General features: G+C 53.5%; 49 protein-coding genes (2 of these 49 only partly in view). 26 read left to right on the top strand and 23 right to left on the bottom strand.

The features are described 5' to 3' along the window. From ACAW75_RS09060 to ACAW75_RS09020, 9 genes are all read left to right on the top strand, one after another. A protein-coding gene (locus tag ACAW75_RS09060; protein ID WP_370728372.1) for an alpha/beta hydrolase-fold protein crosses the window boundary here: on the top strand, positions 1-288 show its end. It extends 879 nt beyond the left edge of the window; the window shows 288 of its 1,167 coding nt (coding positions 880-1,167); its start codon lies beyond the left edge, outside the window; its stop codon occupies positions 286-288. Between the two features lie 12 nt (positions 289-300). After that, on the top strand, positions 301-1,380 hold the full coding sequence (locus ACAW75_RS09055; protein ID WP_370728371.1) for an alpha/beta hydrolase: 1,080 nt from the start codon (positions 301-303) through the stop codon (positions 1,378-1,380). A 133-nt stretch (positions 1,381-1,513) separates the two neighbouring features. Then, on the top strand, positions 1,514-2,620 hold the full coding sequence (locus tag ACAW75_RS09050) for an alpha/beta hydrolase-fold protein (RefSeq protein ID WP_370728370.1): 1,107 nt from the start codon (positions 1,514-1,516) through the stop codon (positions 2,618-2,620). A gap of 129 nt (positions 2,621-2,749) precedes the next feature. Further along, a complete protein-coding gene (locus ACAW75_RS09045) occupies positions 2,750-4,018 on the top strand; it encodes a family 8 glycosyl hydrolase (protein WP_370728369.1) in 1,269 nt (422 codons plus the stop codon). Between the two features lie 127 nt (positions 4,019-4,145). Next, complete coding sequence (locus ACAW75_RS09040) at positions 4,146-5,297, top strand: alpha/beta hydrolase-fold protein (protein WP_370728368.1); 1,152 nt, start codon at positions 4,146-4,148, stop codon at positions 5,295-5,297. Positions 5,298-5,336: 39 nt separating this feature from the next. Further along, positions 5,337-7,259: an alpha/beta hydrolase-fold protein gene (locus tag ACAW75_RS09035; protein ID WP_370728367.1), complete on the top strand. Its 1,923-nt coding sequence runs from the start codon at positions 5,337-5,339 to the stop codon at positions 7,257-7,259. A gap of 148 nt (positions 7,260-7,407) precedes the next feature. Further along, positions 7,408-8,211 carry an oxidoreductase gene (locus ACAW75_RS09030; protein ID WP_370728366.1) on the top strand — a complete coding sequence of 268 codons (804 nt, stop codon included), beginning with the start codon at positions 7,408-7,410 and terminating at the stop codon, positions 8,209-8,211. 9 nt (positions 8,212-8,220) lie between these two features. Further along, complete coding sequence (locus ACAW75_RS09025; RefSeq protein WP_370728365.1) at positions 8,221-9,138, top strand: helix-turn-helix domain-containing protein; 918 nt, start codon at positions 8,221-8,223, stop codon at positions 9,136-9,138. A gap of 71 nt (positions 9,139-9,209) precedes the next feature. Then, positions 9,210-10,325 (top strand): endo-1,4-beta-xylanase, encoded by a 1,116-nt coding sequence (locus tag ACAW75_RS09020; protein WP_370728364.1) that lies wholly within the window; start codon positions 9,210-9,212, stop codon positions 10,323-10,325. Positions 10,326-10,497: 172 nt separating this feature from the next. On the opposite strand, the gene ACAW75_RS09015 is transcribed toward ACAW75_RS09020, so the two are convergent. Beyond that, entirely contained in the window at positions 10,498-10,854 is a 357-nt protein-coding gene (locus ACAW75_RS09015; RefSeq protein ID WP_370728363.1) for a CoA-binding protein, read from the bottom strand. 277 nt (positions 10,855-11,131) lie between these two features. Here ACAW75_RS09015 and ACAW75_RS09010 point away from each other — a divergent pair, with 277 nt between their 5' ends. Beyond that, positions 11,132-11,746: an NUMOD4 motif-containing HNH endonuclease gene (locus tag ACAW75_RS09010; protein ID WP_370728362.1), complete on the top strand. Its 615-nt coding sequence runs from the start codon at positions 11,132-11,134 to the stop codon at positions 11,744-11,746. 14 nt (positions 11,747-11,760) lie between these two features. Here ACAW75_RS09010 and ACAW75_RS09005 read toward each other — a convergent pair whose 3' ends face one another. Both ACAW75_RS09005 and ACAW75_RS09000 read right to left on the bottom strand, forming a co-directional pair. Then, positions 11,761-15,522, bottom strand: coding sequence for an ATP-binding protein (locus ACAW75_RS09005; RefSeq protein ID WP_370728361.1), 3,762 nt, complete (start codon positions 15,520-15,522; stop codon positions 11,761-11,763). A 57-nt stretch (positions 15,523-15,579) separates the two neighbouring features. Beyond that, the gene (locus ACAW75_RS09000) at positions 15,580-15,882 is read right to left on the bottom strand and encodes a HesB/IscA family protein (RefSeq protein ID WP_370728360.1); all 303 of its coding nucleotides are present in this window, start codon (positions 15,880-15,882) and stop codon (positions 15,580-15,582) included. 56 nt (positions 15,883-15,938) lie between these two features. On the opposite strand from ACAW75_RS09000, the gene ACAW75_RS08995 reads away from it, so the two are divergent. After that, a complete protein-coding gene (locus tag ACAW75_RS08995) occupies positions 15,939-16,463 on the top strand; it encodes a DUF7935 family protein (protein WP_370728359.1) in 525 nt (174 codons plus the stop codon). Positions 16,464-16,478: 15 nt separating this feature from the next. On the opposite strand, the gene ACAW75_RS08990 is transcribed toward ACAW75_RS08995, so the two are convergent. Together ACAW75_RS08990 and mnmA are read right to left on the bottom strand one after the other, a co-directional pair. Continuing rightward, positions 16,479-17,324, bottom strand: a complete 846-nt coding sequence (locus ACAW75_RS08990) for a hydroxymethylglutaryl-CoA lyase (protein ID WP_370728358.1) — start codon at positions 17,322-17,324, stop codon at positions 16,479-16,481. An 84-nt stretch (positions 17,325-17,408) separates the two neighbouring features. Next, on the bottom strand, positions 17,409-18,539 hold the full coding sequence (mnmA, locus tag ACAW75_RS08985; protein ID WP_370728357.1) for a tRNA 2-thiouridine(34) synthase MnmA: 1,131 nt from the start codon (positions 18,537-18,539) through the stop codon (positions 17,409-17,411). A 178-nt stretch (positions 18,540-18,717) separates the two neighbouring features. Between mnmA and ACAW75_RS08980 the strand changes: the two genes are divergently transcribed. Then, the gene (locus ACAW75_RS08980; RefSeq protein WP_370728356.1) at positions 18,718-19,557 is read left to right on the top strand and encodes a fumarylacetoacetate hydrolase family protein; all 840 of its coding nucleotides are present in this window, start codon (positions 18,718-18,720) and stop codon (positions 19,555-19,557) included. Positions 19,558-19,660: 103 nt separating this feature from the next. Next, positions 19,661-21,187: an aldehyde dehydrogenase (NADP(+)) gene (locus tag ACAW75_RS08975; RefSeq protein WP_370728355.1), complete on the top strand. Its 1,527-nt coding sequence runs from the start codon at positions 19,661-19,663 to the stop codon at positions 21,185-21,187. Between the two features lie 50 nt (positions 21,188-21,237). On the opposite strand, the gene ACAW75_RS08970 is transcribed toward ACAW75_RS08975, so the two are convergent. Then, complete coding sequence (locus ACAW75_RS08970) at positions 21,238-21,705, bottom strand: hypothetical protein (protein ID WP_370728354.1); 468 nt, start codon at positions 21,703-21,705, stop codon at positions 21,238-21,240. Positions 21,706-21,855: 150 nt separating this feature from the next. Here ACAW75_RS08970 and ACAW75_RS08965 point away from each other — a divergent pair, with 150 nt between their 5' ends. Together ACAW75_RS08965 and ACAW75_RS08960 are read left to right on the top strand one after the other, a co-directional pair. Beyond that, positions 21,856-23,766 (top strand): beta-N-acetylhexosaminidase, encoded by a 1,911-nt coding sequence (locus tag ACAW75_RS08965; RefSeq protein ID WP_370728353.1) that lies wholly within the window; start codon positions 21,856-21,858, stop codon positions 23,764-23,766. A 60-nt stretch (positions 23,767-23,826) separates the two neighbouring features. Further along, a complete protein-coding gene (locus ACAW75_RS08960; protein WP_370728352.1) occupies positions 23,827-24,459 on the top strand; it encodes a hypothetical protein in 633 nt (210 codons plus the stop codon). 44 nt (positions 24,460-24,503) lie between these two features. Here ACAW75_RS08960 and ACAW75_RS08955 read toward each other — a convergent pair whose 3' ends face one another. Then, positions 24,504-26,681 (bottom strand): glycoside hydrolase family 20 zincin-like fold domain-containing protein, encoded by a 2,178-nt coding sequence (locus ACAW75_RS08955; RefSeq protein ID WP_370728351.1) that lies wholly within the window; start codon positions 26,679-26,681, stop codon positions 24,504-24,506. A gap of 177 nt (positions 26,682-26,858) precedes the next feature. Between ACAW75_RS08955 and ACAW75_RS08950 the strand changes: the two genes are divergently transcribed. Both ACAW75_RS08950 and ACAW75_RS08945 read left to right on the top strand, forming a co-directional pair. After that, positions 26,859-27,725 carry a tetratricopeptide repeat protein gene (locus ACAW75_RS08950; RefSeq protein WP_370728350.1) on the top strand — a complete coding sequence of 289 codons (867 nt, stop codon included), beginning with the start codon at positions 26,859-26,861 and terminating at the stop codon, positions 27,723-27,725. 90 nt (positions 27,726-27,815) lie between these two features. After that, on the top strand, positions 27,816-28,436 hold the full coding sequence (locus ACAW75_RS08945) for an N-(5'-phosphoribosyl)anthranilate isomerase (RefSeq protein ID WP_370728349.1): 621 nt from the start codon (positions 27,816-27,818) through the stop codon (positions 28,434-28,436). A 148-nt stretch (positions 28,437-28,584) separates the two neighbouring features. Here ACAW75_RS08945 and ACAW75_RS08940 read toward each other — a convergent pair whose 3' ends face one another. The 11 genes from ACAW75_RS08940 to ACAW75_RS08890 form a co-directional block, all read right to left on the bottom strand. After that, positions 28,585-29,928: a Gfo/Idh/MocA family protein gene (locus tag ACAW75_RS08940; RefSeq protein ID WP_370728348.1), complete on the bottom strand. Its 1,344-nt coding sequence runs from the start codon at positions 29,926-29,928 to the stop codon at positions 28,585-28,587. A 15-nt stretch (positions 29,929-29,943) separates the two neighbouring features. Beyond that, a complete protein-coding gene (locus ACAW75_RS08935; RefSeq protein ID WP_370728347.1) occupies positions 29,944-30,954 on the bottom strand; it encodes a sugar phosphate isomerase/epimerase family protein in 1,011 nt (336 codons plus the stop codon). Between the two features lie 122 nt (positions 30,955-31,076). Further along, positions 31,077-32,426: a DUF937 domain-containing protein gene (locus tag ACAW75_RS08930; RefSeq protein ID WP_370728346.1), complete on the bottom strand. Its 1,350-nt coding sequence runs from the start codon at positions 32,424-32,426 to the stop codon at positions 31,077-31,079. Positions 32,427-32,639: 213 nt separating this feature from the next. Continuing rightward, positions 32,640-32,831, bottom strand: coding sequence for an exodeoxyribonuclease VII small subunit (gene xseB / locus ACAW75_RS08925; RefSeq protein ID WP_370728345.1), 192 nt, complete (start codon positions 32,829-32,831; stop codon positions 32,640-32,642). 67 nt (positions 32,832-32,898) lie between these two features. After that, positions 32,899-34,095, bottom strand: coding sequence for an exodeoxyribonuclease VII large subunit (locus tag ACAW75_RS08920; RefSeq protein ID WP_370728344.1), 1,197 nt, complete (start codon positions 34,093-34,095; stop codon positions 32,899-32,901). Between the two features lie 105 nt (positions 34,096-34,200). Further along, positions 34,201-35,169, bottom strand: coding sequence for an arsenosugar biosynthesis arsenite methyltransferase ArsM (arsM, locus tag ACAW75_RS08915; RefSeq protein ID WP_370728343.1), 969 nt, complete (start codon positions 35,167-35,169; stop codon positions 34,201-34,203). Between the two features lie 219 nt (positions 35,170-35,388). Next, the gene (gene arsS / locus ACAW75_RS08910) at positions 35,389-36,438 is read right to left on the bottom strand and encodes an arsenosugar biosynthesis radical SAM (seleno)protein ArsS (protein WP_370728342.1); all 1,050 of its coding nucleotides are present in this window, start codon (positions 36,436-36,438) and stop codon (positions 35,389-35,391) included. Positions 36,439-36,511: 73 nt separating this feature from the next. After that, positions 36,512-36,844 carry an arsenosugar biosynthesis-associated peroxidase-like protein gene (locus ACAW75_RS08905; protein WP_207329058.1) on the bottom strand — a complete coding sequence of 111 codons (333 nt, stop codon included), beginning with the start codon at positions 36,842-36,844 and terminating at the stop codon, positions 36,512-36,514. Positions 36,845-36,991: 147 nt separating this feature from the next. Further along, the gene (gene pheS, locus ACAW75_RS08900; protein WP_370728341.1) at positions 36,992-38,050 is read right to left on the bottom strand and encodes a phenylalanine--tRNA ligase subunit alpha; all 1,059 of its coding nucleotides are present in this window, start codon (positions 38,048-38,050) and stop codon (positions 36,992-36,994) included. Positions 38,051-38,164: 114 nt separating this feature from the next. Continuing rightward, positions 38,165-40,321 carry an ATP-binding protein gene (locus ACAW75_RS08895; RefSeq protein ID WP_370728340.1) on the bottom strand — a complete coding sequence of 719 codons (2,157 nt, stop codon included), beginning with the start codon at positions 40,319-40,321 and terminating at the stop codon, positions 38,165-38,167. A 52-nt stretch (positions 40,322-40,373) separates the two neighbouring features. Continuing rightward, positions 40,374-41,405, bottom strand: coding sequence for a threonine aldolase family protein (locus ACAW75_RS08890; protein ID WP_370728339.1), 1,032 nt, complete (start codon positions 41,403-41,405; stop codon positions 40,374-40,376). A 184-nt stretch (positions 41,406-41,589) separates the two neighbouring features. Between ACAW75_RS08890 and ACAW75_RS08885 the strand changes: the two genes are divergently transcribed. From ACAW75_RS08885 to ACAW75_RS08875, 3 genes are read left to right on the top strand one after another with little or no spacing between them, the layout of a single operon-like run. Then, the gene (locus tag ACAW75_RS08885) at positions 41,590-42,045 is read left to right on the top strand and encodes a GPW/gp25 family protein (RefSeq protein WP_370728338.1); all 456 of its coding nucleotides are present in this window, start codon (positions 41,590-41,592) and stop codon (positions 42,043-42,045) included. A 43-nt stretch (positions 42,046-42,088) separates the two neighbouring features. Next, positions 42,089-43,993, top strand: a complete 1,905-nt coding sequence (locus tag ACAW75_RS08880; RefSeq protein ID WP_370728337.1) for a type VI secretion system baseplate subunit TssF — start codon at positions 42,089-42,091, stop codon at positions 43,991-43,993. Next, complete coding sequence (locus tag ACAW75_RS08875; protein ID WP_370728336.1) at positions 43,990-45,075, top strand: hypothetical protein; 1,086 nt, start codon at positions 43,990-43,992, stop codon at positions 45,073-45,075. The genes ACAW75_RS08880 and ACAW75_RS08875 overlap by 4 nt, the downstream gene beginning before the upstream one ends. A 3-nt stretch (positions 45,076-45,078) precedes the next feature. On the opposite strand, the gene ACAW75_RS08870 is transcribed toward ACAW75_RS08875, so the two are convergent. The 3 genes from ACAW75_RS08870 to lpxK form a co-directional block, all read right to left on the bottom strand. Beyond that, positions 45,079-45,891, bottom strand: a complete 813-nt coding sequence (locus ACAW75_RS08870; protein WP_370728335.1) for a 5'-methylthioadenosine/adenosylhomocysteine nucleosidase — start codon at positions 45,889-45,891, stop codon at positions 45,079-45,081. A 161-nt stretch (positions 45,892-46,052) separates the two neighbouring features. Next, complete coding sequence (locus ACAW75_RS08865; RefSeq protein ID WP_370728334.1) at positions 46,053-48,071, bottom strand: putative porin; 2,019 nt, start codon at positions 48,069-48,071, stop codon at positions 46,053-46,055. A gap of 48 nt (positions 48,072-48,119) precedes the next feature. Continuing rightward, a complete protein-coding gene (lpxK, locus tag ACAW75_RS08860) occupies positions 48,120-49,205 on the bottom strand; it encodes a tetraacyldisaccharide 4'-kinase (protein ID WP_370728333.1) in 1,086 nt (361 codons plus the stop codon). 89 nt (positions 49,206-49,294) lie between these two features. Between lpxK and menC the strand changes: the two genes are divergently transcribed. Continuing rightward, on the top strand, positions 49,295-50,383 hold the full coding sequence (menC, locus tag ACAW75_RS08855) for an o-succinylbenzoate synthase (RefSeq protein ID WP_370728332.1): 1,089 nt from the start codon (positions 49,295-49,297) through the stop codon (positions 50,381-50,383). A gap of 83 nt (positions 50,384-50,466) precedes the next feature. Further along, the gene (locus tag ACAW75_RS08850; RefSeq protein ID WP_370728331.1) at positions 50,467-52,140 is read left to right on the top strand and encodes a M1 family metallopeptidase; all 1,674 of its coding nucleotides are present in this window, start codon (positions 50,467-50,469) and stop codon (positions 52,138-52,140) included. Positions 52,141-52,162: 22 nt separating this feature from the next. Here ACAW75_RS08850 and hemF read toward each other — a convergent pair whose 3' ends face one another. Together hemF and ACAW75_RS08840 are read right to left on the bottom strand one after the other, a co-directional pair. Continuing rightward, on the bottom strand, positions 52,163-53,071 hold the full coding sequence (gene hemF / locus ACAW75_RS08845) for an oxygen-dependent coproporphyrinogen oxidase (RefSeq protein WP_370728330.1): 909 nt from the start codon (positions 53,069-53,071) through the stop codon (positions 52,163-52,165). 95 nt (positions 53,072-53,166) lie between these two features. Then, the gene (locus ACAW75_RS08840) at positions 53,167-54,201 is read right to left on the bottom strand and encodes a LacI family DNA-binding transcriptional regulator (protein ID WP_370728328.1); all 1,035 of its coding nucleotides are present in this window, start codon (positions 54,199-54,201) and stop codon (positions 53,167-53,169) included. 305 nt (positions 54,202-54,506) lie between these two features. Between ACAW75_RS08840 and ACAW75_RS08835 the strand changes: the two genes are divergently transcribed. The 4 genes from ACAW75_RS08835 to ACAW75_RS08820 form a co-directional block, all read left to right on the top strand. Next, positions 54,507-54,914, top strand: coding sequence for a hypothetical protein (locus tag ACAW75_RS08835; protein ID WP_370728327.1), 408 nt, complete (start codon positions 54,507-54,509; stop codon positions 54,912-54,914). Between the two features lie 37 nt (positions 54,915-54,951). After that, positions 54,952-55,263 (top strand): hypothetical protein, encoded by a 312-nt coding sequence (locus ACAW75_RS08830; RefSeq protein ID WP_370728326.1) that lies wholly within the window; start codon positions 54,952-54,954, stop codon positions 55,261-55,263. A 161-nt stretch (positions 55,264-55,424) separates the two neighbouring features. After that, positions 55,425-55,961, top strand: coding sequence for a DUF2911 domain-containing protein (locus ACAW75_RS08825; RefSeq protein WP_370728325.1), 537 nt, complete (start codon positions 55,425-55,427; stop codon positions 55,959-55,961). A 377-nt stretch (positions 55,962-56,338) separates the two neighbouring features. Continuing rightward, positions 56,339-57,671, top strand: the start of a protein-coding gene (locus ACAW75_RS08820; RefSeq protein ID WP_370728324.1) for a PAS domain-containing sensor histidine kinase. 1,478 nt of this gene lie beyond the right edge of the window; 1,333 of the gene's 2,811 nt are visible here — the first part of the coding sequence; its start codon is at positions 56,339-56,341; its stop codon lies beyond the right edge, outside the window.

Here is a 57,671-nt window from a genome sequence, read left to right as displayed (position 1 = left end):
GACAAGTTTGCTTATGTGTGCGCCTACAGTTCGTACCTGTCGCCCCAGGAAATGGACGGCAATTTCAGCCAGATCGTGGCCAAGCCCGACCAGACCAACAAGCAACTGAAACTGCTGTGGGTGAGCGTGGGCAGCGATGATTTTCTGTACAAAGGAACGGTGGAGTTTATGGACTACCTGAAGGCGAAAAAGGTGAACTACAAGAGCCTGATCACCGAAGGAGGGCATACCTGGATGAACGTGAAAACGTACGTTGCCGCCACCACGCCCCTGTTGTTCCAACCCTAAACCCAACCGACTATGAATCGCATTTTATCTATTCTTCTGGCTGTTGTCGTTTCAGGGGTTACGGTGCTGGCGCAGCAACGCCCGCCAGCCATTAGCTCGCCCGACGTTCATCCTGACCACAGCATCACGTTCCGGTTTTTCTCCCGAAACGCGAAAAAAGTCATGGTGTCGGGCGAGTTCCTGAAGGCCCCCGTCGCCATGACGAAAGACACCTCGGGCATCTGGAGCGTGACCGTGCCGCCGGTCACGCCCGACATTTATCCGTACAGCTTTACGGTCGACAGCATTCAGATTGCTGACCCCAGCAACACCTACATTTTCGCCAACGAGCGTTTCAAACGCAGCATCGTCGACGTACCCGGCGATCAGCCGCTGGTGCATTCGTTGCAAAACGTACCCCACGGCAAAATCAGTTATCGCTATTACAAGTCAGGTACGTTGAAGACGACACGGCAACTGCTGGTGTACACGCCACCGGGCTTCAACCCGAACGGCAAAACGAACTACCCGGTGCTGTACCTGATTCATGGCGGCTCCGACACCGAAGAGACCTGGACCAAAGTAGGCCGCGCCAACCTGATTGCCGACAATCTGATCGCGCAGGGTAAGGCCAAACCCATGCTGATCGTGATGCCCTACGGCAACGTGCGCCCGGCCCCCATGCCCGATTTCACGAAAGACATGGTGAACGACATTGTGCCGTTTGTCGAAGCCAATTACCCGGTCATCAAGGAGAGCAAAGGGCGGGCCGTGGCCGGGTTCTCGGTCGGTGGTGGGCAGACGCTCAACATCGGCCTGACCAACCCCTCTACATTCGCCTACGTCTGCTCATACGCGCCCTACACCGCTACCGACGAGTTCAAAGCGAATTTTTCCAACTGGTCACCGGATGCGAACAAGCTCAACAGCCAGCTGAAACTGTTCACCATCAGCGTCGGCACCGACGATTTTCTGTATGAACCGGTGAAGCAGAACATCGCGATGTTTACCGAGAAGAAGATCAAGCTAGAGCCCTTCATCGTACCCGGCGGCCATACCTGGATGAACTGCAAACTGTATTTGGCGAATACGTTACCGCAGTTATTTCGGTAAGGTGGTTTCTTGTAGAGACGCAAGATGTTGCGTCTCCTCATGCGTCAGCAATACCGTCCGGGCGCGGAGACGCAACATCTTGCGTCTCTACACACCATCCATTCAATTTTTCCTAACATAAACAAATAACCACATGAACGTCAGATCGATCGCTGCTTTTTTCGCAGCCGCACTCATCAGTATCAGCTGCTTTTCGCAGACAATTCAGGAGGATTTCAAACCCTCTTCACTCAATCAGCCGGGGCAGGAGTACCCGCAGGTGAACTCGCAGGGCTACGCCCGGTTCCGCATCTTTGCCCCCAAAGCCGACAGCGTCAAGGTGAGCCTGGGCCTGGGCGGTCGGGGTGGTACCAAGCTCAAAAAAGGAGACGACGGCTACTGGACTGCCACTACGGAAGGACCAATGGATGAAGGCTTCCACTACTACAACGTGACCATCGACGGCGGCAAGTTCAACGACCCCGGCGCCAAGAATTACTATGGCTCCGTTCGTTGGGAAAGCGGCATCGAGATTCCGGCCCACGATCAGGATTTCTACGCCCTGAAAGACGTACCCCACGGCCATGTGCAGCAGATTCTGTTCCCCTCGAAAAGCACGGGCACCCCCCGTCGGGCGTTTGTGTACACACCACCGGGCTACTCGACAGAGAAATCGAAAAAATATCCGGTGCTGTATCTGCAACACGGCTGGGGCGAAGACGAAACGGCCTGGAGCAACCAGGGACACGCCAACCTGATCATGGATAACCTGATCGCCGAGGGCAAAATCAAGCCGTTCCTGATTGTGATGACCTACGGCATGACCAACGAGGTGAAATTCGGCAAGATTCGGGAGTTCAAGATCGACCCCTTCCAGACGGTGCTGACCGAGGAACTGATCCCCTACGTGGATGCCAATTTCCGCACACTAACCAACCGGGATAACCGGGCAATGGCGGGCCTCTCGATGGGCGGCATGGAAACCAAAATGATCACCCTCAACAAGCCGGATGTATTCGGGTATTACGGCCTGCTCAGCGGTGGCGTCTATGCCCCCGAAGACCTTAAAGACAAGGCCAAACCGAAACTCGTGTTCATTAGCTGCGGCAGCAAAGAGCGGCCCGATGGCGTAACGAAAGCCGCCACCGACCTGAAAGCCGCCGGGTACAATGCCGTTTCGTATGTGTCGGACAAAACGGCCCACGAGTTCCTGACCTGGCGCCGGAGCCTGCACGAGATGGCTCCGTTGCTATTTAAATAGTGTGGTCGTTTGCCGGGAGCTTCATAAGGTCAGCCATGTTAGCTGCCCCGGATCTTTTGTCATCCCGACCGCACCGGCGGACCGGCAAAAAAGGATTGAATCACTTAACTACAATACTCAACCAGTTTTATGGTACGAATGAAAGTGAATTACAGGGTCCGTTTGTGGCTGATACTGGCTGTGCTGTGCAGTGGACAGGCCGTTGTTTTTGGGCAACCTAAAAAGGCCGGTCAGCCTGCTTACCGGAACCTGTTTCGCGAGATGGGCTACAAACAGGCCGACATCGACGCGAAACTGGCGAAAGCGTATTACGACGTGTTTGAAGGCCCCAACAAGGTGTATTTTGAAGTGGGCGATACGATGGCCTATGTGTCGGATGTGAAGAACAAAGATGCCCGAACGGAAGGCCTTTCGTATGGCATGATGGTAGCCGTTCAGTTGGGTAAAAAAGACGTGTTCGACCGTATCTGGCGGTGGTCGAAGAAGTACCTGCAACACCAGAGCGGGCCACGGGAAGCGTATTTCGCCTGGAGCATCAACCCACAGACGATGAAGAAAAACTCGGAAGGGTCGGCCTCCGACGGCGAGCTGTACTACATCACCAGTCTGCTGTTTGCGGCCAACAAATGGGGTAACAACACCGGTATCAACTATTACGGGGAGGCCCGCCGGATTCTGGATGCCATGTGGAAAAAAGACGGCACCGGCAACATCTATAACCTGATCAACACCGACGCCAAGCAGATCTCGTTTGTGCCGGAGGGCGGCAACTATAAATGGACCGACCCATCGTATCACCTGCCCGCTTTTTACGACGCCTGGGTGCTGTATGCCAAAGACGGCCACGAAGCGTTTTATAAGGAATGCGCCGACACGTCGCGGGTGTTTCTGCACCGGGCCTGCCACCCCGTTACGGGCCTCAACGCCGACTATACCGAGTTCAGCGGCAAACCACACGACACCCGCTGGTCGCCCTCCGCGTTTCGTTACGACTCGTGGCGGGTGCCCATGAATATTGCCATGGATTACACCTGGTCGGGGAAAGACAAAGCCTGGCAGGAAGACTACGCCAACCGGTTTCAGGGTTTCCTGCGGTCGAAAGGGATGGACACCTACGACGATCAGTTTAACCTGGACGGGTCACGGCCCGAGTTCATTCTGCAGGCAGGACCGGTGAAAAAGCTACGGCACTCGATCGGGCTGGTGTCTACGGCGGCCACGCTGTCGCTGATCAACAAAGAGAAGAACAGTCGGGATTTTGTGCAGGCCCTCTGGAACGCCAAACTGGAGCCGTTCGAGGATGGCTACTTCGATCCGTATTACGATGGGCTGCTGTATTTGTTCAGCCTCATGCATTTAAGCGGCAAATACCAGATGATTACGCCACAGACTAAGTAGTCATTGGCTTCGCTGTCATTAGCCTTTGGCGTCATTAATTGTCATTCTGACAAAACGACTAATGACCATCAAGGCCTACAAATGACAGCGAAGCATACTGACAATAAACCTCTCTAAATCCTTTAGAATGAAATCGTTACTCGTCTTACTCATCGGCGTTGCGGCCTTGACAACACAAGTCCACGCCCAAACCGTCGGCGTACCGGCCCCGACCAATATTCCGGGGCAGAAGTACCCGCAACTGCTGTCCGATAACCGGGTTATGTTCCGGGTGAAAGCACCGGAGGCCCAGAAAGTACAGATGGATTTGGGCCGCAAATACGATATGGTGAAAGATACCAGCGGCTTCTGGACCGTCACCACCGACCCAATTCCCGAAGGCTTTCACTACTACTCGCTGATCGTCGACGGCGTTGCCCTGTGCGACCCGTCGAGCCAGACGTTTTACGGCATGGGCCGCATGGCCAGCGGCATTGATATTCCGGACAAGGACATGGACTATTACCAGCCCAAAAATGTGCCGCATGGTCAGGTACGTTCGGTCAATTATTACTCCGATATGACCAAAGCGTGGCGCCGGGCCAATGTGTATACGCCCCCGGGCTACGACGAAAATCCGAAGAAACGGTACCCCGTCATGTACCTGCAACACGGTTCGGGCGAAGACGAAACCGGCTGGCCAACGCAGGGCAAGATGGACCTCATCCTCGACAACCTGATCGCCGAAGGCAAGGCAACCCCCATGATCGTGGTGATGGAACGCGGCTACGCGACCGACCCCACCCGGCCCGTCAGCACAACTGGACCCGGACCCGGTGGCATGGCTGCCAATGTGTTTCCTGAGGTGCTGGTGAAAGAAGTGATCCCGATGATCGACAAACAGTTCAGAACGCTGAGCGATCGCGACAACCGGGCAATGGCGGGGCTGTCGATGGGCGGCTTTCAGACGTTCCAGACCACGATGACTAACCTCGACAAGTTTGCCTATATCGGCGGATTCAGCGGAGCGGGTCGGTTGCAGCCGGGTGCCGACATCAAGCAACTCTACGACGGTGCCTGGTCCGACGCCGATGCGTTCAACAAGAAGGTGAAAGTGGTGTACGTGAGCATCGGCACCAAAGAACCTGAACGGATGTATACCGGCGTGAAAGGTTTCCACGAAGCGCTCGATAAAGCGGGCATCAGGCACGTGTATTACGAGTCGCCGGGTACGTCGCACGAGTGGCAAACCTGGCGTCGGTCGTTGCGGCAGTATGCCAGTCTGATCTTTAAAAAATAACCCAGTGCATTTTCTGCTTTTGGTCAACATAGTAAAATCATGAAACGATTCCTATACATAATGGCTGCCCTGGGCTTGTTAAGCTTTGGGAGTTACGCCCAGAAAATAGAGAAAGAAGCCCCGAAGGGCTTCGACCAGGTACGCTCGGGTATTGCCACGGGTAAACTGGACTCCATCAGTTATCCGTCGAAAACCGTGGGTACGTCCCGCAAGGCGCTGGTATACACCCCGCCGGGCTATACCAAAAAGACGAAATACCCCGTCCTGTATTTGCTGCACGGCATCGGGGGCGACGAAAAGGAATGGCTCAAAGGCGGCAATCCGCAGGTGGTTCTGGACAATCTGTACGCTGAGAACAAGCTTCAGCCAATGATCGTGGTAATGCCCAACGGCCGCGCCATGAAAGACGACCGGGCGGTGGGTAACGTGTTCGACAAAGACAAAGTCGAAGCGTTTGCCACCTTCGAAAAAGACCTGCTGAACGACCTGGTTCCGTTCATCGAGAAGAAGTACCCGACCCTGACCGACCGCGAACACCGCGCCATTGCCGGCCTATCGATGGGCGGGGGACAGTCGCTGAATTTCGGGCTGGGGAATCTGGACAAGTTTGCCTGGGTAGGTGGCTTCTCGTCGGCCCCCAACACCAAACGGCCGGAGGAACTGGTGCCTAACCCTGCCGATGCCAAACAGAAACTGAAGCTGCTCTGGATTTCGTGTGGCGATGCCGATGGGCTGATCTCGTTCAGCAAACGTACCCACGACTACCTCTACCAGAACGAGGTGCCACATATCTACTACGTGGAGCCGGGCGGCCACGATTTCAAGGTCTGGAAAAATGGGCTGTATATGTTCTCGCAGTTCCTGTTCAAACCCGTCGACAATGCGTCGCTGACCAAGTATACCGTGCTGGGAACGCCCGCGTCGACCAACATTCGGAACGGCAAATATCCGCAAATCCTGCCCGACAACCGTGTCGTTTTTCGCGTGAAAGCGCCCGACGCCAGGAAAGTGCAGGTTGATTTGGGCAAGAAGTACGATATGGTGAGAGACAGCAGCGGCTTCTGGACTGCCACCACCGATTCCGTCAGCCGGGGCTTTCATTATTACTCGCTGCTGATCGACGGGGTGGCCATTGCCGATCCGGCCAGCGAGAGCTTCTACGGCATGAGCCGCATGGCCAGCGGCATCGAAATACCCGACAAAGACGGCGCTTTTTACGCCATACGCGACGTACCCCACGGCGACGTCCGCATCAAACGCTACCTCTCTAAAGCCACCAACACCTGGCGCGAGATGTACGTGTACACGCCACCGGGCTACGACCAATCGACGGCGAAATATCCGGTACTGTACCTCTTGCACGGCGGGGGCGAAGATCAGCGCGGCTGGTCGACGCAGGGTAAAACGGACATGATCCTCGATAACCTGATTGCCGACAAAAAAGCCAAACCGATGATCATTGCCATGCTCGACGGCAACGTAAGTGCGGGGGGCCTGGCCGGGTTCAACGAGAACGTGCTGAAAGCGTTTGAAAACGAGTTGAAACTGGCGGCTATACCGTTCGTGGAAAGCAACTTCCGGGTCGAGACCGACCCGAAGAACCGGGCCTTGGCGGGCCTGTCGATGGGTGGGTTGCAGACGTTGTATGCGGGTATCAAAAACAACAGCATGTTCTCGTCGCTGGGTGTGTTCAGCTCGGGCTGGTTCGCCAACAACCCCCAACTGACCGACCCGCAGTATGCCTTCATGAAAGACAACGTAGCCAGCATCAACGGCAACCTGAAACCGATCTGGATTTCGCAGGGCGGCAAAGAAGACATTGCCTACCAGAACTGCCAGATCATGATGAAGAAGTTCGACGAGATGGGGGTTAAGTATCAGTACAGCGAATACGCTGGTGGACACACCTGGCCAGTCTGGCGGCACGACCTGTTTATGTTTGCGCCCTTGCTGTTCAACTAGCGGCTATCCGGCCTGCGTCTGATCGCTCTACTTTGGAGCGATCAGACGCAAACTGGAATTCGTATACAACATTCAGGAATTCGATTTACCACCTGCCTACGCCTACGGCTGACCTTTGTCTCATTAATCAACCAAAACAAATTGAACCATGAGCAAGGTAATCTTAATCACGGGCGCGTCGTCGGGTATGGGCAAAGAAACCGCCCAAAAGTTGATCGCAGAAGGGCACAAGGTGTATGTGGCCGCCCGGCGAATTGATCAGATGCAGGACCTTCAACTGGCCGGAGGCATTGCCCTACAACTGGATGTTACCAACGAGGAAAACATTCGGCAGGTAGTCGACACAATCATCGGGCGGGAGGGAAAAATCGATGTGCTGTTCAACAATGCCGGATACGCCATTTACGGATCGGTCGAGGAGATTCCGATTGAGGAAGCCAGACGGCAGTTTGAGGTGAATGTGTTTGGCTTAGCCAGTTTAACCCAGAAAGTCATTCCCTTCATGCGCGAAGCCCGGTCTGGCACCATTATCAACACCTCCTCGATGGGGGGTAAAATGTATACCCCGATGGGTGCCTGGTACCATGCGTCCAAGCATGCCATCGAAGGCTGGAGCGATTGCCTGCGTCTGGAGTTAAGCCCGTTTAATATCCACGTCGTGATCCTGGAACCCGGTCTTATTGCCACGGAGTTTGGTGAGGTAATGAGCGGTCCGATGGTCGCCCGGTCTGGCAGTGGTCCCTATGCCAACATCGTGAAAGGTGTCGCTAACTCAGCTTCGATGGCCATGTCGCCCGCGTCGGTGATTGCGAAAACGGTGTCAGCCATTGTCGGGAGCCGAAAGCCTAAAACGCGCTATCGGGTGGGTAGTCTGGCCAAGCCGATGGTCTGGATGCGGGTCAATCTGGGCGACCGGCTGTTTGATAAAATCATTATGAGTCAGGTAAACTAAGCGAATCGTATGGCATCCGTTTATCACATCGAAACCATCAGCGGGCTGAATCAACTGTTCAGCCAGGACAAGCCCCGGCATCCCCTGGTGTCGATTATTGACTTTACCCGCGCCGATATCAATGCGCAGGACGGGGTAACCATGACCTCGGGGTTCTACTCCGTCATGTTCAAAAACTATTGCGTGGGTGATCTGAAATACGGCAGAAAACAGGTCGATTTTCAGGAAGGAACCCTGTTCTGCATGGCTCCCCGGCAAGCCATTACCATTGACGATGATCGAAACAAACAGGACGACCGAATGGGCTGGGGTTTGTTTTTTCACCCCGACCTGATCCGGGGCACTTCGCTGGCCGGTAAGATGAAAGATTACTCCTTTTTTTCGTACGAAGCCAGCGAAGCGCTACACCTCTCCGACAAAGAGAAACAGACCTTACGTACCTGCATCCAGACTATCGACCAGGAACTTGACGAAAATATTGACCGGCACAGTCAGACGCTGATTGTCTCGACCCTCGAACTGCTGTTGAATTATTGTTCGCGGTATTACGACCGTCAGTTCATTACCCGAAAGTCGGCGAATAGCGATTTGCTGATTCGGTTCGATCAGGTGCTAAAGGCGTATTTCGACGACAAACAGCTTCGGACAAAAGGGTTGCCCACCGTTGGCTATTTAGCGGACCAACTCGCCCTCTCCGCCCATTACCTGAGCGATCTGTTGAAGAAAGAAACCGGACAAAATGCCCAGGATCACATTCATGCCTACCTGATCGAAGAAGCCAAAACAAATCTGCTCGGCTCACGAGCCAGCGTGAGCGAAATCGCCTATCAGTTAGGGTTCGAGTATCCGCAGTATTTCAGTAGGTTGTTCAAGGCAAAAACGGGGATGACACCTGCCGCTTACCGAACATCTGATGCAGCTGCCTAATTGATAACCAGCTCACAAGACCCGTTGAGAACCCCCTAAGAATGCACACAAATTCTACCGGTATAATTCTTATGCTTCTGAAAAAATACGCCCTCGCTACCCGTGCAACGGCACTCTTACTGGCTGGCCTTTCCGGTCTGCCCGATACGATGCTGGCTCAAAAAATCCCTTCCTTAAGAGACGCTTTCAAAAAGGACTTCGGCATTGGTACCTGCCTCAACAACGCCCAGATCGAAGAGCGTGACCCCAAAACCACTGAGTTCATCGCGAGCCAGTTCAACATGGCCACGCCCGAGAACATCATGAAATCGGCGCTGATCCATCCAAAGTGGGACACCTACAACTTCGAGATGGCGGATAAGCTGGTGGCGTTCGGGAAAAAACACAAGATCAAGATTAACGGCCATACGCTGATCTGGCACAGCCAGTTACCATCATTTATCCGCGGCATCAAAAGCTCGGATTCCATTCGGACGTTCTTCACCGACCACATCAACACTGTGGCCGGGCGCTACGACGGAAAAATACTTTCGTGGGACGTGGTGAACGAGGCTTTGAACGAAGACGGCACCATGCGGAAGTCGGTGTTTTTGCAGCACCTCGGCGCTGATTTTGTGACGGAAGCCTTCCGGCTGGCGCAACAGGCAGCCCCCAAAACCGAGCTGTATTACAACGACTACAACAACGAACAGCCCAAAAAACGGGCGGGCTGTATCGAGCTTGTCAAAAAGATCAAAGCTGCCGGGGTACGTATCGACGGCGTGGGCATTCAGGGCCACTGGCACGTGGGGAAAGTGCCTTTCAAAGACATCGAAGAAAGCATCGAGCAATACGCAGCACTAGGCGTAAAAGTGATGTTTACCGAGTTGGATATTGAAGTGTTGCCCCGCAATTTTCAGGGAGCCGACGTGGGCCAGCGCATGACCGCCAACGAACAAGCGAATCCCTACACGGCTGGTTTGCCCGACAGCGTACAGCAACAATTGGCCGCTGATTACGAAGCGCTGTTCAAGCTGTTCCTGAAGCACAAAGACAAGGTGACCCGCGTCACGTTCTGGGGCGTCAACGACGGCGATAGCTGGCTGAATGGCTGGCCCATCCGCGGCCGGACCAACTACCCGCTGCTGTTCGACCGGCAGAACCAGCCCAAGCCTGCTTTTGAGAAGGTAATTGCACTGAAAAAGTAGTTTTCACGGCAAAGCGTCGACGCAGGTGTAAGAAAGGTCACAGGCAGGCCATTTGATTTACCCAACAGGGCCTTAGCCAGTTTACTCACTAACAAGGAATACGTTGTTGATGAGTAAGCTGGCTAAGGCCCTGTTGGGTTATTATTATTTATGGTATTGACGCGAAACGCTATCAATAATTTCCTATCGACAGCATCACTAGCGTGCAAGCTTCGATAGGTTCAATACCTTCCTGTTTAAGTTGCCGGGCAAGGTCCGGGTTTTCGGCTCCCGGGTTGAAGATCACTCGGCGGGGCTTTAATTTTTTCAGGTAATCAACGTACCCAGCCTGGTTTCGTGCACCCACATACATCGTTACCGTATCAACATCAGCTAAGGCAGGTAAGCCAGTCTGGATAGGATGGTTTTGAATCTGACCTGCTCGCAGTCCAATCAATTCGATGGCATGACCATGCTGTAACAGACTACGAGCTGCCCGATTAGCATATCGGCCTGTGTTTTCGGTGGCTCCAATCACTAAGGTCTTCATATGTATATACAAGAATTGATTATCTTTCTAATGACAAATTAGCGTTGTCTCTTGTTCGGCGATGGCACTTGTTCTGACAGTATGGTAATACTGACCCAAACAAAATATACCAGTGACCAGGGTAACGCAACCGTCAATGAACTGCCTTATTGGCCAGTGAGCAGAAGTAATGCCTAAAAAATAGTGCGTCTAGCCTAACTTCTTTGTTACTAGTTTGTTTAACTTTAGTTGAACAAACTAGTAGGGATATTTTCATTCTTTACAGACAGCGCAAGCCATGACCATTAAAATGCCAGCCACATTCTGGAACGAGCAATGGGTGCCAATTGTGTTCACTGACGTTGAAAACCCTCCTGTGTATCAGGTCTCTAACTTTGGCCGGCTGCGTAGCTTTCAGTCGGGTGCCGGAGGGGCTATTATCAAAGGCTCTATCATTCAGGGGTATCGGTCGCTCAATATCCGAAAGAAAGGAAAAACGCTGAACCGGTATGTCCACAAGCTGGTCGCCGAGTACTTTTTAGAAGCGCCCCGTCCAGATCAGACATACGTCATTCACATTGATCATGACAAGCTCAACAACAGAGCGCAAAACCTGCGGTGGGCCACCCAGGAAGAAATGGTCGAGCATAACCGGATCAATCCAAATGTGGTGAACCGTCCTATACCCAGGCGGACCAGTAATTACAAACTGACCGAGAGCAAGGTGAAGATGATCAAGAAGTTGCTGCGGAATGATAAGAATCGCCTGAAAACGATTGCCCGTCAGTTTGGCATTACGCACACCCAGCTAAATCGAATTCGGTCAGGAGAGAACTGGAAACACGTGGTGCTGGAAGAAGACCTCCAGCCGAAACCCATGATGATGATGTACGGAACCCATGGAAACGGGTAGCCGCCCGAAAACCATCAGTTATTGCCTGATCTTGTGGGGCCGGTGAGTGGTAAGGCAATAAAGAACGACGTACCGGCTTCGGTGTCTGTCTCAAACCAGATACTACCTCCGGCGTGTTCAATGCCGCGTTTCGAGATCGCCAGGCCAATACCTGTTCCGCCCTGTTTGGTACTGAAATTGGGCAGGAACACTTTTGATCGAATAGCTTCGGGAATCCCCTGCCCGTTGTCGTGAATCTCGATATTCGCGTTGCCATCCGTAGTGAAAAGCCGAATGTCGATCACTGGCCGATCATCAACCGGAACAGACTGAATTCCGTTGATGATCAGGTTGGTCATGATTCGCATGAGCAATTGCCGATCGCCCATGATCCAGACAGGACCTACTTCAACCTGTCGACGGATGGTCACCCGTTTGTCGTCAGCATAGAGATCGGCTGCTTTTTGAACCACAGAGCTCAATTCCACCAATTCGTTCTGGGGCATCGGCATATTGGCAAAGTCTGAAAAAGAAGTGGCGATATCACTGATGTTGTCGATCTGATCCAATAAGGAGTCGAGCGTCCGGCTGACCGCCCGGTCAGTAACCGGATTGGTGCCTGGAAGGGTGCGTTGCAATTGCTGCAACGTTAGTTTCATTGGCGTCAGGGGGTTCTTGATTTCGTGGGCTACCTGCTTAGCCATTTCGCGCCAGGCAGACTGTTTTTCGCTTTGGGCCAGCGAGAATTTACTTTCTTCCAGCTTGGTCAGCATTCGGTTATACTCTTTCACCAGCGCTCCAATCTCATCGTCAGAATTCCACTCGATTGTCTGATTCAGCCGGTCGAGGCTGGTACGGCGAATTTTCTGCGTCATGATCCGCAGCGGTTTGGTGATGCTACTCGATGCGAAATAAGACAGCACCAGGAATAACAGGAACAACGCCGTAAAGACGCTGAGGGCAGAGGAAACTACTTCCAGTAGTTGCCGGTCAAGCTCTGGCCGGGCGTCGAAATAGGGCACACTCAGGATACCCATCAACCGGCCGTCCTGGCCAAACGATTTTATGCCCGCATAGGCTGTGCTGAACTGCTTTGTACCCAACGACTCATTCAGCAATAACTGATTTTCCCTGTCTTCTGTGATATGAATGTAGGCCAACGGATTGATGTAGGTCGACAGGTGCCCGCTTTCATACATCAGCTTACGCGTAGTACTGTATAATTGGCCAGCGGTGTCGAACAGATTGATGTCTACTTCGGCATCGCGGGCAATGGTCTCCAGTTCCTGCTCCATGGCCTCTTTGCTGCGATCGCCACGCACGTGCTCATCAAGATAAGACTGAAAATTGGCCGCAATATTTTTGGTGTTACTCACGTAGTTGGCCTCCTGGTTACTGACATAGTTGCTGCTGATAACCCCCAGAATAATAACGACAACCAGCAGAAGCGGCAGGAAAAAAGCCAGATTCAACAAGATCTGGATGCGGGTTGAGTAATTGATGCTGAACTTCGAAAAGCCATACTGTACAGAATAAAGGATGATGACGATGATAACAGAAAGCACCAGGATCAAGTACAGAAACGAAAAATTGGCAAAGGCACTGCCCAAGGGGTAATCGGGCGAGGAGACAACGAGCGTTCGGCCGTTGCTACCCCGGAGGCCCAGGTGCCTGAAATCTTCTTTAGTGACGCCTGATTTATACAACTCCGGATTGTTCAGTACACTGGGAGGCATTTTCCGCTCATAGTTATACGTACCTGAATTGAGCGTTAGGCGAAGCGTAGGCGAGTGGGGGACCTGTTCGTAAATAGCATGACTAAACTGCCGCATTTTGGGCGATTGAACCAACTTGTCATTGACCAGTAACTCAGGATAGACCGAAGTAGGGGCTTCTTTGCGGAGTTTAAGATCCAGCACAACATAGCCTACTACGGTGCTGTCTGGTCCTTGAATGTTAATAAAATCCACATACTCCTTCACGAACTGGTTACCGACCTCATTGATAAAATACAGGTCTGAATACTTGGTCTTGTAATGCTTGTGTTGAAATTTCTTAACGTACCAGCTTAAGAAAGGGGCATTTTCGCTGGCATCCAGCGGGGTACCATCAATATCAAATGAGGAAACCTCGGTATCATATTTGTCAAAGTACTTATCGAGGTGCAGATTCTTGATGCGTTCCTGAATTCGTTCCCGACGGACGAACAGGGTATCAGTGAGAAGGACCCGCTTGATGTCTGGATCATTGTTGATCGAAGACTGCGCTTTATGGAGGAGCAATTCGCCATACTCGTCGTTTTCGGCCAATAAGGTTTTACCTACTTCCTGCTTCGTCAGCAGGTCTTCGCGAATTTGCTGCCGGTACACCACACTAGCCGCCGTGGAAGCACAGATGAAACTTCCCAGAAAAAAATAGAGCGACGTTTTATACTGGAACGTGTAGAGAAAACGAGGGAAACGGCTCAGGTAGAGCGCCAGGAAATAGCCGCTGTTCAGCAGGTATAGCGGTTCAAAACGCTCGTGGATAAAGGTCAGAAACAGGATAAAGCTCAGCAGGGTCCCGGCCAGAAAGTACCCGATACCGTATAGAATACGTTGATTGAACCGAATGAACAGGCTGATGAATATGTGCTGTACGAGAAAATAGATCATCGACAGCGTAATGAAAAAAAGCAGGCTGGCAACCTTGAGCGGAGGAAACTCAATCCCTAGGGCCAGGTCGAGGGTGTACTGCGATTTCTCATACAAGGCATTTAACTGGCTAAAACAGGCATAATAGACTGAATAGCTCAGAACAACCAGGGCCACCGAAAGCACCGACCAAGCCCAGAGAGGCAGATGAATCAGCCGATTATAGGTTCGGGAGCGATAAAAATTGTTAACGATGTAAAAGGCTATAATCAGAATCGCTACGCCATTGAGCATCAGATCGCCCAGGGAAGGGGCTAGCTCCGACGAGGCGTAATATTTGGGATTGAAGAGATCGTTCTCGATAAATAGGTACGGAACGCCAACATACAGCATACCTCCCCTTAGTAAGAGTAGATAGCCTGCCAGCCAAAGGAAACCTACCTCATACTGACGTACCTGCGCGGCCCATCTCAGTCGACGAATAACGTACAGGCCAAAGAAAAGTACGGCCAGCGTGGCCAGAATTACGGTATTGACCGGCGTAGACCGATTTCGGAATGGGTCTACTTTGGGCGGAGTAACCGAGAAAAGGAAGACAGGCGTAGTGGCGTCATAAATATTCTGGTAAGCGGCCTGCTTGGTCGTGGTTAAGGTGAGGGGGTCTAGCGAAAAAAGTGCCGGGTTATAGCCCGATTTTAAAAAAGGGTTAGTCGTGGTGTACTGCCTGTACACCATAATCAGCGAGAATATCTCCAGCGTATCCCGTTTACGCAGGGCGCTGGTTCGGCTCACAATGAACCGACCCTGATCAAAATCAACCAGTTTGGGATACCTGACGGTCGCAATTCGGTTGTAATCGGGAATAAATCGATTATCTGACCAGAATATGAGGCGCTTCTTCCGGAAGATATAATAAGGATACTGCGTGTTCTGATTCAGCGCATGAAACGTATAATTCGGTGCATTGGCTACCCGGCCAGCCAGCAGATTAAGCTCATCCGCACTTTGTTTCGTCTCCGTTTTTATTCGCTCCTGAATAGCCGTAACGTACTGTTCGTCAGTAGCGCCCGGTGCGTTGTGTTCCAGGAAAGTATAGCAGAGTGCCGCCGCACAGCAGGCAACCAGTGCTAAGAGGAGAAAAATATGACGTTCTATAAAAATCACAAGGGTGTGTAAAGACAAACGGGTGCTTACTGGGCAGTGAGACCTAAAATCGTGCCACTATTTAGTATCACTGGCACGATCAACGACAAACCCGTTGCCGGCTTCACTCTGCTCGAATCCAATGGTCGTGTCCAATACATACAGCAAATGACGTTTGTCGATAATGACCCGCACACCGTCTATAGTATAAATTTCATCAGTCGGACCAGGCAGATCGAAGCCCAGTAACCAGGATGCACCGCAACCGCCCCCTTTTATGCCTACGCGTAGCCCATACTCAGCCGGAATTTTTTGCGTTGTTAGCGTGTCAATAATCCGGGCGCGTGCTTCGGGACGAATGTGAACAGGGGCAATAACCATAAATGCGTCGGCGAACGATGTGTCGGCCAGTTAATTAAAGACTAAACTACAAAAAAATGACCGTCCTGAGCGATCTAATCAAACTTCTTGTACCTGCGGCACTTGTACTATACGGTATGTACTTAACGGTGAAACTGTTGCTTGAGCGCGAAGCCGCCCGCCACCAGAACGAAGTAAAGCAGCGATACAGTGACAATGTGATCCCTATCCGGCTTCAGGCCTATGAGCGAATGGTGCTTTTTCTGGAGCGGATCAGCCCCAATAACATGCTGTTGCGGCTTGGCGGCTCAGCCGATTCGGCCCTGGAACTGCAACAACTCCTGCTGCGCGACATTCGTGATGAATATAACCATAACCTGTCTCAGCAAGTGTACATGAGCCAGAACGCCTGGGACCAGGTGCAGAACGCCATGAACGACGTATCAACGCTCATCAACCAGGCCAGCGGCGATATCCGTGCCGATGCGCCAGCCATCGACCTGTCGAAGCGCATTTTTGAGCGTATTATTCAGCGCGACCGTCAACCCACCGCCGAAGCGTTGCGGGTGGTAAAAGAAGAGATCCAGACCATGTTCATGTAAGGCCGCAACCAGGTTTTACCACAGAATCGTGCGGGCCAGCAGAACGGCCTCGGCAAAGGCATCCATGTCCAGATCGATAGCAATGGCTAACGTACCCAGCGTTGCGATAATCGCTTCTGTCGGTAAATTTCCCGTCAGTACATCGGCTGCCATCGGACAGCCACCCAGCCCGCCAATGGCTCCATCCAGTTGACCAACGCCAGCGCGCACCGCCGCCCGGACTTTAGCGGGTGCTTCGCCCGGCCGCGCGTGGAGATGCACCCCAAACGAATGGTGCGGAAAGGCGTCTGCCAGCTGATCGAACAGGCTGTCGATGGCCTCCGGTGTAGCTGTGCCAACGGTATCTGACGGAACGATATGCCGGATGTCCAGGTCGACCAGCTGTTTCGTGAAATCAAGTACCAGTTCGGCACTGTAGGGGTCGCCATAGGGGTTGCCAAATCCCATGGACAGATAAACGACCAACTCTTTATCCGCCTGTTGGCAGCGTACCTGCATCGCGGCCACCTCATCGAGTGCGTCCTGAATCGATTTGTTGGTATTGCGCCGCTGAAACGTTTCGGATACCGACAGCGGAAAACCAACGTACCTGATCGCCTCATACGAAACAGCCTGCTCGGCACCGCGCTGATTGGCCACTATCGCCAGCAGCTTACTGCGGGTAGTAGTCAGATCCAGGCCAGCCAGTACCTCCGCCGTATCCTGCATCTGGGGTACCGCTTTGGGCGACACGAACGACCCAAAATCGAGCGTGTCGAACCCAACGCGCAGCAACGCATTCAGGTAGCGGATCTTATCGGCTGTGGGGATGAAGCGCGTCAGCCCCTGCATGGCATCGCGCGGGCATTCAGTCAGGAGCATGGGGAGTGAATGAGCGAATGAGCGAATGTTTGGCCGTTGCTTTGCAAAAGCGTATCATTTTGAGCCAAACATTCGCTCATTCACTCATTGATTTTGGTTGAAACTTTTCATGATCCAGCCGCCACCGACTACATCGTTGCCTTCATAGAAAACAGCGGCCTGCCCCGGCGCAATGGCCGAAACGCCTTCGTCGAAACGCACCTCGATCTGGTCAGGCGCAGTCTGGACCACCGTTGCCGATGTACCTGGGTCTTTGTAGCGCACTTTCGTAACGGTTTGTAACGGCTCGCTGATGCTGGCGTATTTCTGGAGGTTCAACTTGCTCACCATCATTCCGTTGCGATACAGGTCTTTGTCCAGACCGAGTATCACTTCGTTGGTCTCTTTGCGAATTTCCGTCACAAACACAGGGTGCCCCAAGGCAATGCCCAGCCCTTTCCGCTGGCCGATGGTGTAGAACGGATAGCCCTCATGCTTGCCAACAACGTTTCCCGTTGTTTCCAGGATGAAGTTGCCACCCGCTACTTCAGCTTCCAGCGTGGGCACCCGGCGCTTTAGAAAGCCCCGGTAATCGTTATCCGGCACAAAGCAAATCTCGTAGGATTCCGACTTGGTCACGAGTTCAATGAACCCCCGATCGGTGGCCATCTGCCGGATCTCCGATTTTTTAAGGTTTCCCAATGGTAGCTTCGTGCGGGCCAGACTTTCCTGCGATACGCCCCAAAGCACATACGACTGATCTTTCAGCGTATCAACGCCTTTCGAGATAACATATCGGCCATTTGAGGGACCATCGGTCTGGTCCTGACGAATATGCGCGTAGTGACCGGTAGCAATATGCTCGCAGTCGAGGCGATCGGCCCGGCGAAGCAGCGCGTCCCATTTGATGTGCGTATTGCACAGTACGCAGGGGTTTGGCGTGCGGCCTTCGAGGTATTCACCCGTAAAATGATCGATAACGGCATCGCCGAACTCATTCCGAATGTCGAGAATATAATGGGGGAATCCCAGGCTTACCGAGATGTTCCGGGCGTCGTTGATCGAGTCGAGGCTACAGCAGCCGGTTTCCTTTTTTGTACCACCCGACGAGGCGTAATCCCAGGTTTTCATGGTCATTCCGATGACCTCGTAGCCTTCTTCGTGGAGCATCACCGCTGCCAGCGAAGAGTCGATTCCGCCGCTCATAGCGACCAGAATCCGTCCGTGTTTGCTCATAGCATCTGACCGGATTCAAAGTCCGGCGATCTGAGTGTTGGTAGAATATAAACGATGCAAAGTTAGGTAACGAGCGTAAGCGCGCGAATAGTTTCGGCGCATCCGCCAATGAGTATGTTGGCCGTAAATTAGCCCTTTGCTCCTGAACACCTTATACTCGTTTCCTCACAATTAACGCATGAAAATTTACCGGACCCACAACGGCATCCTACTGGAATCGGCTGGTCAGTTGAAACAGCTTGGCTCAATCAATTGGGACGAATACATTAATCGGGATAACCTCTACGAAGCCGCAACGGCTGATTTCGACAGTGACCGGGCCACGGACCTGGCGGCAGACTGGTCAGCCGATCAACCAATTCTGGCCCCCATCCAGAGCCAGGAAGTATGGGCGTCGGGGGTAACGTACCTGCGGAGCCGCGATGCCCGCATGGATGAATCGAAAGTGGCGGGCGGCGATACGTTTTACGACAAGGTATATGAAGCCGAGCGCCCGGAACTGTTCTTCAAAGCGTCGGCCCGGCGTACGGTTGGCACCAACGACGCCGTTCGGATTCGGAACGATTCAACCTGGGACGTACCTGAGCCAGAACTGACGCTCTTTATCACGTCGTCGGGCAACATTGTGGGTTACACCGTTGGTAACGACATGAGTTCGCGCAGCATCGAAGGCGAAAATCCGTTGTACCTGCCCCAGGCCAAGAGTTATGACCGCTGCGCGAGTCTTGGCCCCTGTCTCTACGTACCTGGCCAGCCCATTGCCCCTGAAACCGTTATCAGCCTGACGATTGAACGGGCTGGCGAGGTGGCCTTTTCACAACATATTCAGATCAACCAGATGAAACGCAGCCATACCGAACTGGTGTCGTTCCTGTTTCGGGAATGCAGCTTTCCGGAAGGAGTTTTCCTGATGACGGGTACAGGCATCGTTCCACCCAATACCTTTACACTTCAATCAGCCGACCGGATAACCATCACCATTGATGGGATCGGTTCGCTGGTAAACTGGGTTGAATAACGAACCATCGGTTAGCTTTGCCATATTCATGATCGTTGTCGATACCGATAGCTGACCACCGATACTAGCAGAGCTAACGGGCTACCTAACAGATTAAGTACAGATGCAACTGACTGGAAAACAATTGATTGGCGGCGAAACGTCGTGGGAGGGGTTGGAACAGTTTCAGGCGTTTACGCCCCATAACGATCAGCCAATGGACACGGTCTTTTACGAAGCTACCGGTTCTGAAATAGATCAGGCGGTGAAACTGGCCGACGAGGCGTTCTGGGTATATCGAAAAACGCCGGGTGCCCGGCGGGCCGCTTTTCTGGAAGCCATTGCCGAGGAAATTATGGCTTTGGGCGCCCAACTGATCGACACCGCTGCGCAGGAGTCGGCCCTGCCTGTACCCCGCCTGGAGGGTGAACGCGGGCGCACCGTGAATCAACTACGCCTGTTCGCTGAGTTCATCCGCACCGATACCTGGATCAACGCCATCAGCAGTCCCCTGCAACTGGTGAAGCAGGCGAACGGTGAACCGGCTATGCTGCATCAGATGCAGGTAGCATTGGGTCCGGTGGCTGTATTTGGAGCCAGTAACTTTCCGCTGGCTTTTTCGGTAGCGGGTGGTGATACGGCGTCGGCACTGGCGGCTGGCTGCCCGGTCGTATTTAAAGCACACCCGGCGCATCCGGCAACCTGCGAGATGGTAGGACGGGCTATCAGCCAGGCGCTGGAGAAAACAGGTTTGCCGGCCGGCGTTTTCTCTTTGCTACAGGGGGCAACGCATCGTGTCGGCGAAGCCCTGGTGCAGCACCCGTTGATAAAAGCTGTTGGGTTTACAGGTTCCTACCGAGGCGGCAAGGCGCTGTACGACCTGGCCGTACGGCGACCCGAGCCTATCCCGGTCTATGCCGAAATGGGTAGCACCAACCCTGTTTTCTTTCTGCCGGGTGCGCTGGCGCAGGATAAAGCGGGCCTGGCGGCTGGGTTTGCGGCTTCTGTTACACAGGGTGTCGGTCAGTTTTGTACGAACCCCGGCCTGTTCGTCGTCGGTAACGGACAAACCGATTTCACAGCAGAGCTTGACCGGCAACTGGCCGCTACTTCCTGTGGTGCCATGCTCACAGCGGGCATCCGGCAGGCTTACCAGACTGGCATTGCCCGGCTGCGAACCATTGAAGGCACAAAAGCCACTGCCAACTGGTCGGATGAGGGCGTGCAACCCCACCTGTTGATGACTGACGTACCCGGCGCGCTGGCGCATCCCGAATTATCGGAAGAGGTATTCGGCCCGTCGACGGTCGGCGTTGTTGCTGAATCGAAAGAGGAGATGATGACGTTTGCCCGCAACCTGCATGGGCACCTGACGGCTACCATCCACGGCACCGAAGCCGACCTGATCGAATACGCTGATCTGGTTGATGTGCTCAGCACGAAGGTAGGCCGACTGGTCTTCAACGGGTTTCCAACGGGCGTGGAAGTGAATCACGCCATGGTACACGGTGGGCCTTTTCCCGCCACAACCGATAGCCGAAGTACGTCGGTAGGTACGTCGGCTATGTACCGGTTCACGCGGCCTATCTGCTTCCAGGCCTTCCCCGAGTCGGCGCTACCGAATGCGTTGCAGACCGCGCTCGGACAGTAAACGAAATGTGGGTTGGCTGCTCATTTTAGATGGCAGCTAACCCACATCGACTATTCCTGCGGCACAAGCGTCAGCGTGACCAGGTCGTTGTCGCCTTCCTGAATGAAGAGGTCGACGCTTTTTTCGCGAATGTTGTCCAGCTTCGTTTTCCAGTTCAATGGTCGGGCAAAATCAGCTGTTTGCGACACGATCAGTTCGTTGGTCGTTCCGTCGATTTTATAGTAAAGTTCAGTGGGTTTTGCTGCGCTGATGAACTGCACCTCAAACCGGTTGTTGGGCAGGAAGCGGAGCCACACCACCTCCATATCCACCTCGCCAGGTTGCTGAACACCGCGTTCGTAATACACTTCGTTGTTCTGGCTGGCCCGTTGAACTACCCATTTGGCGGCACCTGTCAGCCATTGTTGCGCTTGCCGGGCTTTGGTTGTTTCGGCCTCGGCGGCCGGGTCGATAGTGTTTGTTGAACAGGCTGACAGCAGGCCGATCAGCAGCAGGCAAAGAGCCGAAAATTTTGTCATGGCGTTGATTTGGTTAACGTTCCTGACAAAGTGCAGCCAGCACCGGAAAAGGTTGGAAGAATGTGGCGCTATTTTGTTAAACTAGTAGATCATTAGATCGACCTAATCGCTGTTGCCCTCTATTGAGCAGCATTTCCTCGCCCAAACAACATGCACCTTCGTTTCTGCCTTGCCTTTTTTTTATTGAGCACGGTCGCCCTGGCACAACAACCCATTCACCTGATACCGCAGCCGGTTTCCATGCAACGGCAGGCGGGCCAGTTTGCCCTGACCCAAGCAACGGCCATCACCTACACCAAGCCCGAATCGGCAACGGTAGCGGCGCTGCTGGCCCAGCAACTGGCCGGACAAAGTAGTTTCACCCTGACGAGTAGGCAGGCTGCTACTGCTCACCAAAACAGCATTGCCCTGGTGCTGACTACAACGCCCGATGCCCGGTTGGGCGGCGAAGGCTACCGACTCAGTAGCGGCCCTAAAGGCGTAGTGATCACGGCCAACAAACCCGCTGGTCTATTCTACGGCGCCCAGACTTTCCTGCAACTCCTGCCGCTGCAATCGGCTTCTGCAGGAGCTAGACACGCCACTATCGACGTCCCTGCTGTGCAGCTTGTGGATTATCCTCGCTTTGGGTGGCGGGGTATCATGCTCGATGTGAGCCGGTCGTTCTTCCCGAAAGCAGACGTCATGCGCTATATCGATCAGCTGGCGCAGGTCAAGATCAACACCTTACATTGGCACCTGACTGATGATAATGGGTGGCGTATTGAAATTAAATCATTACCCCGACTAACCAGTGTGGGCGCCTGGCGCGTACCCCGCGACGGTCATTTTGGCGAACGGCCCACCCCCAAACCCGGCGAAGCGGCCACCTACGGGGGGTTCTATACCCAGGATGAGATCCGGGAGGTAGTTCGTTATGCGCAGGCGCGAAACGTGACTATCGTCCCCGAAATTGACGTCCCCGGACATAGTATGGCTATCCTGGCGGCCTACCCCGAACTGTCGTGCACAAAAGACACGTCGGTACGGGTCAATCCGGGCACACAATTTTCGGAATGGTATGGTAACGGAAAGTTTAAGATGCTGGTCGACAACACGTTGAACCCATCAGACGAGAACGTGTACAGTACGCTGGATAAGATATTCGGTGAGGTGGCCATGTTGTTTCCCAGTCCGTATATCCACGCAGGGGGCGACGAGTGCTATCACGGCTATTGGGAAAAAGACCCTGGCTGCCAGGCCTTGATGCAAAAAGAAGGCATGACAAAGGTGGAAGAGCTGCAAGGGTATTTCATGCGGCGTGTTGAGCAGATCATCACGTCGAAAGGCAAGAAATTCATCGGCTGGGATGAGGTACTGGAAGGCGGAAAAGAGGAGGCGCCGGTGTCGAAAAAAGCAACGGTGATGAGCTGGCGTGGCATGAAAGGCGGTATCGAAGCCGCCAAAGCCGGACATGACGTAATCATGTCTCCCTCGACCTTTGCGTACCTCGACTATATGCAGAGCGACCCCACGCTCGAGCCGCGCATCTATGCCAGCCTGCGCCTGAAGACATGTTATGGTTTCGAGCCCGTACCAGCTGGGGTCGATTCCGTCAGGATTCTGGGTGGACAAGGCAACCTCTGGACCGAGCAGGCGCCGACCATTGGTCATGTTGAATACATGACTTATCCGCGCGCCTGGGCCCTGTCAGAAGTATTCTGGACACCACGTACCCAGCGCGACTGGGCCGGTTTCATTCCCCGCATGGAAACGCAGATGCAGCGGGCCGAGCAGGCCAACATCAATTATGCCCGCGCCGCCTACGACCCCATGGTAACGACCATGCTGGCCGACAACAAGCTGACCGTTATGCTCGATTGCGAATTGCCCGGCACCGATATTTACTACTCAATCGACGATACCATGCCTGGTCGCTATAGTCCGCGTTATACCCAGCCGTTGCTCATTCCGGAAGGAAACGTAACGCTCCGGGCAATTACTTACCGCAACGGTAAACCGGCCGGTCGCCAGTTGACCCTCAAGCGTGATGAGCTGGTGAAACGGGCGCCAAAGCAGTGAGCCGTTACCCTAACCCGAATACGCCGAAAGTAGTAACCACGACCACCAACCTACCTCTCCGTGAAACGTCAATACTGCCATACGTGCGCCCTGTTGCTCCTGGTACTGGGCCTATCGCTACCCCAGGTGCTTGCACAGGGGAGGGTGCCACTCACTGCCGATTCTGTGGCTCTATACCAGCGACATATTGGCCAAACGCCGGGTGTTTACCGCTACGATCAGCACTTTGTCGGTGATATCAACAACGACAAACGGCGCGATGTAGTGCTGGTGGCGCAACGTACCCAGCACCAGCCTAAAGACCCACCGGGTGGCCTGGCCCGGCGCGTCATCCTGTTGTTGTATCAGCCCAATGGGCAACTGCGCAACGCTGTGTATAACGATCAGATACTTCGCTGTACAACCTGTGGCGGCGGCTCTCTCGTCGATCCGTTCGTAAAGGTGGTGTTCAATGGAAACCTGTTTTCATTCGTGAGCACCTATGGCCTCGGTGAGAAAACTACGCAGGTCATCACGTTTGAATTTGATCCAAAACGCCCCGACTGGTGGCTACACAGTATTTCGCTTCAGGGGTTCGAGTATACCGCCAATGGGCAGACGGCGAAAACAAAGCCAGTCAGGATGTTGACAACCAAAGAGTTGGGTGCTGTTCGTTTTCAGGATTTTACCCGTTCGCTGATTCCCAAAAATTGATGCCAGCAGGGCTTTCCAGGTACGTTGCCAACGTACCTGGGCATTTAGTTCACGCCACGCGCCTGCGCCTGTTCGGCGCGTGTTACGTCCTGGACAACCAGGGGGCGTAGCTTTTCCCAGTGGAAACGGAGCGCGTCATTTTGGGCCGGCGTGCCGTTTTTCTGTTCGCTCAGATGCACCAGCGGCATGTCGTTGTAAAGCGGTCGCGTTATCGCCACCACCTCATCCCAGTAGCGAAGGGCTATTTTAAGCTGCTGAACGGCTTCCTGCTTCATGGTTGCCTGGCCGGTAGTCCGATACGTCTGTAGGGCAACGGCTCCCCGCAGTTTGGCCGCCAGATGCAGACCCAGATTCGCCCAGGTTTTTACGTCAGCCACTTCATACAAGAAGGACCGGTTGGTCGAGGTGTTGATGGGCTGCACCAGTTTAAGCGCCTGTTGGCAGTCTTTTTCCAGGAGCGCTGCCAGGGCTGGCGGAGTCATACTCGCCGGGTTGAAAGAGCCACCGGCGGTTTTGGTCTTTACATAATCGCTCACCGATACATAGGTTGGGTCGAGCGTTGGCTGGGTAATTTGCTGTTCAACCGAAATGTACGATACGTTCTTATTGGCATCATGAGCCATCATGCCTTCGCTGTACAGTGAAAAATCCCAGGTAAAGTCAAAAGCAGATGCCAGACGTAGAGGAGTAGCGGAAGCCAGTGCGTAGGCATTGAGCAGCTGGCTGGCCGACGACCCGTATCGCCTGACGAATTCGGCCTTGAACACCGCGTCTGGAGTAGCCGGATTGTATAGTAGCCGTCCCCACAGTTTATAAAAGAGCCATTGCCGGTCAAACGCATAGCTCCAGCTGACGGGCCCGCCTGGCTTCGTGAAATAGTCTTTGGCTGGAATGTAGGTCTCTGAACCCAGAAAATAGCCGCCCACATACGCCTGATTGTTGGCCGCGATGTGCGCTCTGACAAACGAAGGCACACCCCAGCGCAGGCAGAAAAAATCTTCGTTGCGCGCCGTCCAGGTGATTTTATAGGCTGATGGCGTCGGTTTAAAATAGGTGTCGTACAGCTTGCCCCCGTGTACTTTCACCAGCGTGGGTGTCGAGTGAGCGTGCGACCAGTTGTATTTCAAATCAGCCCAGACGGGGCCGTCGATGAAGTCGAGTGCGCCTTCCCGTTCCAGCGATTTGCGGGTCAGTTTTTCGGTGTCAACACTGGTAACTCCCAGCGACCCGGTGGTGCTTGAAAAAGGTATACGGTGGATCAGTTTGGTTTTTCGGTTTGCCAGCCGCATGCCTTCAATAATGGTGGCGGTCATCCAGTCTTCGCGCTGCTGGGGTGTCATACCGCCCATACCCTCGCCCAACGTCAAGCCAAAACCGGTAAGGTCGGGGTACTCGTTCAGGACCTGCGTCACGCACTCCCGCGTGTATCGTTTCACCAGGGCCGAGGTGTCGCCATCGACAAAATGACGGTGCTCCAGGTTGTTCACCGCCGGATTGACGTTATACGCTTTTGAAAATTCAGGGCTGGTAAAAATATTGAACGGGATCAGGTACGTGTCGATTGCCCGTTCCCTGGCCATTCTGAAAATGCTTCTGAACAGCGCCTGCCACTCGGCCAATTGCTGATTAGTGAATGGGGTGGCCGCCGGAAAATTCGTTGGCCTGATCATGAACGTGTAGGGGTGGAGATTCCAGAGGCTGAGGGCATTGAACCGATTGGCCACCATCATGTCGAGAAAAGACTGCCAGTAAAGCGTATCGCGGCAGGTGTTGTAGTGAAGATCCAGGGCGTAACTGTGGCGGTAGGTATCCCAGGGCAGGTCGAACTTAATGGCTCGCAACGCGAGATGGGGCCGTTCTCTCTGGGCGCTTATCTGTTGTAGTTTAACTCCGTTCTGAAGGGCTTCAGCCAGCGACAAACAGCCGTAGAGCAGGCCGCGTACATCGCCTCCGGTCACAGTGAGTTGTTGGCCCAGCGGTTTAATGGTATAGGCTTCTGCGCCCAGACGGGGATCAGTCGGGGCCAGTTGAATCGTGTAACTGGCAGTACGCTGGTTGGCCAGCACCGTGTAGTGTTGGGCGGTGAGTGCCTGAGTCAGTTGCTGGATGGCATAGTCCGTTTGCGGCGAACGAGTAGCAGACTGGACCAGCACACGTTGTGCAACTGCATCCGCGTAAACGCTAAGTAGTAGAACCAGCAGGTAAAGGCCCGTTTTTTTCATGTGTGTAGGTACGTTCTCCGTGCGGGATCAAATGGCCGGGTAGGTAACGTAGCTTGTAAAGACAGGGAGCTGGCTGGTCTCCTGTTTCCTGAAAAAGGAGTGCCTGGCCAACCGTACCCTGTTTTTGAGGCACAAAATGAGTGTGCAGACCGTTGATAGTACAGCCACTTATTTCCTATGCTTGAACTGCTAACGGTAGCCTCGTTTACGGGCTATATCATCTACCTGAAATACTATGCTGACCAGCGTAGCGCCGCTGAAAAACAGGCTGACCAGCTTCGGGAAGGCATAGACCTGTACAACTCGGAACAGTATGCGGCCGCCCTGGCGTATTTCAACAAGGCGGTAGGCGCGCAACCCAAATGGGGTGTAGCCTACCTGTATCTGGCCCGTATCTACCGAATGCTGGGTGATCCGCTGGCTGCCTTGAAGCAACTGGAAATCGGAAAAAGCTACGACGACACTATTGCTGACCTGCACCTCGAAACCGGTCAGATCCATTATCAGCAGACAGCTTTCAAAACGGCCTTCCAGGATTTTGACAAAGCGATCTTCCACGGTGCCTCATCCGAGGCCTTTCATTGGCGTGGATTGACCCGCCGACAGTTAGGGCAGGAGGAAGCCGCTCAGCAGGATTTAACCAGGGCGGCCTCGCTTGCTGTTGCGGCTCAGCAGGCGCCAGGTACGTTGCAACCGACAGATACAGGCTTTATAAACCGGTCATTGGTAATTCATGGCGCGTTTACGATTGCCAATGCGCTCTTGCTGCTGTTTGTGATCAAGCAGAGCCCGGTTATTCACTGGCCTTACCTGCTGGCTGCTTTTTCGGCGGGGGCCATCGGTTTTGCTGAACCGCACAAAGGGTGGGTGCTCGCGTTGTTGCAGGCCATGTTGATCTGGGCAGGCTATATGTATGTGGTCGGCCCCGCCGAGTCGAGCGTTGATCGGGAGGTGGAATCGTTCAGTCTGTATGGGGCTATGGGACTAACATTTGTGGGCAGTTTTCTGGGCAGTATTTTAAAACGGGCACAGGCAGGGCGCTAACTTTTTGGGCGGGTTTCGCCCTTTTTTGCTGAAGAACAAAGCTGGTGTACTACTTTCGCCCCTCCAAAAATCAAGTTAACCCAGGTACGTATGGCCCTTCAGACAACCGTCAAAATCTCTAACGTTACTAATCTCAGTGATGCGCGTTATTGCGCCGGTATGGGCGTCGATCTGCTGGGTTTTTCAATGGACAGCACTAGCCCTGATTATATCGAGCCCGCTCAGTTCTCTGAAATTCGTGGTTGGGTAGCAGGCGTACACATTGTTGGCGAGACCAGTTCTACAGACCCCGATGAGATAGAACAGCTACTGGCGACCTACCAACCCGATGTGTTGCAGGTCGAAGAGGCTGCTCTGCTTCCCTATCTGAGCACAATGGGTAAACCGCTTATGCTGCGTGCTGACTTGGCCACTATGTCGCTGGAACAACTCGATGCCGTTGCCAGTACGGCCCTACCCGGTATTGATTATCTGCTGCTCGAAAATCAGTCGGTTATTCATCTCGACGAGGCGTTGAAAACTGCACTCACACAGGTGGCCAGCCGTCACCCGGTGTTACTGGGCATTGGCTTCGATGCGGCCTCGATTCAGACAGTACTGACAGACCTGCCCATTGCGGGCATTGCGCTGGCTGGCGGAAACGAAGAACGCCCCGGAAGCCGAGACTTCGGGGCGTTGATGGATATCCTGGAAGCAATCGAAGTCGATTAGGGGCAGGTTTCAGGTTTCAGGTTTCAAGTTTCAAGGTTTCAGGTGTCTTCGCTGATTCCCATCTGGTGATATAGCGAAGCCACCTGAAACTTGAAACTTGAAACCTGAAACCTGAAACCTTGAAACCTGAAACCTGATCCTTACAATCTTACGCTACCACGATATCACCTTTGGTAGCATCCCAGGTTACGCGTTTGCCTGTATGCAGGGCTTTAGTGGCCATAATGTTGGCAACCGAGTGGTTGAAACCAACGCGGGCTGGCGCGTTGGGCTCTTTCCGGCTGCGCACACATTCCATCCAGTTGCGCATGTGAAACGAGGTCATCGGGTCACCGCCGGTGTTGGCGCTCGTTTCTATTTTAGGTCCCTGCGACAGGGTCTGGTCGGCCAGGAGATTAGGCTGCATACCCATTTCACGGGCAAAATTGGCTTTCAAGCCACCTTCCGACGTGATCTTGTTCGTGTCGAGGTTGATCATACCACCGTTCGAGAAGTAGTATTCTTTGGTGCCGCCTGCTTCGTTGTGCATCCGCGACGAATACATTACCTGGAATCCTTTCGATTTGTCGTTATCCGGGCCGTAATCGAACACGGCGGTGAACGTATCTGGATTCACGCGGCCATCTTTCCACACGTAAACGCCCCCATTGGCTACCACCGACCGAGGGTGGTCTAAGCCGCTGAACCAGTGAACCGTATCAATCTGGTGCGACATCCACTGGCCGGGAATACCCGATGAGTATGGGTAGAAAAGGCGGTACTCCAGGTATTTGCGTGGATCCCAGGCTTCGGCAGGGCGGTTCAGCAAAAAGCGTTTCCAGTCGGTATCTTCCTGCCGAATCTCCGATACCAGTTTGGGCCGGCGCCAGCGACCGGGCTGGTTCACGTTCCAGGTCATCTCAACCATCGACACATCACCGAATTTTCCCGACTTGATAAAGTCATTGGCGGCGTGGTAGTTGGGCGCAGAACGGCGCTGCGAACCTACCTGCACAATTTTCTTCGATTTTTCAACGGCTTTCAACGCCTTGCGTGCATCGTCCATCGACTCGGCAAATGGTTTCTCGACGTATACATCCCGACCTGATTCAACCGCGTCGGCACAGTGAATGGCGTGTTGGAAATCGGCCGTGCTAATGATGACCGCGTCAATATCTTTCCGGTCGAGCAGCTCATCATTATTGCGGCACATGGCGAAGTTATTGGCATCGGCCCAACCTTTACCAGTCAGGTACGCTTTGGCTTCGTCGCGGCGGCGGTTCCAGAGGTCAGAAACGCCAACGAAAGAGAAATTAAGCTCTTTGGCATGATCAGCGAAGGCAGGCGACAGCGACTGACGGAAGCGGTCTGAAAAACCAATTACGCCTACACGTACCCGCTCGTTCGAGCCCAGGATACGGCTGTAGCTGCTGGCTGAAAAACTCGTGCCTAAGCCTACCAAACCAACGGCGGCCCCGGCTGATGTTTTAAGAAAATCTCGTCTGTTATGCATACGCTAGTCGCTGGTTTAAATCGGGAACTTCAAGGTTTGAGTGATGTATTCTTTATTGGTTTGTGCGCATTGCAGCGCCGTGCGTCCTGGGTCGGGCACGCCGTCTAATTCGATGATTCCCCAGCCGTTAAACTTTATGGTTTTCAAGGCTTTGAATACCGCAGGTACGTTTACGTTACCCCGGCCCAACTCCACGAATTTGTAGGCATTGGGTGTTCCCGGCCGGTCGGGGAGGGGCGACATCGTATCTTTCAGATGGAGCGAATGAATCAGGTCCTTGTACTGGACAACTGCCAGTTCGGGCTGACCGCCCCCTTGCTGGTAATGCGCAATGTCGAGGAGCAGCCGCACGGCTTTGGGGTTCATGGCCTGCACAATCACGTCAACTTCGGCGGGTGTTTCGCCCAGTTGGTGCATGTGGTTATGATACACTGCCTGCACACCCAGATCGGCCGTTTGTTTGCCAATCTCGTTCATGACTGTGGCTAGCCGCTTTAGTTCTTCGGTGGTTGGGAGCCTGTCTTTGGGGCGAACCGAGTTGGTAAGCTGAATGGCCGAACCGCCCAATGCTTTCACAAAGCTTGCGTGAGCCACGTGCTGATCAATCGTACTCTGGAATTTGGCCGGGTCTATTTCCACATTACCGCTCGAAAACATGGCCAGTTGTAAGCCATGCTGATCGAGCAGGGCTTTCAACTCCGACGGTTTGGTGCGATACGGACCAAACGAATTGGCGCGTAGCTGGATGCCTTTGTAACCAGTGGCCGAGATATCGGCGATTGCCTGCGCATCGTTTCCGCCCCAGGTAATGGCCGAATAGGCAATGCGTAACCCTGTCTTCGGGGGAGCTACTACGCTGGCCAGCCCGTCGACTCCCGCTGCCAGCGCGAGTGCCGCTGCGCTTGCCGTTTGAAGGAACTGCCTGCGATTGATTCCCGACTGGTCCTGATGGCCAGAAACAGCCGGTGCCGCCTGATCCTCTGACCGCTGGCGGTTTAAGCGTATTGATAATAGCTGTTGCTTCATGTACAGCCAAAGAACCAACACAGGGCTTTCTACTAAACGGATGTTTATTCGTTAATAGAGTGCCTATCAACAAAAAACCGGTTGCTAACGAATAGCAACCGGTTCAACGAGAAGCAGGCTAGCTACTTCGTAATCACCTTGAGGTTGATCTTCTTCTGGGGCTGCTTACCAAGTTCGCCCACTTTAACGCCCGTTCCCAGGCCAATGGCATCCACACGCAGGTAGTTGATGCCTGCGCCAACAAGCTGTTGTTTAATGGCATTCACCCGTTTGAACGACAAGGCCTTGTTCGTGAGCCCCGCTGCTGGTCCAGGCGCGTCGTTAGCGTATCCCTGCAACTGGATCTGGAGAGTAGGACGAGCTTTTAATAAAGCCACCAACTCATTGATCTGCCCCTGCGAAGCGGGCGTCATGCTGAGTGACGATGGCTCGAAAGTAACCCCTGACAGATTGAAAACGCGCCCTTTCGCCTGAGCAGGATCGTTCAGGTACGTTGTCATAGCCGTGTTGAAGGCGGCATCCGTAGTGGTCGGCGTTGCGATGCCCGTAGCTGTTGTGGCCGATGTTGCCGTAGTTGTTACGGGGCGGCTGGCCATCGTGTCGACGGGAACGGCCAGTGATCGGGCAACCGTATCGGCCTGCGAAGAGTCGCTGAGGGTCGACGATACGTCGCCGGTTGATTCTGTGGAATCTGTCGAGAAATTTTTGCTGTTCTGCCAAACGAAATAACCGCCCACACCAATGGCGGCCACGATCAGTGCGCCGATCAACCACTTACCGGCCGACCCGCCTGAGTCGGTATCTGGGTCAGGCTCAAAGGAAACCGTCGACGTTGGAATGGTGCGTGTGGCCGGGCCTGTGCTGCCACTGCGTATAGGCTGCGTCTGGGCAGTCCGTTTCGCTGGCGCTGCCACGCCGGCCACTATCTGCTGAATCCCCACTTTCTCGACAAGCTGAGGAAACAGACTTTCGGGTACGGCATTGATAAAGGCTTCCCGCTGGTCGAACAATGACGCTGCGAGTCCATCGGCGTCCAGCTTTTTTTCTTTCACCTGCCGCCCGAGTACATCCAGGACAACGCCGGCCGTTAAGCCGAGCAATGAGATGGACGATGAGTTCCGAATACCGGCATAGCTGGAAATCATACCGGCAATAGAGCTTTTCATGGCCGGTAGCAACCGACTGATCGCTTCATTGCCGGTTGTAATCACGGCATGCGTCTGAGTAGCGTCTTTAAGCACGCTGTTCAGGTTGGCGGTTAGCGAACCGTCGTAGCCACTCTTCTGGAGCTGGCTAAATAATTGATTGACGCCAATTTCAGTTGTGGTTCGTTTGAGCAGTCCACCAAATACCGTGTGAACTAAGCCTTCTACGGCTTTTGTGGTTTTCTCCGCAGGCTCATCCTCGTACAGGGCAATCTTTGCCAGTACCTCTGGAGTAAGCACTTCGTTGAACGCACCAAATAAAGTCATGATGATTGGTCAGTATACAGTTACGATACGAATGCCCATACGCCTCGGTCATTCCGCCAGCTTCTTATCAGTGGATGGGCTATTCACAGGATGTTATGCCGCAGTCGTCAGTCTAGGCGGTGGCATCTAACGGCAGTTGAGCCGTCACATCCTGTCCCAAAATTAAACACAGTTTTCCAATGGCACCCACTCAATCATTTATTAATATTTGGGCTACTGTCTTTTCTGCAATTGAATCAGGGCTTGTTGATAGTCTTCATCGACGGCCCGCAATCGTTGCTGGCAAAAGGCGATCAACTCAGTCGCCTGCCGGATACGCCCGGGTAATTCGTCGAGTGGTACAGCTTCATTCTCTATTTCGTCAACGAGCGACGTCAACTGTTCGTATGCTTCCTGATAAGTCATAGGGGAAAGTTTCACTGATCAATGGCCCCGCCAGATAACGTACCTGAGCAGCGCAAATAGTAAGTGGTCATTCACTGGTCACTGTCAATTCAATAGCGCCATCGGCGAACTGAGCCTGAATGGCATCGCCTGCCCGAAAAGCATCGGCGCGGGTGAGGATCTGCCCGTTACGACTGAGCATGGCATACCCCCGTCGAAGCACACTGATGGGGTCGAGGTGGCGAACGGTGGTCTGTTTCTCGGTCAACTCAACATGGCGGTTGCGCAGGTACGTTTGGGTGCCATACCGGAACCGGTCGGCCAGCACGTCTATTTCTTCGCGGGCATCCTGCATGGCTGTTCGGCTGGCTTCGGCCACGCGATAGGCCAGTTGCAGGCAATTTTCTTCAAAAAGACGGTTGTGTTCGATCAGAAAAACGGCCGCCTTTGTGGGTGTTTTCACACTCTGATGACACAGCATGTCGGTGATACTCACATTTCGGTCATGCCCGATTCCCGCCAGAATGGGGTAGGGGAAGCTGGCTATGGCCACGCCCATCCGTAAGGTGTCGAAGGCACCGAAATCAAGTTGTGAACCTCCGCCCCGCACAATCACGACGGCATCATACGGAGTAGCGCACCGGGCTATCTGCTCCAACTGGGTACAAATCGCCTTGTCGGCACCCTGCCCCTGCACCTGGGTCAGGTACTCGTCGATGGCGAACTGATAGCCCCACGGGTTATTGGCGAGTTCCTGCCGGAAATCACGCCAGCCGTCAGAATTGGGTGCGGTGATCAGGGCAATCCGTTGCCAGACTGCAGGACGTTCGAGTAGTTGATTGCTGGTGAAATACTGCCCCTGGTCCATCCAGACGTATTGCGAATGCTCACGCACGAGCGTATCCAGCACGGCCTGCCGTTCGCGCTCAATGTTGCCGAGGGTGTAGGCGTGGTTGATCTGGTGAATCTCCAGCCGCATCCCATAGATTGGGCTGTAGGTGACCGATACCAGCATCAGGAGCTGAATATTTCGGGCAAAAGCCACACCGGTAGCGGCTTCAAAGGCGCGTAGAATAGGGTAGTTTTTCCGCCAGATGACGGCATCCAGCTTAGCAACAGTCTGGTTTCCTTCGCGCTCCACTAACCCCAGAAAGCAGTACTGCCGGTCTGGATAGTTCTTGATGTCGCTGGTTTCGGCCAATACCCACATGGCTTTTCCGCTGAAATTTTCTTCCAGTACCGCATCAATTGTATAAGCCAGATCAGATAAGCGAATGGGCGACATAGGGGAACGTATTCGTGGTTAGTCTGCCGTGCTGCCATTTGTCGCGTTCGCAATGAATGACCGGTAATGGCTGCTTACCAGCAGCGCAGCAGACTGGCAATCGACTCAGCAGCAACCGCCACCGTCGTAAAAATACGTCGACGGCGAAATGAAAATGTCATCCCGGTTCAACGCGGCTAATGCGCTGGCTGTTTTGTCGCAGACAGCCAGTGGCTGATTCGGCAACAGAACATGGCCTTTGTGGTCATCGAAATGGTCGTTGTCGCCGTAATAGATGGCTGTCTGACCTGTAAAAATGCAGGGTCCGTCGGCTGGCATGGAGTCTTTGATAGCACAGATCTCCACACTTTCAATGTAAATCAGTTCATCGGTAGCATACTGTTTGGGCGACAACACCCGGTACGCCCGTTTGGCGCGGACCTCAACTGTGCCGAACCCTACGCCGGTAATCACGGCCAGGTAATCTTTTAACGGTAATGACCCCGTTAGGCAGAGTGCCCGCAATCGATCGTCGTTCCGCAATTCCTCCGACATGGGCTGCTCGCAGGTGGGGTCAGACATGACCAGCCGCCCGTGAGGTGTCAAGACCCGGTAGACCTCCTCAAGGGCAATGCGCAGGTCGTCGGCTTTGAAAATATTGAACAGGCAGTTCTGCGCAGCCACGTCCACACTGTTATCCGCTACGGGAAGAGCCAACGCACTGCCCTTTCGGATATCCATGAAATTACGGTTGAACCAGTCATTTTCCGCTTCGGCCTCGATCAGGTTTTCCTGACAGGCAGTTAGCATTTCATCGACAATGTCAACCCCAATAATGGCACCCGGCCGACGACTGAAGTACGCAAATTGAAGTAACTCCATGCCCCCGCCAATACCCACATACAATACCGTAGGGTCATTGACCAGGTCGCGTGGGTTAACGGTGCTGCCACAGCCGTAGTTCATTTCCAGCATGCGCTTGGGAATGCTCAGGCCCGGAAGTTGCCAGACAGGATTGGTGGTGCAACACAAACCAACATCCGGCGTTTCAGCGGCTTTTCTGTACACGTCAACGGTAGCGTCGAGATAAGACATAAATTAAGTTTGAAGTGGGTTCAAGTTTCAGGGTTCACGTTTCAGGGTTCAAGTTTCAGGTTTCACGTTTCAGGATTCAAGTTTCAAGTTGCTCTGCTCATTTTCTATGTATTGCAAAAGCGGAGCCCTTGAAACCTGAAACTTGAAACCTGAAACTTGAAACCTGAAACTTGAAACCTGAAACTTGAAACCTGAAACCTGAAACCTGAAACCTGATACTTAATTTGCCGTGGCTCCACCGCAGCTCGACCCTGCACCGGCCGTGCAGGCGTAGCAGTGTTCATTCACGATGATATGGCGCCTGCTGAGTGTTTCAGCGTTGAAATCCCGAATGTGCGCAACTGGACTGGCCACGTTGAGGTCGAGCATCTGATTGAAATCGCAGTCGTATAACTGACCATCCCATCCAATCGAGATCGTATTACGGCACATCACACCTGCCGCCGCAGACGGATTAAATGAATTAACCAGTTTTTCCATATACCCCTCGTAATTGCCTGAAGTAATCAGGTAATCCAGATAGCGGCTGACAGGTACGTTGGTGATCGCGTATAAATCGTTAAAAACCAAGCCAAATTCATCGGATAGTACCCGTTTGAACTGCCGTTTTAATCCAGTCTGATCGCCCGGCAGGAAAGCTCCATTGGGGTTATAGACCAAGTTTAACAGCAAACCGGAGCCTTCCTGTCCGTAGCCAACGTCGTTCAGCATCTTCATGGCCCGAATTGAATCGGCAAACACGCCTTTACCCCGTTGCCGGTCGGTCTTGTCTGCGTTGTAGAACGGCAGGGAGCTAACGACTTCAAGCTGGTGGTCCCGAAAAAATTCAGGCAGATCGTTGTATTTCGGATTGGCAACAAGGATGGTCAGGTTGCACCGCACAATCACGTGCCGCCCTAGTTTTGTCAGTTCCTCCACAAACCAACGAAAGTCAGGGTTCATCTCGGGGGCGCCACCTGTCAGGTCAACCGTTGGAATCGTTGTCTGGGCCAGGGCGTCGAGGCACTGCTGCATCGTTTCGCGAGTCATGATCTCTTTCCGATCGGGGCCCGCATCTACATGGCAGTGGCGACAAACCTGATTGCACATCTTTCCTACGTTTACCTGAAAGATCTCGATCTGGGTTGGCCGCAGCGGAAACAGATCAATAGCACTGAGCTTTTCGCGAAAGGCTGGCAACCCCAACTGGCTGAACGTGCTGTTCTCGATCACTTCGAGCTGAGCTGTCGCACTGGCTAATGAATGCCCGGAAGCTTTTAATGATTTCATCGTTGATTGACAGTCTTGCAGATGGTATGTAGTAACAAAGGCAAAAGAGTTTTGACCAGAATCACCGTTCTGGCTACATGCTCAGTTCTTTGGCCTTATTCATCATCTGCACGCCGTGAACCAGGGTGGCCCCGCCCCGAATAGCTGCGGCTACATGAACGGCTTCCATCATTTCCTGTTCCGAGCATCCTTTTTCAAGCGTGTCGCTGGTGTAAGCGTCAATGCAGTAGGGGCACTGAACCGTGTGCGAAACAGCTAGTGCAATCAATGATTTCTCCCGAGCGGTGAGGGCGCCTTCGGCAAAAACGGCGCCGTAATAGGCGAAAAACTTGTCGGCGAATTCCTTCTGGAATTCACCGATCTGGCCAAACTTTTTAAGGTCTGCGGGGTCGTAATAGGTCTGCATGAGTGAGCTTTTAAGCAATATACGGGAAAGAGCGAAATGGCGACAGCGTGAATGGTGAAAGAATGAGAGAGCGAAAGGTTGCTTACGCAAGAATGTGAGCCTGCGTAACCTTTCGCTCTCTCATTCTTTCACCATTCACGCTATCACTCATAGCCCTTCAAATTGCCGTAGAAAACGCACGTCATTTTCAAAATACAACCGCAGATCACGTACCTGATACTTGAGCATGGTAATGCGTTCGATCCCCATGCCGAAGGCGAAGCCCGTATACTCGTTTGAGTCGATACCGCAGTTCTCAAGCACGTTCGGATCAACCATGCCCGAGCCTGCAATTTCAACCCAGCCCGTATGTTTGCAAACGTTGCAGCCACTACCCCCGCAGATCTGACACGAGATGTCGATCTCGGCGCTTGGCTCTGTGAACGGAAAATAGGAAGGCCGGAAACGAATCTTTGTATCTTTTGTAAAGAGCTCTTTCACAAAGTGATAGAGGGTATCTTTCAAATCTTTGAAGCCCACGTTGCGGTCAATGTAAATACCTTCAACCTGGTGAAACTGGCAGTGCGCCCGCGCCGAAATAGCTTCGTTCCGGTATACGCGCCCCGGCATAATGGACCGGATTGGCCGAAACCCACCCGGACTATTCCGAACCTGTTCCATCAACCTGATCTGGACATTCGAGGTGTGGGTACGGAGGAGCATATCGTCGGAAACGGAACCGCCCGATTTCGCTACGAAAAAAGTATCCTGCATCTCACGGGCCGGATGGTTATCGGGGAAGTTGAGCGCCCCGAAATTGTACCAGTCTGATTCAATTTCTGGTCCGTCAGACACGTTGAAGCCAATACGCTCGAAGATCTGAATGATACGCTGGCGCACCAGGCTCAACGGGTGCTGTGTGCCCGTCAGGTTAGGAATGACGGGTAGGGTAAGGTCAACGGCAGGTTGCGAATCAGCCTGTTGCTGCTGGGCTTCTACCTGCTCCTGGAAAGCTGTGAACCGATCCTGAGCCAGATTTTTTAGCCCGTTCAGCTGTTGACCCAACGCCCGCCGTTCGTCTGGCGCTGCCGTTTTCAGGCCATCGAACAGCTCAGTGACGGCCCCTTTCTTGCTGAGGTAGCGTAGCCGATACTGCTCCAGTTCCTCTTTATTCGTAACGGCCGCCTGTTCAATCTCGGCGTATAAGTGGGCAATAGTTTCAGTCATGGAAAGAAGATGTTCGGCACGGGTTGCCAAACGGAAAAGTTAACCGCAAAGATAATCCCTTCGGATGAAGCTGGTGCGTTTGCCCCTGTTGTTTAGCTACGGTTACGTACGTGTTTAGGCCGTGAGCGGTAAGCGAATGACGAAAGTGGTGTGCTCACCGGGCACCGTTTCTACCGACAACGTACCCCCATGCCCTTTTGTGATAATATCAAAGCTCAGGCTAAGGCCCAGCCCAGTGCCTTCGCCGGTAGGTTTGGTGGTAAAGAATGGCTGGAAAATCTTGCGTTGTAAATGCTCGGGAATGCCGTTTCCGTTATCCTGAATGCGTAATTCAAGAGCGTCGGCGTGCTGGCGGGTCACGAACCAAACTGTTGGATAATAGCCCGCGGGGGCGGATTTGGCCTTTTCACGAACGGCGTAGAAAGCATTGTTAAAGAGATTCAGCAGCACCCGTCCGATATCCTGACTAACCACTTCGACCTGCTCGAGCAGTGGGTCCAGACTGGTATGGAGCGTAGCGTTGAACACCTTGTCTTTAGCCCGTAGCCCGTGGTAACTAAGGCGAAGGTATTCATCACCCAGCACGTTCAGATCCGTTTTTTCTTTGTCGCCACTGCTGGTTCGCGAATGCTGCAACATACCCCGGACAATACTGGCGGCCCGTTGCCCATGCTGGCTTATCTTGCTGACATTCTGATGAATATCACCCAGAAGCTCGGCTTCGAGTGCGGGGTCCCGTTCATCGGCCGGGCGTGTCTGCTCCTGTTTTAATTCGTCGAGAAGCTCAGTAGACACGTCGGCGAAGTTGTTGACGAAGTTGAGGGGGTTCTGAATCTCATGCGCGATACCAGCGGTAAGCTCACCGAGCGAGGCCATTTTCTCGCGCTGTACCAGTTGGGTCTGCGTATCGCGCAGGTGCTGTAACGATTGGTTCAGTTTGGCGGTCCGACGGGCCACCTGCTGTTCCAGCATATCTTTTTGCTGCGTCAGGATGGATTCTTTTTCGGTCGACAGCTTTTCTACGTCGGCAAGCCGGTTTTGCAGGTCCAGGTTGGTCTGGTTATGCTCTTTCGCCAGTAGAATGGCAAGCACCGCCGGAATGGAGACTGCCATAATGGTGGGTAAGATGCCATAATCAGAATTGACTACTTTCCAGTAGTTCAGGAGCGTGATGACGAGGGTGCCCATCACGGCTATGCCAAGGACCACTGAGCCACTGATGAGTACCAAAACCGCATTGTACTGCTTGTTGCGGATGGCTATGATGCTGATGCGAAAACCATCGATAAACAGAAGCACCAGTGCCGCCGCCCGTGCAATCATGATCATGACCTGCATAAGGCGGCTGTCTATCGGAAATCCCTTCAGCAGTGCAGTGGACATAGCCAGGCCGGCAACCAGCCCAAAAAATAGACTCCGTTTTTGGTGAAGATAGCTGTAATACGTTGCCAGGAGCATCACCGCAAACCCTGTGCTGAAGAGCGTTCCCAGAAAATCGGACCAGCTGGCAACTGTCAGATTCCGCAGGTAAAAAGGCATATCATTGGCCACCGTTCCCAGGCAGGAGAGTAGCATGGTGATGCCGAAAATCAGGTTGATCGTTTGCCGCCGGTAGGTATAATAAAGAAAATGAATGGCGGCCAGCATCAACGATAAGCCAACGATCAGGAATTCTTCCAGCGTGCGCGTGTGCACATCGTCGGCAATGTTGACCACAAATAGGGTCGGGTGGTCGATCTCAATATCGAACGTTCTCTTTTCCTCAATGTACCTGGGCACAAACCCCGTTGTTGGGTAGGTGGCAAAACGCACGGCCAGTATATGTGGCCCGGCCGGCAGAGCAGGCAGTAAACACATATCACCCCGCACACGCTTATGCTTCACGGTCGTTTCTGCCGACGTACCCACGGTACCAAAACGGGCGAACGGGCGACCGTCGATAAACAGGTCGGCGGCCCCGTTCATATGCACAAACAGCGGAATGGGCTGGTTCGCCACCGACGAATCGAGCTGAAGCGTAAGGCGAAACCAGCTGTGGGCGGCTTTGGCTACCTGTGGCAACCGATTAATGCTCCGGTTGAGTCGGATGGTATCCCATTGGCTATCGTTGAAGGTGGGGCTGGCCCAGGCTGGATGATCACCCGCATGCCAGCGCCATAACAGCCTTGGAAACAGCCCCTCGGGCGGAATGCTGTCTATCCTGAATACCCCTGGTTGGGCAAGCACAGGACGGCAGCAGACCAGCAAAAGTAGCAGTAGAACAAGGCGCATGGGCGGTTGGCAAGGAAGTGGTAGCCTGCAAATTAACTGATCACGAATGATTTTAGATATAGGATTTGGCAAGCCTGCTTACGGCCTGTTCAACTTGAGTGATGTCCTCATCGGTCAAGTCAAGGTGTGTCACAAATCGTACCAGCTGTGGGCCAAAGGAGACGGCCAGTATTCCCTGTTCCTTCAGCCTGGCCAGGTAGTCGGTGTTTGTAAGGCCATCGACCAATCGAACAATGACAATGTTGGTATCGACAGGCAGCACCTCCGCCACGTCGGGTTGAGCCGCCAACACCTGACCAATCTGCCGGGCACGGGCATGGTCTATTTTTAGTCGTTCGATATGATGATCGAGGGCATACATACCGGCGGCGGCTAAAAAACCGGCTTGCCGCCAGCCACCGCCCATCAATTTACGGAACCGGCGGGCCTGCGCAATGAACGTACCTGAGCCTATCAACAAAGACCCCACGGGGCAACCTAATCCTTTGGAGAGGCAGATACTGATGGAGTCGAACAGCCGGCCGTAGGCTTCGGGGGCATCGCCGGTCTCGACCAGCGCGTTGAAAAGCCTGGCCCCATCGAGGTGCAGGGCCAATCCATGTTCGTCGCAGAGCTGACGAATAGCGGCCAGTTCAGGGAGGGTGTAGTAACAGCCGCCTCCTTTGTTGACCGTATTTTCGAGCGATACCAAACGCGAGATGGGGCGGTGCACATCGGCGGGGTTATTAATGGCCGGGGCAATGAGCGCGGGTGTGAGCTTGCCCCGTTCGCCAGCCAGCAAGGCCACCGACGCCAGCGCATTCACCGCAATGCCGCCCCCTTCGTAGAGGTATACGTGCGACACCTGATCGCAGATCACTTCGTCGCCGGGCCGCACGTGGGTACGTATGGCCAGTTGGTTGGTCATTGTGCCCGATGGGCAGAACAGGGCGGCTTCCATGCCGAAAAGGCGGGCGGCTTGCTGCTCGAGGGCATTAACGGTCGGGTCTTCGCCAAATACATCGTCGCCGACAGGGGCAGCCATCATGGCGGCCAGCATAGCGGGGGTAGGGCGGGTAACGGTGTCGCTGCGGAGGTCAATCATACGTTAGTTGGCAATAAATGCGGGTAGTTTGTGCTGAATGCCCGGCTAAATTACCACCAGATGCCCATTGGCGACACGGAAAGCAGCTGATTCGTGTCAGTTATTGACAAACCACTAACTCATGTGCGTTGACTTATTAGCGCTGGAACCCCTACATTACCGTTGATTTAAACGCCACCGAGCTATGGCCGACGAATTTTATAACCTTCCGTTACGGTTAGACCTCATCACCAGGGGGCCAGCCGCCAAACAGGGACCCGCAGTCCGGCAGATTGCCTGTTCCATGGATGAATCGATCCGGAATAACCTGTACCTGATCACCACCACCCAGTACAACGAAGCGCGGTACGACGGGCGGTTTGGCTGTACCATCTGGGACGATGACTTCAGCGTTGGGAACGACTCCGTGTATATTCTCTGGACCGACCGTATCGAAAAATCACTGGCCGCCGCCATTCGTCGATATGAGCCTCGGTTAGACCGCATTAAAGTGGAGGTAAGCGTAGATCGGGAAGGCACACCCGACGCACACAAGCTCGTCAGGATACGGGTTATCGCGGAAATTGCCCCCTCGAACCGGCGGCCGTTCATGTTTCAGCGCGAGATTGCCGTAGCGCCCTTCACAACAAAAATCAGGTAACCGATCAGAAATTATCAATTGGTCCTTGTACCAATCAATACCCATGAACACGCTGAATCCGGCCGATTTCTCGCGGGAGGAAATCCGCAAACGAATGACCCAGCACGCTGCCGCCATCTGGCAACTAAAGGGCAAAGACGTTGATGCCGCCGACCCGCTGGTTAGCTACCTGATGGAAGCCTGTGCGTTTGAACTGGAAAAAACGGCGCAGGCCATTGAGCAGACCCGGGGGCGTATTGTTGACCGGCTGGCCAGTGTCATGTGCCCCGACGTGATCGATCTGCCGCGTCCGGCCCATGCCATCTTCCACGCCCGTCCGGAAGAGGCGCTGATCGACTTGGCCCAATCGGTGCAGTTTTTCTACCGGGCGCCGCTTCGCGAGGGTAAACAGGACGATTATTTTTTTACGCCTGTGGTGAAGAGCCGGGTAGTGAACGGTGATGTTCGGTATCTGGTGAGTGAACAGGGAATTGTCGAGTTCAACGGGGCCGAACGCATGCCGTTAGACAAACAGGTGCAGGCGGGTCCATCCATAAATCAGCAACAGTCAATCTGGATTGGCGTTGAACTCGACCAGACCGTGAAAGCCATTGGCGGACTGACGTTCTACTTCGATTGGGAAACTGAATCGGTTCGTCAGAAAGCTGTTTATTACCGAAAGCTTCAGGATCGGCATCAGACTGAATGGTTTTTGAACGGACAGCCCATTCAGGTTTATCCGGGTTTTGTGAGTCCCGATACCAAAGCGCCTCACCTCGGTCCGGAACTCGATGTGCTGCACCAGCTAGAGCAGGAAGTCATGAGTCTCTATCGCCACACCTTCATGACGTTGGGTAACGTACCCGGCAGCGATGAGTGGGGCTCGGCGGTGAGCGTTATACCGCCTGGTTTTCAGTTCACCGAGCACCAACGAAAGCTGTTTACTAAAGAAGTTCTCTGGCTGGAGCTCCGGCTGAGTCGGGGTTTTCCTATGCAGGCCGTAGCCACAATGGATATCCGTCTGAACTGCTTTCCGGTCATGAATCGCTTTCTGAACCGGTTGCAGCAGCGACTGTTTCAGACCCTGAATGTATTTCCGCTGAAGTCAGAGGCCGAGTTTCTGTTTATTCGCCGGGTATACGATGCCGACAGCAAGGAGTTGTTCCGGTCTTCGCCGTTGCGGGATGTGAATCAGCTGGAGGAGAATTCGTTTATGTGGCGTCCCCACGATATCGGCCGGTTCGACGAACGCAATGCCCGCGACCTGCTCCAGCATGTACAGCAGCTGCTTTTGGATGAGAACAGGGCGTTCCGGGCGTTGGGATCGGGCTGGTTCGTAAAGACCCTCGACGAACTGAACCGCAATCTCGACGACCTGCGTCAGCAACTGCTCTCGATGCCTGAAGAAGGATTCAAAGCGGGGAGTCCCTATGTCTTTATCCGGCCCCGCCAGACAGACAGTAATCTGTTCGTTGAGTTTTGGAGTACCAACGGGAAAGCCGCCAATTTCATACCAGCCTATACGTCACTAGCCTATTATGGCGGTTATGATTCGATGAAAACCGACCGGACGGCCCTCTTTCTGATGACCTCGACGGTGGGCGGCTACGACAAACCCAGCACCGCGGAGAAAGAGTATCAACTACGGCAAACCCTGCTTTCCCGGCAGCGGTTAGTGACGATGGAAGATATTCAGGCCGAGTGTAAAGCGTATTTCTTTGCCCGGCTGGGTGGGGTTGCCGTTGATGTTGTGGTTGAGAAAGCATTTGCCGAAAACCTGATTGAAGGCGCTGGGTACGTTCGTTGCCTGGATGTTACGGTGATCCCAAAAGCACGCACCGAATTGTCGCCCAGTGAATGGGAAGCCGAATGTGACCGATGCCGCCAGTATATGGCCGACCGCTCGGCCATGAACTTACCGTATCGGGTTAAAATGCAGCAGACAGCGAACACACTCCGCCAGGTATGACGCTACAGCAGTATGCCAGCCAACTGGATCGGCTCACCAGCGATATTCGTCTGGAAGTTATTTTGGCCGAATTGACGCACGACGGGCTCAATCCGCGCCACGACCTGATGATCCACTCGTCGGGGCTTTTTTCGCGTAGTTACCGCCACGATGTGGGGAAGGCGCTGGTAGGTAATACGGATGTTTTTTCCGACGATTCGACCGCCATTGATTCAAACCGGCGGCAATATCTGAATGTGGAAGTTCACCGGGATGGCCTGTACGATTACCTGCCCGAAGGGCTGTTCCATCAACCCACCAACCTGGGGCGTGATCAGGCCGAAGTGTTTGAGGATATCGACGAACAGGCCCGTAGGCAACGCGGAATCCGGCAATTTTTCCAGCCGCTCGAGCAGGAGTTTTATTTGCAGGGGCTGGCCATGGAACTGGAAGAGCGCAAGTATTTTGTTACCGAACAGAACCTGCGCCAGAATAATCAGGGCGACGTACTGCGGCGGTTCTGGGGCATACCGCCCGATCTGCTCGACATTCGTCAGCTCAATAATTTACTGCACCTGCTGCCCGTTGCGCATCGGCTCGTTCATAACACGCTTCTGGTGCGGCAGGTATTCGAGCTGATGTTGAGCGTGCCCGTCGAAATCAGGACGATTCCCCCTCTGGTTCACGAAATTGGCTTGACGACCGACGACGTACCTGCACCCAATGACCTCTCAAAGGCGGAGTTAGGTAACTTTTCGCTCGACGGAGCCTATCAGGATACTATGCCTGCCTACGAAATTCGGATTGGCCCACTGCCGCCCAGCCGCCTGAACGATTTTCTGGAGATACGCTTCAACAAGCAGCTAATTTTCATTGGGGAAAGCCGGAAGGTCATGAACCTGCTGATTGGCTACTTCATGCCTGCCGAGTCCGATGTGGTCGATCACCTGCTTGTCGAGTCCAACGAGCAGTATTTATCCCTGAGCGACGACGCGGCCGAGCTGGACAATGCCCTGAATCCGGTACCGTTTACTATGCCATTTGGGCTGATGCTGGTGGCCAAACAGTCGGCCAGTGTATTGGGCGTGGCGGCGTACATCTAGCGCCTACCGGCTGGCCTCCATCATGGAAACAACCAGTTGGGCTGAGTTCCGGGCGGCAATGGCCAGAAACGTGCGCATATCGGTTCGGGCCGAGCTGTTGGCCTTGTCGCTGAGGCTACGGATCACCAGACAGGGAATGCCCTGCTGGTAACAGATCTGCGCGACTGCGGCGCCTTCCATCTCCGTGGCATCGGCCTGATGCTCGGTTCTGAGCTGATTTACCCGCTGGTCGGAATTCACGAACTCATCGCCCGTTACAATGCGCCCCGATACGGCAATTGGTGCGCGGGGCAGACCCGGAATCGGCTCAAGGGTACTCGTGCTGGCTGTTTTCAGGGCCAGGGCCATGAGGGCTGAATCGCCCGGAAAATAGCTGGGGTTCAGGGTGTTGGTGAGCAGATTCCGTGTCTGGTTTGTCGGTTTATTATCGAGGGTCGTCCAGTGGTAGTCGTGGTAGCCTGTTTCGCGGCCAACGACCAGATCGCCCGGTTGCAGGTCTGGACGGATGCCTCCGGCAATACCCGTAAAAATCACTTGTTTGGGTCGGAAGTAAGCCAGGGCAAAGGCGGTTGTCATGGCCGCGTTCGTTTTGCCAATGCCCGTGAGCGCCACCACGACCTGCTGAGCCCCTAACCGCCCTGTCACAAACCGGATGCCGTTTTTCTGCACAACAACCGGGTTTTGCAGCCGCTTTTCAACCAGGTCGATCTCTGGCCCGAAGGCACCCAACAGGGCCGTTACTGGCGCTGGCTGATACGCCTGCCCGTGGCTGAAATAGCTGGCGACAACAAGGATAAGGACAAGACAAAAGCGCATGATAAGTCAGGTAGTTGGGCCGGGAAGCCCGGTGTGTTGTATTCAGTGCTTATGCAGCGGTTGATCGGCCACTACGGTATACTACTGGTTATTGGCTTGTGCTATAGGGCATTAGGTTAGTAGCCTTAGTGGCCAGTGTACATGGTCACACGCCGCCTCGGTTAATCGAACAGGAGCCAGTCTACGCCAAATCCGAAGCCGCGCTGTAGTTGCAGATAACCGGGGGCTACAAAATAACCAGGCTGGAAAATTCCCTGATTCACGTGACTGAATTTCAGAAAGAAACGTACCCGGTTCACACGCATATTGGCGAAGGCATCGGCCAGAATAGCTCCTTCAACCAGCTGCCGGTCTTGCAGGTAATATTGCTGCGTAACAGGCGAATAGGCATCGCCGTAGAACTTCGATTTGTAGTGTAGTTCAAGCCCGGTCTGAATGTGCAACACTTTGGCGTAAATGAAGTCGTATTGCACCCGGCCATTGATAAACAAGGTCGGAATACGCAGTACATCGTTTCCGGCGTTCAGGGGCGTGTAATAAACCTGGGTGCTGGCTTTAAAACGCGCTCTGGTGTAGGTCGCTCCCAACCCGACCCGGAACATGGTAAAGGCCGTTGCCAACTGGGCAGGCTCAGCCCGCTGGTTGAAATACAGGTAATTGTTGAGCAGCCAGAAGTCGCCACCGGGCGACACGGTCCAGTTCTTATACGTCACATTCAGCAGCCCGTAGGCATGTTGGGTACCGCGCAATCCGAAGCGATTGGTGTTGTTCCACTCATAATGATTACTGCTGAACCGTTGCGCGATCAATGTGGGCTCGGCCAGCATGGTTGTAAAACCAAGCGTGAACAACTTACTCTCGAGCTGACCATTCAGCCGAAAAGCGCCCGTGCCGACCAGGTATTCACCTTCAGCCGTTAAGCGCGATAAGCTGTCGGGGAAGTAGTAACCCAGCCAGCCGCCGATGTAATTCTCAAAACCAGAAGCGGTGTAGGTGTTCAGGTTTTGTTGCGTTTCTCCGCTGAGAACGGTTGTGGAGGCCAAGTTATAGTCACTCCGCTGGCTGAAGATCCGCTGCCGATAGAAAAGCCGGTAGTTATAAGCCGATTTCCCCCGGTTGTAAATGCCCTTTACGCCAAACGTATTGTCAATAGCGTGCCAGTATACGTCTTGCTGGGTACGTGTCGAGTCGTTAATAATGCGCGGATAAAAGTTGGAAAACTGCTGGTTGGCTATTAGCGCATCGTCTTTGTAATTATTGGTCTGTATCTGGTAATCAAGGCGATGAAAGAATTGAATACCATCAGTAGGTACGTACTGATGGTATAAATGAATGTTCGTACGTCGTTCCCAGCCCAGCGTACTGGCCAGCTTGGCCTGGCCTTCATAATCAAATGCAATAGTGTCGCCATTGGCATTTCTGCTGAACACATTACCGCCCTGCTCGGGCAGGCTATGATTCATGTGGTTCAGGTGCGCCAGTAGCGTGTAGCGATCGTTTTTTGTGCGGTAGTTGCCATGCAACAACACGCCCCAGTCCTGCGCCAGCAGTCGTTCTGTCTGGCTGCGTGCTGCGCTGGTGCCAAACTGCCGTTCAGAAGTGAATCGCTGCACGTTGAAGCCGACGTTCAGCCTGGGCGTAATATTCTGGTTGAAGTCGAAGTTCAGGATATTCTGGTTACGGCCTCCCAGCACCAGATACATGTCCGTGAAGGGCGATTTGGTGTCGTAATAACGTACCTGGTTCGTCTGAAAGGCGTAGGGAGAAAACACATAATAGCCTTGCTGTTCGCCGATCTGCGTTGGTGTTTCGTAGAAAACAGGCCGCAGGGGCGTGCCCAGATTGCCCAGATCGGTGTAGCGATTGTCATTCCGCTTCGTGAACTCGAATTGATGTGTACCAACCAGCGACGTATCGGTGAGGAAAAGCTTTTTCCGGTTGTTAAACACATCGCTTTCCAGAAAGAAGCGGGCCGTGGCAGGGCCATAAATCACTTTTGTGGAATCATCGATGCCCACGCCCGCACCCGTACCGCCAGGTCGGCCAGCGCCGTTGGTACCGGTCGTGCCCGGAAAAGTCCCCGCGCTGTTTGGAAACGTACCTACGCCCGTTTGCTGGGCCAGCGAGACGGTGGTAAGACAAAAAAAGGAGGCTAGAAAAAGAAGTGCCGAAAACTGCATATGCAAAAATAGACCAAAACCCGCGCCGGGCCGCTACCGGGCTACTGGTTAACGATTTTTAAGTGCCGGGCCGCGTAGGCAGTCGCCCACCAGGCGGGCCAGGGTGTTGGCATCCTCCTGCTCGAAGAACCTCATTTGCACGGGTAAGTAAGCCAGCTGGCGGGTTTGGCGTTCTGCATCCGTGAGCAAGGCTGAAAGCTTCACTTCATCTTTCTGCGTGGTCAGCAACCAGTCATGGGGGGGCATATTCGTGAGTAACTGTTCCACATCAGCTCGCGTATAAGCATGATGATCACCGAAGTCGGCGTGATTGGCCACTCCCCAGGTGTCGCCCACGTACCTGGCCAGCGAGTCGGAATTCGCCAGCCCCGACACCAGCTGCACCGGACCGTTGATCAGCGCGGGCGACAGATCAGCAAAACGGCGTGGCTGATCGTAGGCCAGGCCGGCGAACAGAATAGGTATCGGGCTGTTACCCGTTCCCCCGTGGGTGTATCGCCGGATCTGCTGCTCAATGGTCGCCCGTTCAACGGTCGACGGCGCAGCTGGGCACTTTGTTACAATGACCGCGTCGGCCCGCCGCGCTCCTTCCCGCCGCTCCCGCAATCGCCCGCCCGGAAAGGGATCGTCTGTGTAAAAGGGGCGATTGTAGTCGGTCAACAGTAAGTTTAACTGGGGCTGTACGGCCCGGTGTTGAAAGGCATCGTCGAGCACAACCGTTTGTATAGCAGGCTTTTCGATAGCTAGTTGCCTGAGCGCATCGGCGCGGCGTTCACCAACGGTGATGCAAACCGCCGGACTGAAATTGCTGAACAATTGCAGCGGTTCGTCGCCAATCGTAGCGGCGGTGTCAGCCGCAGTGGCTATGCGAAAGCCACGCGTTTGCCGACCATACCCCCGGCTGAGTGTGGCTACCTCGCCCGTGAGTTGCTTATCAAGGGTTAACAAATACCGAAGCAGATACTCGACAGCTGGTGTTTTGCCTGTACCACCCACCGCCAGATTTCCTACCGATATACACCGCTGAGTAGGAATTGTGGTGGTGACATACTGGTGGTCATAGAGGAAATTGCGCAGGGCTAATACACCACCATAAGCCAGAGACAGCGGTTTTAGCAGGTTTTTAGATGTCACACTCTGGGTAATAATTTCGTAACATGTTTTTGCTGATGGGGGCAAAAGTAGTAGTTTTAGCGGTTTGTTTCCCCCCGCCACCGTATCCAATGAGTCTCCGGGTCAGCTACCTGAAATATACGCTTAAGTTCACCTTCGAGGCTGGCACCTCGCGGGGGACGCTTACCCAAAAAGACTCCTTTTTTCTTCGCCTGTTTGATACTGACCAGCCCGATGTGGTTGGCTACGGAGAGTGTGGCCCGTTGCGCGGCCTTAGCCTCGACGATATTCCTGACTTTGAAGACCGGCTTACCGACTATTGCCAGTACTTCAACCAAATTGATCTTCAGCTATTTGACTGGAACGTAACCGTCGTGCTGAACCAACTGATCAGTCAGCAACACCCCAGCATTTTGTTTGGCTTTGAAACCGCCATGCACGATTTTCTGTCGGGTGGTCAACGCCTGATTCGTGACACCGAATTTGTGCATGGTCGCCGGGCTATTCCTATCAACGGACTGGTGTGGATGGCCTCGCAGGAGGTAATGCGTCAACAGATCGACCAGAAGATAGCGGCGGGGTATACCACCATCAAGCTTAAGATCGGTGCCATCGACTTCGATCAGGAATGCGCACTGCTCGCCCATATCCGTGAGCGGTATACGCCCGAACAGATCACCATTCGTGTCGACGCCAATGGGGCTTTTAAACCCGATGAGGCGTTGGCCAGGCTGGAACGACTGGCTGCGTATCAACTCCATTCCATTGAGCAACCCATTGCTGCCGGTCAGCCCGAGCTTATGGCCGAACTGTGCCGCCAAACGCCTTTGCCCATTGCGCTGGATGAAGAGTTGATCGGTCATATGGAGTATGTCGACAAGTTTAGGCTGCTTAAGAAGATACAACCCCAATACATCATTCTGAAGCCAACGTTGCTGGGTGGCCTTCGGCACTGTGATGAGTGGATCGAACTGGCCAATCGGCTAGCTATCGGCTGGTGGATCACGTCGGCGCTCGAATCCAATATCGGGCTGAACGCCATTGCCCAGTATGCGTCGCAGTTCAAAAACCTGATGCCGCAGGGGTTGGGAACAGGCCAGCTTTACCATAATAACATCAGTAGCCCTTTGCATATCAACGCAGGTACGTTGCAGTATGATCCGGCCACTCCCTGGTACCTGAATGGCCTGCGTCCGTAGCTGCTTCATTGGCTGGGATACTAAACAGTAGGCTCAGCCCGTCTGACGTTTGTGCGATTTCATCACGAATTTCTTCTCAACTCATGTCATTGACTGCCTTGCATCGCTCAACAGCCGGCTTACTGGTCGTTGGCTTACTCATTTCCTGGTTGCCTTCGTTCGGGCAACTGCTCGCGGAAAAAACAGCCTACACCCACGGGGACACCTTACGTGGCACCATGACCCCCGAACGTACCTGGTGGGACCTCGCCCACTACCATCTCCAGGTACGTGTATCGCCGGATGATAGTCTGTTCAGTGGCCAGAACACCATTCGGTATCGGGTGCTGAAGGCAAGCCAGACGATGCAGATTGATTTGCAGGCACCCATGAAGCTGGTGCGGGCCGAGCAGGACGGACAGCCGCTCGCGGTACGGTCTGATGGGAATGCGCATTTTATCACGCTCCTCAAACCACAGCGTCTGGGGCATACAGAGGCGATCACGATTGTGTACCAGGGCAAACCCCGTGTGGCCCGAAATGCCCCCTGGGATGGAGGCGTTTCCTGGGCGCGTGACTCAACAAAAAGCTGGTTTATTGCGACCTCCTGCCAGGGGCTGGGTGCCAGCGTATGGTGGCCCTGTAAAGACCATATGTACGATGAGCCCGACTCAATGCAGATCAGTGTGACGGTCCCCGAGCCGTACATGGACGTGTCGAATGGGCAGCTCCGCCGGGTAACCACTAACGCTGACCACACACGGACCTACGATTGGGCAGTCACGAATCCGATCAATAACTACGGCGTCAACGTCAACATAGCGAAGTATGTTACCTGGCATGAGACATACCAGGGAGAGGCAGGCCCGCTGTTGCTGTCGTATTATGCGTTGCCGCAAAACGAAGCGGCTGCCCGGCAACAGTTTCAACAGGCAAAAAGTATGTTAAAGGTATTCGAGCACTGGTTTGGTCCATACCCGTTTTATAAAGATGGCTACAAACTGGTGCAGGTGCCCTACCTCGGTATGGAGCACCAAAGCTCGGTGACCTATGGTAACAAGTTCAGGAACGGGTATCTGGGTCGCGATCTATCCCGCACAGGCTGGGGGCTGCGCTGGGATTTTATTATTGTTCATGAGTCGGGTCACGAGTGGTTTGCCAATAATATCACCTACAAAGACATTGCCGATATGTGGATTCACGAGAGCTTCACGGCCTACTCGGAAAACCTGTATACGGAGGCGCTCTTTGGCAAAAATGCGGGGGCTCAATACGTGATCGGAACGCGGGTAGGGATTCGAAATGACCGACCAATTATTGGCAATTACAACGTGAACAGCGAAGGGTCGGGCGATATGTATTACAAGGGAGCCAATATGCTGCACATGATTCGGCAATGGGTGGGTAACGACGAAAAATGGCGGCAGATTCTGCGGGGCATGAACAAGACATTCTACCACCAAACCGTGACCTCACAGCAGATCGAATCGTACCTCATCAAACAAACCGGCCTTCCCTTGAAACCCCTGTTCGACCAGTACCTGCGCGATGCCCGAGTGCCGGTGCTTGAATACAAACTGACGCCGGAAGGCGTTGCGTATCGTTTTGCTAACTGTCAGAAAGGCTTCACAACAGCCATCCGCCTCTGCCTGAACGACGCTGGCCCACGCCGACTGGTGACCCCCTCAACCACTTGGCAAACCCTGATTCAACCCAACAGTAAAGAAGTCAGCGTCGACGCCGATTATTACGTTCTCACCAAAATGGTAAGCATGTAGGGGCAACCCATAGTGGTCGCCCCTACATGCTTGCCCAGTCGATTCCTTTGCGTAATAATGTTAGCGTCTCGGCTTCGGGCGAGTTCGGTTCCGGGTGGTAATCGTAGAGCCAGTTGGCTTGCGGCGGCATGCTCATCAGAATGGATTCGGTGCGTCCGTTGGTTTCCAGTCCAAATTTAGTGCCCCGGTCCCAGGCCAGGTTGAACTCAACGTACCTGCCTCGCCGGAGCCCCTGCCAGTGCTGCTCGCGGGGCGAGTAGGGGAGGTCACTGTTTTGGTGCATGAAATGCGTGTAGATGGGGGCAAACGATTCCCCCACTGCCCGCTGAAACGCAAACAGATCAGCCTTGGTAGCGGTCTCGTTTTCGTTCAGGTAGTCAAAGAAAATACCGCCTACCCCCCGTGTTTCCTGACGGTGCGGGATATAAAAATAATCATCGGCCCAGGCTTTGAAGCGCGGGTAATAGGCCGGGTCGTGCTGGTCGCAAACGGTTTTTAACTGCTGATGAAACCAGCGTGCATCCTCAGCAACGACGTAATGGGGAGTTAGGTCGATACCGCCGCCGAACCAGTAGGTACCTGTGCTCAGCTCAAAGTAGCGCACATTCATGTGAATGATTGGCACACGGGGGTTGCGCGGGTGAATCACGATAGAAACGCCCGTTGCATAGAAGTCGGCCGGTTCGGTAAGGTTCAACTGCCGGAGCGTTGCCTCGGAGGCTTCCCCTTCAACGGCCGAGAAGCCTACACCCCCTTTCTCGATTACGGCTCCATCAGACAGTACGCGTGACCGCCCACCGCCACCGCCGGGGCGTTGCCAGTGATCTTCGCGAAAGGTACTTTGCCCATCAGCAGCTTCGAGGGCCCCACAAATCCTGTCTTGAAGACCTTGCAGGTACGTTGTAATCTCTCGTTTATCGGGTTGTTGCATAAAAAGAAAACCTAAAAAGCAGCGCATGGGGTGGCAGATAACCAACTGGGCTGGCAAAGGTAATTCATTCTTTCCGATCCGGTTTTCCGGGCGATCTACTCACCGACTGCCAACGCCTGAACAGGGCGGGTCGAAGCCCGGATAATAAGCTCTGCTTCCAGGTTCACCTGCGTGATTCGGTTGTTTTTTTGAATCATTTCTACCAGCAGTTTAGTCGCCATCTGCCCCATATCCACCAAGGGTTGCCGAATGCAGGTAATCGGTGTGTAGAACAGATCATACGCTTCCACTTCGTCGAAACTCAGAATGGCTAGCTCGTCTGGTACCTTTATGCCCAGCGCATTAAGTTGTTTGAGGCCATGCAGAGCCAGCGCATTAGAGGCAAACAGGATCGCGTCTACGGGCTGTTTATTGGCCAGCAGCTCTTGAATAGCCCTGGCCATTTCACCTTTGAAGGTAGACTGCCCGAGTTCCTTCAGCCAGGTCTTATTGAGCGGAAGCTGGTTGTCTTTCAGCGCAGTACGGTAGCCCCGTTTACGCTCACTCATGTGAAAGAGGGTTGTATCGAAGCTGATAAGACCAATGCGCCGATAGCCTGAATGGATCAGATGCTGCACACCCTGATAAATGGCTTTATAGTTATCCAGTGCCACATAATTGGTCGACAGCGCTGGAAAATAGCGATCAATCAACACGAACGGAATGCGCGACTGAAGGGCTATGAGCTGACTTTCCGAGCCTTCCGGGGCGGAAATAATCAACCCGTCAACTTGCCGATTGAGGAGGGTGTCGATCAGGTTTTGCAGTCGCTGCGGGTTCTCATCCGAACTGCCAAACAAGACCGTGTATGCATGTTTAGCCGCCTCATCTTCAATAATACGTGCCAGCGACGATGAAAAGGGGTTCGAGATATCGGCCACTACCAATCCGAGGGTATATGTCTTGCTGGTTTTGAGGCTCTTGGCAATTTGGTTGGGCTGGTAGTTTAAGCGCCGGGCTGCCTCCTGAATCTTTTTAGCAACCTCTTTACTGATCCGGTTCTCCTTCTTATTGTTCAGCACGTAGGATACCAGGGCAATTGAAACGCCTACATCCTGAGCGATGTCTTTCATCGATGTCTTTCTAACCATGGATCGTACCAGAAAAAGCCAATAAAATAGTTAATCGTTTAAACAATAGTATGGTTCAAAATGGCTTATTCAGGCTAGTAGAATCTGCCTTAATTCATAAAAAAGTTATTTTAATTGCATTATTTTTATGAATATAACTTGCGAAATAGAGAAAAACAGCCGTTTTGCGCTCTGTTGGTTTAAACGTTTAAACCAATTCTGATGAGCTGCCGTTTTTCACTTGACGATCAGGCCATAGGCTGACGTCAACACCAGAACGGTTGCGAGTCCCAACAGGTGATACGCTACGACAAACAACGTGAATTATGAACAGGGAATTAACATATAGCCATAGACGCCAACTCTCATTCGGACAACTTGGCGCTGTACTGAAACAACAGCTTACCCGCTTTATCAACGATAATCCGACTGTATTTGAAGCCATCAGCCGGACGGGCGCCCCATTTGGTGGCAATAGTCTGCCCACGATAAGTCGGGTGTTTTCCGCCGATCAGCCAAGTCCACTGATGCACCCTGAACTGGATTTGCTTCGGCAGCAAGTCGATGCGTTGACGCAACAGGTTGCCCAATTGCATCAGACGCTGCATGACACGGAGGCTATCATACAGCAACGGTCGGCTCAGCATAGCCGGCAAGCAACGACCACCGCAGGCAAACAGATCGGCATTGACCGGTTCTGGGCTTTGCAGGGAAAATCACAAGTCATGGCGTAGCCGGTTGGGTACGTCGCTTCACGCAACAACAAACAAGATGAAACGGTATTCATTAATTTATTTGCTCAAAGACCAATACCAGCACATTGGTTTCGATACGTCGACAGAAGCACAGGCTACACTTCAGCAACTGCTGGCTAGCTCAAAACGGGTTCCGGTTGGTATCTACGATGCCAAAACAGAGCTCTTCGACTGGGCACCGGCTTATCAGCCGCACATGAACCAGGCAGATACCGAAGAGCTGGCTCGCCTTGGTCATGCCATTATTTCAATTGTTCAGGCACTACGCCGGCGCGATTCGAGCTGGCATCCGGGTGATGGGTTTCGCCGACCGAGCTTTTTTGCGTAGTAACAGGGTGGCCGATCAGTCGTTTAGGTTATCTGCGTGAAGGGGACCATTTACCAAACCCAGGCCGGATCATTCAGGTACGTTGGCAACTTACGTTTGCTCATAGCCTGTTTGTTTTGCCGATAAATAGGTTGTTATTTAAGCCCATAAACCCCTACGATATGACTGCCCAACTCACAAAACGTGCTTTACTTTCATTAGTTGTCCTCATTACCGCAACGATAAGCGCCCTGGCCCAGGGCGATAAGGCCAGTCGGCCAAGCCCACCGGCAACCGCATCGGGCACAGTGGGCTCGGCCATGGTGACGATCACCTACGGCAGCCCATCCGTAAAAGGCCGCCAAATATGGGGCGGGCTGGTTCCCTATGATAAAGCCTGGCGTGCCGGAGCCAACGAAGCCACTATTTTTGAGACAGATAAAGCGATCAAAGTAGCCGGTAAAGACCTGCCAGCCGGGAAATACAGCCTGTTTGTCGTTCCGGGCGAAAAAGAATGGCAATTCATTTTCAATTCTCAAACAGGGCAGTGGGGTATCAAGCGGGGCGGTGATGCAAACCGTGACCCAGCCAATGACGTGCTGACAGTTAGTGCAAAGCCCGATAAATCGTCGATGAATGAAAAGCTCGTCTACGAAGTAACGAAAAAAGGCTTTGTGCTTAAATGGGAAAACCTGGAAGTGCCAGTCCCCATCAAGTAAGCGGGCAGCTATAGTACCTGCAATCAATTGACGCCTGAGCCTGACCGGTTCAGGCTTTTTTTATGGGTATACCTTCGATGTATCGGGATAACGTATCTGCTCAGTGCCGGCAAACAGGGTGTTTGAGGTCCACTGAAAAGGATAATTCGGCAAGTTAATAACCCCAATTTATGGCTTCTTAACTTGCAGAAGCCTATCATTAAACATACTTGAAGACTACTGATACTGCCAATGCGTCGCCTTTTTTGGCGGGCGGAGGCGAGATGGGAAAACTTACCAGATCGTACGACTGGTCTACGACCCCTTTAGGAACCCCTGATCAATGGCCGTTAAGCCTTCGAACCTTGGTCAGCATGATGCTGACCTCTCGCTTCCCTATGCTCATCTTTTGGGGACAGGAATTGATTACATTTTATAATGACGCGTTTCGGCCAAGCTTGGGCAACAATGGAAAGCATCCATCCTCATTAGGGCAGCCTGGAGAAGTAAGCTGGGCTGAATCATGGCCTGTTATTGGTCCGATGATCTATAACATCATGGCGGGCGGCGAAGCAGTCTGGTTCGAGGATCAGAAGCTACCCCTTTACCGTGATGGCAGGATGGGTTACGCCTACTGGACCTATAGTTTTAGTCCGGTAGTTGATGACACTGGCGCAGTAAATGGTGTGCTCGTCACCTGTTCGGAAACGACCGGGGCGGTGGAGAACCTTCAGCGGCTGGGCGATAGCGAACAGCGCTTCCAACACCTCATTCGCAGAGCGACCGTCGGTATCATCGTGCTAATTGGCGAAGAGATGCGCATCAGTATTGTCAATGATGCATACGGTAAGCTGATCGGCCGCACCTATGATGAATTGATCGGTAAGAATCTGTTCGAAGTGATTCCTGAGGCGGAAGCCTATTTTCGACCATTGGCGGAGGGGGTAAGGCAAAGTGGTGCCCCCCTGTATCTGTACAGTACGCCCTATGCTGTTGAAGTAAATGATACCGTAAAAGAGGGCTACCTGGATCTGGTTTATCAGCCATTCCAGGAAGCAGACGGCACTGCTACCGGTGTGATGGTACTGTGCCAGGATGTGACTGAGCAGGTTGTAAGCCGAAAAAAGATTGAGGAGAATGAATTTCGGTTCCGATCCCTGATTGAAGAGGCGCCAGTGGCTACCTGCTTATTTGTCGGGCCTGAGATGCGGGTGGAAATTATCAATAGTATGATGGTGGCTGCCTGGGGGAAAGACTTTTCGGTGCGAAACAAGCCCTTAATCGAAGCACTCCCCGAACTGGTCAATCAACCCTTCCTTGATATTCTCGCCGATGTATACACGTCTGGTGTCGCCTATGAAGCGAAGGCTGCCCGTGTAGACCTGGTTGTAGGCGGGGTGCTGGGTACGTATTATTATGACTTCACCTATAAGCCCCTGCGCAATGAACACGGGCAGGTATGGGCAATCATCAACGTATCTGTCAACGTGACGGACCGGGTGCTGGCTACCCGTAAACTAGCTGCCAGCGAAACGAATCTACGCGCTATCATTTCATCGGCCCCGGCGGCAATCAGCCTTTTGGTTGGTCGCGACCTGGTGATCGAAAACCCGAATCAGCCTTTTATCGATCTTATTGGAGAAGGCGCAGCCATTGCCGGCTTGCCACTGCACGAAGTCGTAGGGAACTTGCCAAGTAAAGAGTCGTCTTTTTTGACCACAAAGGCAATCG

This window comes from Fibrella arboris (assembly GCF_041321095.1).
GTDB classification, from domain to species: domain Bacteria; phylum Bacteroidota; class Bacteroidia; order Cytophagales; family Spirosomataceae; genus Fibrella; species Fibrella arboris.
Note: the sequence above shows the minus strand (reverse complement) of the source record. Positions and strands in the feature narration are given on the sequence as shown.

Coding starts and splice junctions, on each gene's coding strand:
- ACAW75_RS08995 (WP_370728359.1), top strand. CDS start 15,939: ATGACCGTCCTGAGCGATCTAATCAAACTTCTTGTACCTGCGGCACTT.
- ACAW75_RS08950 (WP_370728350.1), top strand. CDS start 26,859: ATGCTTGAACTGCTAACGGTAGCCTCGTTTACGGGCTATATCATCTAC.
- ACAW75_RS08945 (WP_370728349.1), top strand. CDS start 27,816: ATGGCCCTTCAGACAACCGTCAAAATCTCTAACGTTACTAATCTCAGT.
- ACAW75_RS09040 (WP_370728368.1), top strand. CDS start 4,146: ATGAAATCGTTACTCGTCTTACTCATCGGCGTTGCGGCCTTGACAACA.
- ACAW75_RS09055 (WP_370728371.1), top strand. CDS start 301: ATGAATCGCATTTTATCTATTCTTCTGGCTGTTGTCGTTTCAGGGGTT.
- ACAW75_RS09000 (WP_370728360.1), bottom strand. CDS start 15,882: ATGGTTATTGCCCCTGTTCACATTCGTCCCGAAGCACGCGCCCGGATT.
- ACAW75_RS09015 (WP_370728363.1), bottom strand. CDS start 10,854: ATGAAGACCTTAGTGATTGGAGCCACCGAAAACACAGGCCGATATGCT.
- ACAW75_RS08965 (WP_370728353.1), top strand. CDS start 21,856: ATGCACCTTCGTTTCTGCCTTGCCTTTTTTTTATTGAGCACGGTCGCC.
- ACAW75_RS08920 (WP_370728344.1), bottom strand. CDS start 34,095: ATGTCGCCCATTCGCTTATCTGATCTGGCTTATACAATTGATGCGGTA.
- ACAW75_RS09025 (WP_370728365.1), top strand. CDS start 8,221: ATGGCATCCGTTTATCACATCGAAACCATCAGCGGGCTGAATCAACTG.
- ACAW75_RS08850 (WP_370728331.1), top strand. CDS start 50,467: ATGTCATTGACTGCCTTGCATCGCTCAACAGCCGGCTTACTGGTCGTT.
- ACAW75_RS08825 (WP_370728325.1), top strand. CDS start 55,425: ATGACTGCCCAACTCACAAAACGTGCTTTACTTTCATTAGTTGTCCTC.
- menC (WP_370728332.1), top strand. CDS start 49,295: ATGAGTCTCCGGGTCAGCTACCTGAAATATACGCTTAAGTTCACCTTC.
- ACAW75_RS09050 (WP_370728370.1), top strand. CDS start 1,514: ATGAACGTCAGATCGATCGCTGCTTTTTTCGCAGCCGCACTCATCAGT.
- ACAW75_RS08955 (WP_370728351.1), bottom strand. CDS start 26,681: ATGAAAAAAACGGGCCTTTACCTGCTGGTTCTACTACTTAGCGTTTAC.
- pheS (WP_370728341.1), bottom strand. CDS start 38,050: ATGACTGAAACTATTGCCCACTTATACGCCGAGATTGAACAGGCGGCC.
- ACAW75_RS08880 (WP_370728337.1), top strand. CDS start 42,089: ATGAACACGCTGAATCCGGCCGATTTCTCGCGGGAGGAAATCCGCAAA.
- ACAW75_RS08840 (WP_370728328.1), bottom strand. CDS start 54,201: ATGGTTAGAAAGACATCGATGAAAGACATCGCTCAGGATGTAGGCGTT.
- ACAW75_RS08895 (WP_370728340.1), bottom strand. CDS start 40,321: ATGCGCCTTGTTCTACTGCTACTTTTGCTGGTCTGCTGCCGTCCTGTG.
- ACAW75_RS08905 (WP_207329058.1), bottom strand. CDS start 36,844: ATGCAGACCTATTACGACCCCGCAGACCTTAAAAAGTTTGGCCAGATC.
- arsM (WP_370728343.1), bottom strand. CDS start 35,169: ATGTCTTATCTCGACGCTACCGTTGACGTGTACAGAAAAGCCGCTGAA.
- ACAW75_RS08940 (WP_370728348.1), bottom strand. CDS start 29,928: ATGCATAACAGACGAGATTTTCTTAAAACATCAGCCGGGGCCGCCGTT.
- xseB (WP_370728345.1), bottom strand. CDS start 32,831: ATGACTTATCAGGAAGCATACGAACAGTTGACGTCGCTCGTTGACGAA.
- ACAW75_RS08935 (WP_370728347.1), bottom strand. CDS start 30,954: ATGAAGCAACAGCTATTATCAATACGCTTAAACCGCCAGCGGTCAGAG.
- ACAW75_RS09030 (WP_370728366.1), top strand. CDS start 7,408: ATGAGCAAGGTAATCTTAATCACGGGCGCGTCGTCGGGTATGGGCAAA.
- arsS (WP_370728342.1), bottom strand. CDS start 36,438: ATGAAATCATTAAAAGCTTCCGGGCATTCATTAGCCAGTGCGACAGCT.
- hemF (WP_370728330.1), bottom strand. CDS start 53,071: ATGCAACAACCCGATAAACGAGAGATTACAACGTACCTGCAAGGTCTT.
- ACAW75_RS08970 (WP_370728354.1), bottom strand. CDS start 21,705: ATGACAAAATTTTCGGCTCTTTGCCTGCTGCTGATCGGCCTGCTGTCA.
- ACAW75_RS08835 (WP_370728327.1), top strand. CDS start 54,507: ATGAACAGGGAATTAACATATAGCCATAGACGCCAACTCTCATTCGGA.
- ACAW75_RS09020 (WP_370728364.1), top strand. CDS start 9,210: ATGCTTCTGAAAAAATACGCCCTCGCTACCCGTGCAACGGCACTCTTA.
- ACAW75_RS08885 (WP_370728338.1), top strand. CDS start 41,590: ATGGCCGACGAATTTTATAACCTTCCGTTACGGTTAGACCTCATCACC.
- ACAW75_RS08890 (WP_370728339.1), bottom strand. CDS start 41,405: ATGATTGACCTCCGCAGCGACACCGTTACCCGCCCTACCCCCGCTATG.
- ACAW75_RS08930 (WP_370728346.1), bottom strand. CDS start 32,426: ATGACTTTATTTGGTGCGTTCAACGAAGTGCTTACTCCAGAGGTACTG.
- ACAW75_RS08870 (WP_370728335.1), bottom strand. CDS start 45,891: ATGCGCTTTTGTCTTGTCCTTATCCTTGTTGTCGCCAGCTATTTCAGC.
- ACAW75_RS09010 (WP_370728362.1), top strand. CDS start 11,132: ATGACCATTAAAATGCCAGCCACATTCTGGAACGAGCAATGGGTGCCA.
- mnmA (WP_370728357.1), bottom strand. CDS start 18,539: ATGAGCAAACACGGACGGATTCTGGTCGCTATGAGCGGCGGAATCGAC.
- ACAW75_RS08990 (WP_370728358.1), bottom strand. CDS start 17,324: ATGCTCCTGACTGAATGCCCGCGCGATGCCATGCAGGGGCTGACGCGC.
- ACAW75_RS08875 (WP_370728336.1), top strand. CDS start 43,990: ATGACGCTACAGCAGTATGCCAGCCAACTGGATCGGCTCACCAGCGAT.
- ACAW75_RS09035 (WP_370728367.1), top strand. CDS start 5,337: ATGAAACGATTCCTATACATAATGGCTGCCCTGGGCTTGTTAAGCTTT.
- ACAW75_RS09045 (WP_370728369.1), top strand. CDS start 2,750: ATGGTACGAATGAAAGTGAATTACAGGGTCCGTTTGTGGCTGATACTG.
- ACAW75_RS08830 (WP_370728326.1), top strand. CDS start 54,952: ATGAAACGGTATTCATTAATTTATTTGCTCAAAGACCAATACCAGCAC.
- ACAW75_RS08975 (WP_370728355.1), top strand. CDS start 19,661: ATGCAACTGACTGGAAAACAATTGATTGGCGGCGAAACGTCGTGGGAG.
- ACAW75_RS08865 (WP_370728334.1), bottom strand. CDS start 48,071: ATGCAGTTTTCGGCACTTCTTTTTCTAGCCTCCTTTTTTTGTCTTACC.
- ACAW75_RS08980 (WP_370728356.1), top strand. CDS start 18,718: ATGAAAATTTACCGGACCCACAACGGCATCCTACTGGAATCGGCTGGT.